This window comes from Chitinophaga oryziterrae (assembly GCF_009758125.1).
GTDB lineage: Bacteria > Bacteroidota > Bacteroidia > Chitinophagales > Chitinophagaceae > Chitinophaga > Chitinophaga oryziterrae.
Genome location: NZ_WRXO01000002.1, coordinates 403,146 through 460,816 on the forward strand (window position 1 = coordinate 403,146; position 57,671 = coordinate 460,816).

A 57,671-nucleotide genomic window follows, 5' to 3' on the forward strand; every position below is an offset into this window, starting at 1 on the left:
GCGCCACGAACAATACTTCAACATCCGACTTTGGTTCAAAATATTGCTCTTCGTAGATATGGCCGGCAATATCTGCCTGCTGATTGATCATCACTCCCCATGGGCCACTGCTATAAGTAACTAAGGTATTGGCAAAAGGTAATTTGATATGGTCATACCGTACAGGCAGATTAACCGAGATGGCAGTTTGTTGCTGCAAAAGAGGGGACAACAGATACGTAATCGCTGACATATATTTCAGGTTAACTAATACTTGGCTGGTGAGGCTTACATCCGGGCTGGTATGTAAAAGTAACCTTTATAAAACGGCTCGCCGAAATACCTTTCAATTGATTGATTATCAATGTATTCCCTGAAGAAAAACAGAAGGTCTTTTGTTGGTAAGCTGGTAAAACACTTTACTGAATGCTGCTATGCTGCCGTAGCCTGTCTGGTAGGCGATTTCGCTGAGGTTCTGATTGGTCTGCAACATCATCTCTATCCCCTTTACTACCCGCAGCATTTTCAGGTATTGTACAAAAGACATTTCCAGGATATTGGTAAAGAGCCGGGATAATGTACGTTCACTTATACCGAAATGACTGCTTACACTTTCCAGGGTCAGGTTCTGGTCGAAATGAGCAGCCAGATACTGCAACACAGGTAACAACCTTTCATGCCTTGTAGTGGGTAATCCTATGGGTATAGCCGCCGTACTCACATCCGGGAGTATATCTTTTAATGAGGCTAAAAAACGGAATCCCGCATCGCCAGGCAATACATGCTCTTTCCATTTGGCGGAATAAGTGATCATATTTAACAGGAGGTCATTGACAGGGTAGATACCCATTTTATTGTAAAAAGGGTGACTATCATCATCCTGGCTATAAAAATAGAGGTTGCGGGTAGTGGTAGACCTGGAATGACGGATTACCATATAATGCTCCATCTGGCTGGGGATCCAGATGTAATGCCTTGCCGGAATTACCAGTGAACGGTCGGGGAAGTTGCAGTAGGCGATACCGCCCTCTACAAATGTCAGCTGACCTTTATGATGGGAATGCATCGGGAATTTTCGCTCTGCCTTTTCATGCATAACATACACTGATAGCGGTTCTACATCTATGTCATCTAAATAATTACCATGCTGAGGCATCTGTATCTGGCTTAAATGGACTAATAATTGGCAATTTAGATAAAAGGGTTCATATCTGTGACGGGTACCTTTGTACCCGAGAACAAAAATTATGTGTACTAATACCCAAAGGGTATCCTTTTTACTCCTTTTTATTTTATTGTCAGTGCGTGTTACCGCACAAAAAACGCCCCTTCATCTATCCTTGGAACAGGTCTGGGAAAAAGCAGCTACCGGGAACAAAAAGGTCCTGATGTCTGAGCTGCGTGTACAAAGTAGTGAAGAAGCCGTAAAGAATGCAAAAACAGAACGGCTTCCTGAAATCAATGCGGATGCTGCCTATGCAAGAGTGACAAATATGGCCATTTATGAAGATGGATATTTTAAAGCTCCCACACAATTCCCCGTATTGCATAACTACTACAAAATAGGGGGAGAAGCTTATTTCAACGTTTATAATGGAAATAAGACAAACCTCGATATCCAAAAGGAAGAAACGGAACATGCAATTATAGAAGAACAGAAGAAACTGACAATATCCGACGTAAGATTCAACCTGTCAGTATGTTACCTGGATCTGGAGCGCAGCTGTAAGTTTAAAGAATTAATAGCCATGGATATAGCCGATCAGGAAAAGCAGCTTGCGCACATCCGGGAACTACAGAAAAATGGGGTGGTATTAAAAAGCGACGTTTTACGGGCTACCCTTAAACTGTCCCGGCAGAAAATGGGAATGGTCCGGATTGATAATGATATTGCCATAGCGGGTCAGAAACTGGCGATTATGGCAGGAGAAGAAGATAGTGTGATGATTGAACCGGATAGTTCCTTATCTGATAATGCCGGACCGTTAAAGTCTTATGCGGAATATCTGGAAGATGCAGCCGAACACTCCTACGGATATAAGATTTCCGAAGGAGAAACGGCCTTGCGTAAACTGGACCTGAAAAGAGTAAAGGCGAATGTCTCGCCACGCATCGGGCTGTTTGCGGAATATGCTTACACCTATCCCCAGATCTTTTTATATCCATATGAAGGCGCTGCCTACGGCCTGGGTATGTATGGCGTGAAAGCCTCTTTCCCCATCTCTTCCTTTTATCAGAATAAACACAAAGAGAAGGCTGCAGCCCTTAATTTACAACGGCAGGAAATAGAGCACCAGGAAACAGGAGATGTTATCCGTCAGCAGGTGAAGGAAGCCTGGCTCCGGTATAAAGAAGCCCTTACCCGTATCGATGTAGCAGAGACAAATATCAGGCAGGCAACCGAGAACAGCAGGATCGTACACAATACCTATTTCAACCAGCTTTCCCTCGTTACCGATCTGCTGGATGCAGATACACAACTCCTGCAAACGCGTTTTGATCTTGTTTCCGCACAGATTGCGGCACGCGTGCAATATTACCAGTTACAAAAAGTTATAGGCAATTTATGACAAGCAAAAATAAGCAACATGCTAAAACCGACCGGCTGATAACCATTATCACCGGCTGGATAGCGGGGATCATCATGGTCGTATTGGCGATATGGGGCCTTCTTACATTACGCACCTTATATATCTATGAAGAAACGAACGATGCCCAGGTAGAGGAATATATTAATCCTGTAACTACCAGGGTAACCGGTTATATAACCAAAATCAGTTACGAAGAAAATCAGGACGTAAAGAAAGGAGATACTTTACTGGTGATAGATAATAACGAATTCAAGCTGCAACAACAGGAGGCAGGCGCTGCGCTTTCCAATGCAGAGGCACAGGTCCCTGTTTTAGAAAGCAATGTGAATACCGTGAGCAAATCGGCTGAAGCATTACAAGCACAGATAGCTTCCTCTAAAGCCAGACTCTGGAAGCAGGAACAGGAATATGCACGTTATCAGAAATTGTTTGATGTAGAATCTGCCACACAGCAACAACTGGAAAATGTAAAGACCGCCCTTGATGTGGCCAAAGCAGATTATCAGTCTGCCATTGATAACTATGCGGCGGCTATTTCCCGTATACAGGATATTAAAGCGCAGAAAGCAGTGGCGCTTACTGAAATTCAGCGCCGGCAGGCCATGTTGGGGCGTAATAACTTAGACGTTACTTATACCGTGATCATTGCACCTTACAATGGTAAAATGGGACGCAGGACCATCCAGGAAGGACAGGTGGTACAGGCTGGGCAAACACTGGCATTTATAGTGAATCAGTCCGCCGGAAAATGGGTCACCGCTAATTTTAAAGAAACACAGGTGAGTAAGATGCATATAGGACAGAAGGCAGAAATTGAAACAGATGCTTTTCCCGGAAAGATCTTTACAGGCAGCGTAGAATCCTTTTCTCCTGCTACCGGATCAAGGTTCTCTCTGTTACCCCCGGATAATGCTTCGGGTAATTTTGTGAAGATAGTACAGCGTATACCGGTGAGGATCAAACTGGCAGGCCCTGTTGCAGAAACTGTTTTACTGAGAGCAGGGATGAATGCAACTGTATCAATAAAGAAATAATGCTTAACAACAACACGATATTCAAACCATGGGCCTCTGAATGGCTGATCAGGATGGTGATCTTTATCAATATCCTGCCGTCCATGCTGATATTCGGTATCTCTACCGCCAATGGTAGCGGAGCAACCGGATACTATGGTATTGAACCTGCAGATGTGCAATATTCCATGATCGTGTTTTATGCAGCCCTGGCAGGGTTCTTTGCATTGGAACGCCGCTTCTTTTCTTTCATCGCCAGTAAGGAATACCTGATTATAGGTACCGTATTACAGATCGTTACCTCTTATGGTTGTTATATCACCCATCATTTCTATATTTTATTATTACTGCGTTTTATACAAGGCATGGCAAACTGTATGTCTACCAGCATTTGTATCACTTTAATATTCAGCCGGCTGAGAGATGCAAGGGCCCGCGAAATTGGCTACTCCGTTTTTTATTGCATGCTGTTGGGTATGACCGCAGTCACTACTTTATTAACCGCTTCCATCTTAGACGCTTTTGATTTTAATGTCTTATACAAATGGATGATCTTTATGTATGTGCCGGGTACTGTCCTCTTATATCTCATGATGAATAAAGTGAGATTAAATGGGAAAGTACCACTGTACCAGCTCGACTGGTCCAGCTTTATCATCTATACCAGCGCGCTTTGCCTGATGGGGTATGTGTTGTTATACGGACAACAATATTACTGGTTCCATGATCCGCGCATCACTGCAGCAATGATTGCTGTAGTGATCTTATTCTTATTGCACATCTTAAGACAAGGTGCTTTGAAAAGAGCTTACCTGAGTCTGGAAGTATTTAAATACCGGAACTATATAGTAGGTATTATACTGATCTTTATCCTCTATATATGCAGAGGGGCCTTAAACATCACCACTGGCTATTTTACGACGGTACTGGGGATGGATCCCCGGCATCTGGCCTATATATTACTGGCAAATATCGGAGGTATCCTGATGGGGGTACTGATTTCTTCCAGATGGATTTTACTGAAGATGAAAATCCGTTTACTATGGATATTGGGATTCTCACTGCTGCTGGTATTTCATATATGGATGCACTCGTTGTTTGCGACACAGGCAGATGCCAGTACTTTTATTATCCCTTTAATTATACAGGGCTTAGGCGCCGGGCTGTTGATGGCGCCCGTGATCATCTTTTGTATTTCTTCTGTACCTGCGCATCTGGGCGGTACTGCTTCTGCTACAGGCGTATTATTCCGGTTCTCAGGTTTTTGCGGAAGTATTGCACTGATTAACTATTTTCAGCTATATGATAAAAGCAATCATTACAACCGTTTCCTGGATAATATCTCTGTATTGGATCCACTTGTCCCTGTCAGACTTTCTCAATATAAAGGCGCTTTAACAGCTAAAGGTTTGCCGGCAGACCAGGCTGCTAAAATAGCTAACGGGTTATTATACCGGTCTGCTGATATCCAGTCACAGATCCGTTATGCTATGGATTATTATTACCTCATCAGCTGTATGCTGATAATAGTAATATTACTGATAGCTATATTGCCTTATCTGAACCGTACGGTTATCAATCTGAGAAATAATCAGCCGGCGCCGGCATCTTATTAATATTCTCTTTCGTACTTCTCTTTCAATACCTCACCTAAAGGTTTCTTTTTTAGTTTTGCTTCTATCCATGATGAAAAATCAAACAGTTTCAATTGTTGGCGCTCATATTTATCAGCACGGATCTTATCGAAACTGGTATTGACCTTTTTCCACAATGCCAGTCGTATAGTAGTGACAGCAGGAACTTCCCCTCCACTCAGGAACTTGATCACTGTCCTTTCCAGTAAATAAGAACGTTTACTGTCCGGTTGCAGATGTCTCCGGAATGCCCTTGTTTCATAGCGGATATATTCATAATTACCCAGCTCATATTGAATAAGCAGATGTACTAAACGAAAAGTACGATAGATGGGAAGAGAGCTGTACAGGTTACTCTGTTGCAATACCTGGTCTATGGCGTTATGCGCCTGATTGATATCATCATTGCCTAAATGGACCAATGCCTGGTACAGGTATATCTCCGCCTGTTTACCAATATCAAGCAGGTGCATGCTCTTCTGTAACGTAACCGCAAACTGTTTTTGTAAAATTAAGGCTGCCGGAAAGTTACCACTATCAATATAGCTGCCCAATTCATAAATGAATAATAAGCGTTGCACCATTACTTCAAAATATGCACCGTCACTTTTAAATCGTCTTACTTTATCGAGAAAAGAATGCAACTCTTTATAACGTTTCGCAGCACGTAAACTATCCAGTATACCTTCTATCACTAACAGATGATCTGCCGGTGTATCATCAAAAAGATAAGCATGTGTTTCAAAGAGGATTTCCAGATCATGAAAGAGTTGCAGTGCCGCTGTATAATCTCCTGTAATAAGAAAATAATGTGCCTGAAAGAGAAGATGTGTCTTCCTCACTGCAGGAGTTGCAGATGCAGCGAGTATCTCCTCTTGTGTTACCAGTCCGTCCAATGCTTCCTGCTGACGTACACTTCGTGCCATACCCTGATACAGCAGGCGATGCCGGAGTATTTCGTAAAGAGAGGTCTGCTCATGATGTTGCTGTAATTTTTTTAAAGACAGGTTGATGTTTGCCTGTTTTTGTAAGAGTACAGCTTCTGTCAGGTCGGGGAAATTCAGTTGATTTAATAAACGGATCTCCTGTTGCTTCGCCCATAATAGCAGTAGTTCATTTTCGCGTTCACCTGCAAGTCCCTGTATTTTTTGCAATTGTTTCAACGCTTCTTCATGCAGGGACCTTTCAAAGAGAATATCAGCTTTCAGAATGCCGGTAGTGATGATGGCAGTCTGGTCCCGCTGAAGGCGTAGATGCAGCAGGCAATCCAGCAGTATCTTGTACAGGTATTTACTGCATACTTCATAACTGCTGCCAGCATGTTGTTGCAAAAATATTTCTTTGATTGCAGCCGCATTTTTGAATGATTGTTTTTCCAGCAGATCAAAAAGATGTACATAATCTTTACTGCCTTGTTGTAAGGAGGTGTATAAACGAAAATATCTTTTCTCTGCTTTCGTAAGTGTATTAATAAGCCGGTTAAGCATATCAGCTTTGGCCATAGGGTCTGCGATTTATGGTTGATGTACTCTACTGCGTCATTTCCGCAATGGGCAATGGCAATTATAGGCTTCGTTTACAATAACGTGATCAAACAAATAAAGTCAAAATAACGGATACTTTTATAAGGACTGTCTTATGGGTAGTGCCTCAGTTTGATTACATAATCTTCGCGCCAGATGTTGTTGATCGATAAATACACCTTATCTGACGTGAATATTAGGTGAAGTTAAATTGAAAAACAAATGCTGGACCCATATTCCAAAGCTAAATCAGAGAACTAAACAGTCAGATACAGTGTATTTATGATTAACAACATCTGCCAATCTGTGCTTTTAATTTACCGCTAATATAAAAACAGACTTGATTCATTATATGATCTTTCTTTCCTTTGGATTATCATTATTGTATTAGTTTAAAATACTATTTGAATAAAGTAATAAACTAACATTCAATATTTTATATCAATATTAAACTAGCTCATCCGGAAAATAGTACCGGTTTGGGAATGTCTTTTGTAAAAGAAAAATGGCAAAAAAGTTATGCCACGGGTCACTATATTTGAATTGAAAAGTGTTCCCGTTATAAGCCCTCAAATGAAAAGAGAAGAGTATATCAATCAAAATTATTGTAGCTGAAATCTAAAGACGAACAATTAACCGGCAACTTCAACACAAATTTATTTTTTTAACCTAAAATATATATAAACACCTTGATGAAAAATATACGCTAAATCGTTTTATAAGACGCCATTCCGTATTATCCACGTTATTGTAGCCACGGGTCAGGTAAGTGTGTTTTCTCCCTTTACAAAGCACGGCAGCGTCCTTTCTATTCTCATTTTTTATGATTCTGATGTAATCGATTACTGATGTAATCCCTGTCTAAAATATTTTACTATGCGTTCATTTGTACGGATCATAATCCCGTGCCTGGCAGTGCTATGTCTTGCTATACCTGCATTGGGACAGGATACCAGCCGGTCGGCCGTTGTTCAGCTTAAAGCTGATTCTATACCGTTGCAACGGGAAGATATTTATCCCTATGCCTCTTTGCAACAACTACTGAAAGGAAATGCTGCCGGTGTATATGTCCAGGAACCCAGCGGGGAACCAGGTAGCATTGGCAGCATCTTCCTGCGCGGCACTGCTATTCCTTTCCTCAGCAGCAAAGATATCTACGAGGCTCAACCTACTGTTATCCTGGATGGTATTCCACTCATCATGGACCATCCGTTCACATTCGATATACAGTCATTTGATTACAACCACCTGGGGCCTGCTACTAATCTTTTATCAGCTATTGATCTCAACAATATTGCTACGGTGGAAGTCGTGAAAGACTTTGGCCGGGCTGCCATCTATGGCCCACGTGCGGCCAATGGTGGCGTGATACTGATCACTACCAAAGCGCCGGTAACCGGCAGGCGTAAGATCAGTTTCAATACTTACTTTGGTATCGTACAACGCCCGGGTATCTTCACTACGAACGCAAAGTTTGAAAATGACTTCCGCCGGAAATTCTACGATAAATATGCTACTACGGAACAACAGCAAACTTATCCGCTCTACCTGCGGGACTCTACCAACGCTGCTTATTATGGTCCTTCCAACTGGACAGACCTCTACTATAAAAATAAACCTGTCTATGGTGTGAATGCAAGCCTGTCGAGCGGCACAGACCGTGCTAACTTCATGTTCGCGGCCGGTAATCAACGTTCTTCCAATTCCGCGGATAACACCCGCATGGACCGCTACAACGCTATGTTCGAAATCAACATGGTGCCCCTGCATAACTTCACCATCTCCTCTATGATCAGCGCTTCCCGCCTGGAACGTAAACGTAATACATGGCTGCGCGACCGGTTTGCTGAAATGCAATACCTGCCGGATCTCAGCAACCCATTACCTCCTAATAAACAACTCTACGGACAATATCTGCATGAATACACGAAATCATTTGATGATAATAAAACCAATGAAGTAAACGGGTACTTCAAGCTGAATGTAACAATAGCTGATGATTTTCACTTTGAATCTAACTTCGGATTTGATTATAATGAAGGTGTACGCGATGTGTTCTATCCCAGTACCCTCATGGAAACAGTGAATTATCTCTCTAATTATTTCGGGTATAATCAACGCGTATACTTCAACAATACACTTACCTATCATCATAAATGGAACTTCAAACACGACCTTACAATAGAAGGGGGAGAAGTGTTTCAGTCGGATTACAACCGCTATAACTACGCCTACGCCTACAAAGGACCGAATGACCTGATCCGTATCAATCTTTTGTATTCAGATAACACACAAAACAATTACCTGTCCCCGAAATCATTCAATCATGCGCTCATCTTTTCATTCATGGATAAACAACGGCATCGCCTGTTATCCTTCTACGGACGCATGGCCTATAATTACAACGATAAGCTGGACTTCTCCGTATTAATGCGTGCAGACGGTTCTTCCAGCGCGCAGCCCGACAACTGGTGGATGTATTCACCCACCTTCACCGCGGGCCTCAACCTTAAAAACACCTGGCTGCAGGATTACAACGCTGTCAATAACCTGCGACTGCATGCCAGCTGGGGAAGAGTAGGCAGACTGCTGCCCGACGACCGCTTCGGGGAAGGGCCGCAATACACATCCGACCTTTCATTCAGTAATAACCCTGTACGCTTTTCCTACAACGGGTTTCCTGGTATCAGTCGTGCCTACTCGTCCGGATATATCGGCTATGGTATCACCTGGCCTTATACAGACCAACTGGATATTGGTGCAGATGCTTCTTTTCTGGGTAACCGTGTAAACGCTTCGTTCGATGTGTACAATAAGATCGATAACAACATGATCTTAGGTGTACCCTTCTCCGCAGAATACGGTTATACCTCCCAGTTTAAAAACGGGATGAAAGTGCGCAACCAGGGAATTGACCTGTCCGTACAGGCGTCTGTGTTACCACGTAACAGCAAACTGCAATGGGTCCCCGGCATCAATCTCAATTACAACCGCAATACCTTATTGGCATTACCTGGTGGATTGGATCAACTGGTGGTAGGGGATAAACTCTTACAGGTAGGCCATTCCATAGATCAATACTGGGTATTGCAAAACGAAGGTATCTATAACAGGGATTCAGATATCCCCGTAAATCATACTACCGGAAAACAACTGAATTATAAAGGTATTCCCATACTGGCGGGAGATCCCAGATGGAAAGACCTGAACAATGATAATATCATCGATGATAAGGATAAGACCCTGAAAGGGCATGTAATGCCCGTAGTATCCGGTGGGTTCTCCAATGATATCTACTGGCGTGGTTTCACATTAGGCGTTTCTTTCTACTACGCATTGGGTCGCAAAATCATGAACGCAGAAATGGCTAACCACTTTGATTTTATCAACCGGGAAGGGAAGATAGACATGAGTGCCGTGAAAGAAATTACCTTCTGGAGTAAAGCCGGTAATTACGATAAATATCCCGTTTACAATCCCTGGAGTACGGTAGATGCTTATCGTACCGATCAGGACCTCTTCCTGGAAAACGGCTCTTTCCTGAAACTGCGGAACCTCTCCCTGCAATATGATTTAACAAGGGCTAAATGGTGGAAACGTAAATATGCACTGACTAAGTTCATCGTATACGCAACAGCCAGCAATCTTTTTACCATCACACCATATACCGGTGGTGATCCTGAACTGACAGACTACAACGGCTTTGATACAGGCTACGGATTACCCATCCCTAAAACATATACCATCGGGCTAAAAATGGATTTATAATGAAGTACCTACTGATATTTACATTGATCTTCTTTACCAGCTGTAAAAAAGTGCTGGATATCAACTCCTCTCATGCTGTATCAGAGGCCAACTTCTGGAATTCCCATGAAGATACCCGTACTGCACTGATAGGTGTATATGGCCTGATGCGTGCTGCTATGGCAGATAATAATGCCTGGTGGATGTATGGGGAACTGCGGAACGGCGATTTCTCCGCTCTGCAACGGCAGGATATGAAAGCCATCATCCGCGGTGATCTGCGGGCTGCTTATCCGCTCTTGCAATCCTTGTCAAACTGGCGCCGGTTTTATGCGGTCATCAATGCGGCTAATATGTTCCTGGAACATGTTAGCGAAGTGAAAGCACGGGACCCTAAATATTCTGAGCAGAATATGCGGGTAGACATAGCACAGATGCGCTTCATGCGTGCTTATACTTATTTTTTCATGGTGTCTGTATGGGGAGATGTGCCATTGATCACTACTTCTCATGATGGTGAATTTGAAAACAGACCAAGGGAAAATCAGCAGACGGTTTTAGCTTTTGTAGAGAAAGAAATGTTGCAGTCTGCTGCCGACCTGCCTTATAGATACAGCGCTGACGATCCGCAGCAGTCCGGTAGCTACTATAATGAAACAAGTACACGCTGGGCGGGGGTGCTTGCCCGCAAACTCACGGCCTATGCTTTACTGGCACATGTTGCTGCCTGGGAAGGCAAATACGTGGACGCTTCTGTATACGGACAATTTGTACTCGACAACTACTCCAAAGCAGGTAGTTATTACCTCGGTACGGAAGACCTTACCCGCTCCGGTGGTTTCTTTAAATGGAAACAGGATAATCATATCCTGGGGTTCAACTTCGACTGGGGACATGTAGATGCTACCTTTTCCGGTCACCTGGAAGAAATGACCCTGGCAAAACCAGTCATAGATAAAGCCCTGCCGGATATCTACGTGATGAAGGATACCATCCTTTCCGTATTTGATCAGCCGCTCGACGAACGGTTTAGTCTGGATACACTAACGGGGGCGCCTACATCGGAACGGTATTTTGCCAACTTCAACAGCCAGGTACCCATCTTCAATAAAGTAAAAGTGATCCAGGATGGTAATACGGCGGACCCTTCTTTCAGGATCTTCTCCAGCACCATCATCATCACGCGTCTGGAAAACATTACCCTGTTACAGGCGGAAGCACTGGCCGTAATAGGGCAGCAACAACGGGCTATTGACCTGCTCAATACCATCAGGGACTTACGCAGAATAAAACGGTACGACCAGGTACGTGAAGGAGACCTGATAGATGCCATCTTCAGGGAACGCCGTAAAGAATTGATGGGAGAAGGCTGGCGCTGGTTCGATCTCATTCGCTATAATAAGATCAAACAAAATGATCCTGCCTTTATGCAAATGATCGCAAACGGCGGTATATACTGGCCTGTGGCCGATGAGATCATCACACAAAATCCATTGATCAAACAAAATCCTTACTGGCAATGATAAAAATGATAAGACTAGGGCTGCTGACAGTCGTTCTGTTATACGCAGGATGTAAAAAGGATAGAGGATATTATGATTACCGGAATCAACTGAAAAAGTTTGATGGTAATACCTACGATTTCCTGAAAACACAGCAGCAATATGATTCCTTCCTGCTGGCAATAGACCGTGTGCAACTGACCGATAGTATCAAATCCGGTGCTTATACCGTGTTTGCTCCTTCAGATGCAAGTTTCAAACAGGCCATCGATAATATGAATACACTGCGTACTATTCAGGGCCGTGCTTTAATGAATATCAGCACCGTGCCTTACGAACAACTGGATTCCCTGGTATGCCGGTATATCGTTCGTGGTAAAGTATTATCTGATAGTATGCAGTTACAGGATGGCATCAACCTGCCTGCTATACGATATGGATATACGATGCATGGTAAACTCAACCGTGCGGATGCAGAAGGGAATGTAAAGGGTGGCCCGGGTGTCATCACGTACAGTGATACAAAAGAGGTGATCTATACCAACCGCTGGAGCAATACCAGTACGGTAGCGATTGATATCAGTACCAACAACGGACTGGTAAATATCCTGGAGAAAGATCACATGTTTGGCTTTGATGAATTCATCCCCCGTATGAACCCTACTACTTCTTCTCCCTGGAATGCGGATGCGTTTTTTATTCCGGGTATTATAGGACTGGAACAGTACAACCGTGGTGGTAACAGGGTTGCTTACCTGGATTTTTCAGGTGGCAATTATGGCGGCCAATACCGCCCTGCTGAAGAGGTAGACATCACCACTGCTGATGAAGGTGGCTTTAAAGTGGGCTGGACAGAAACCGGTGAATGGATGTTGTACACCGTAAATATAACAGAGACGGGCAACTATGGGATGACCCTCCGTTATGGCAGTGGCGGTGATAATGGCCGTTTGCATATAGAACTGGATAATAATGTGGTCATCGGTAGTATGTTGATATTACCTGGTACAGGTGGTTATGCTACTTATAGAGATGTTACGGCTGCCGTACAGCTAACAGCAGGTAAACACCTGTTAAAGGTCTACTATGATTTCGCAAACTTTGATCTGCGCTTCCTCAAATTTGTACCTGTTAACCGGCCGATGCCTATTCCGGGAGTAATTACACTGGAAGACTATGATGCCGGCGGGGAAGGAGTCGGTTATCATGATAACGATGCCAATAATGCCGGTGGTAAATGGCGGCCATCTGAAGGGGTAGATATAGACTTCTCCCGTAATGAAGGTGGTGGCTACCAGGTGGGCTGGACAAACGATGGTGAGTGGATGAACTACACAGTAGACGTAAAGGAAACAGGGTTTTATACCGCGGCTACATTAATGGGATCACCTAATAATGATAAGAAATTCCATATAGAGTTTGACGGACAGAATGTATCCGGTATTGTAAATGTACCTAACACTTCAGATTATCATAGACGCCAGTATGCGACTGCTACGGTATACCTCACCAAAGGTATTCACATAATGCGCTTTTTTGAGGATACCGGTGGATACGATGTGAAGTCTGTCACCTTCAAACCACTGAATTAAAAAGAGACCCATGAAACTAAAAATAGCCATCTTATTATTCATCACAGGTATCGCCGCCTGCCGGAAATGGGCGCCGGATGACCTCGACTTCCTGAGTAAACGAGCCGTGTTCAATCAAAAAGTATTTACACCTACACTGGGCAGGACTACCCTCTATTCCCAGATCTTTAATACAGATAACTCCAGCACGCCTATTAAATTCCGGATGTTTAATGTGCGGTATAAAAGTAATGGACAGCCTTCAACGGACCTGGATAAACCATTGCAGGTATTAGTATGGAAAACGACTTATACCGGAACGGAAAAGTCTTTGGAAGAAATAGCTGCCAAACGGGTAATTGAAACACATCCTGCCTGGGAAATAAGGCCGGAATCCGGCGACTTTGTCCTGTGGGCAGAAGCGGATAGTTCTTTCTTCCGGCAACAACCGGATTCGGGTTATTTATTTGATGTGGAAGCGACTAACTCCGGTGGTACGAATGTCTACAAAGACATGGCTTTAATGCCGCTGCGGGAACAGCCTTATAATCCTTCTGAATATGATCCGATAACAGGTAAACAAAAGGCGCAGTATCCTAATCCCGCAGATTCTTCTTCTTTCATCTTACAATACAATCATCCTGGTATTAATAATATCACTAATGATGATAATAACCTTGATCTTAAATCGGATAGTGTAAGGGTATTGTTCCATAAGAAAGGAGATGGCAGCTCACTTACATTCAAATTTATGGATAAAGATTCCCTGCCTATAGATCCTGCAAAGTTCAACCTCACTCCCTGGGATTCTTTACTGCATGGGTTTGATAAAGTCATGACCAGCACAGAAGTATCCTATCAGGTCGCTTATCCTATTCCTTTGATGAAATACAAGACAAGGTATACTTACGGAGATGGTTCCCAGGCATATGTGAAATTCAGCTTCACCCGCATAGGCTATGGTAATTTCCGCGAGACAGGTACGATGGATCTCATCTTTAATATTTATAAAAAAGGAGATTGGGAGATCATCTTTTATTTCAGGAATAACCCCCGGTTCAGGGATGAGTAATCACTTTATAATATTCACACGTATGCAATCCGATAAAAAAATAAGTTCCCTGTTGCTATGCCTGTTCTTTGCCTTTGCCTTACATGCACAGGATAAAGTACTGGTAAAGGGGATCGTAAGAGATGCCCAGACTAATGAACCGCTGGTAGGTGTGAGCATTATGGCTGGTAGCCCGCCCAAAGCGGTAGGAGTCACCAACGCCAGTGGTGCGTTCTCCGTATCCATACTACCTGATGTTCCATTGCTATTCCGTTATATCGGTTTCTCGGATTATAAAATGAGACTGAAAGATAAACATGATCTCGTCATTCGCCTGGTCGTAACAGAGAATAAGCTGAATGAAACAGTGGTCATCGGTTATCAGAAGAAAACAAGGGAAGTAACGACCGGCTCTGCTGTGATCATCAGTGGAAAGGAGTTGCAGGATATTCCTGTATCTAATGTGGAACAACTGTTACAGGGACGTGTGGCTGGTCTCAATATCCAGAATAATACCGGTGCGCCGGGTGCAAGGGGGAGCGTGCAGATACGCGGACTATCAAACGTAAGCGTATCCGGTAATGGGAACAATGCTTTCCTGTCGCCTACTTCTCCATTGTATGTAATCGATGGGGTGCCCATAGAAGCAGATGCGAACTTTGAATACGGGTATCAGTCGGCCGGACCGGGTGTTAGTCCGCTATCACTGATCCCACCTGAAGATATAGAAAGCATTGAAGCGCTGAAAGATTCCCAGGCTACGGCCTTGTATGGCTCCCGTGGCGCTTATGGTGTGATGCTGATTACCACCCGCAGGGGCAGCTCTCCAATTCCCCTGGTGCGTTATACAGGTAACTTCTTCGTGAATACTCCGCCTAAGCTGCGTAACACCATTGGTGGTGTGGCTGAAAGGAGATTACGTATCGCCCAGATCTACAGTAGTGGTAATATGGACGATATCAATAAGATCTCTACCACACCTTTCCTGGCAGACAGTCTGAATCCTTATTATAATAATTCTACCAACTGGCAGAACGTTTTCTATCGCGCTACTTTTAACCAGTCGCACAATGTTAATATCAGTGGTGGCGATCCTAAGTTCAATTACAAGGTAGACCTCGGCTATTACAAAGAGAATGGGGTGATCCGTAATACAGGGTTCGACCGTTATTCCATCAACACCAATATGCAGTACCAGCCTAACCCTAAACTGAGGGTGATGACAACCTTGTCTACACAGGTAGGTAAAAGAAATAAGGGAGATGGGAATGGGCTGATACAAAGTGGTGTATCTTCCAATGCGGCGGCATCTTCTTTATTACCCGGGCCTTCATTTTACCAGAGTACTGCCGGTGTATTGTCTTCCCTGGAAACAAAGAACGATAATAAAACGGCTAACCTGCGTACCAGCCTGGACCTGAGTTATCAACTGATCAAAGGGTTTAACATCGGTTCCAGCATCAGCTACGACTATGCTTCCAACACGGAGGACAGGTTTACGCCTGCAGAGGCTCATAATGATTTCTCACAGGTATATGCCTATAACGATCGTAAATACACGTTATATAACCGCAACACGTTATCCTATTTCTATTCCATCAACAATAAACATAATTTCTTTATCTCGGCTTTCAACGAGTTCTATAACCAGGGTTTCCAGGCACAGGTGATACAACAGGAAAAAACGCCGAATAACCAGTACCAGGGTCCTCTGGGATATGATGGATATGCTTCTCTGGGCGGGGGATTATTAGATAACTATACCCGCCAGCATATTGCTTCTTTCGCCGGTACTTTCTCTTACAATTACAAACAGAAATACGTGCTGGATGCAAGTTATCGTATGGATGGTACATCCAGCAGCGGTTTTGAAGATCCCTATTCGAAGAATCCTGCTTTTGGTATTCGCTGGAACTTTAATAAAGAGAATTTCCTTAGTGAGAGCAAGTGGTTATCCTATGGATCGTTACGCGGTAGCTGGGGACAGAATATTGTACCTACAGGTGATATTTTTTCTATCTATGGTACTTATGATCCCCGTGGTACGTATAATGCTAATCCACGGCTGGGGATCAATTTCGGACAGCTTCCCAATACTTACCTGAAGCCTACTACCACTACGCAATACGATCTTGGATTTGAAGCAGGATTGTTCGATAGCCGGGTGGAAGTGATCTTCGATGCTTACTATAAAACAGTGAAGAACCTGTTACGTACAAAGGACGTATCCAACATGACAGGCTTCAATAACATCACTACAAATGAAACCTCTCTTATCAACTATGGATATGAGCTGACGCTTACTTTCCGGCCGCTGCCTAAAACCAGCGCTGTACAATGGACGCTTTCCCTGAATGCGGCTATCAACAAAGACGTATTAACAAGTTTGCCTAACGGGGCCAGACAATTGGTGCAATACGATTCACAGACCTCTCAGAATATTTTATACAGAGTAGGGCGTAACAGTCTTACCAACTACCTGTTAAAAACAGAAGGCGTATATGCCACTGATGCGGATGTTCCTGTGGACCCTGCTACCGGTCAGCGTTACCGCACCAGTAATGGTGTATACTTCAAAGCAGGAGATCCCATCTTTAAAGATGTAGATCATAACTATATCCTCGATGGGAACGATTACATAGCGGCAGGTAACTCGCAGCCATTGATCACAGGAGGTTTGCAATCTTATGTGAACTGGAAGAGCTTCTCCGTGAACTTCAGCGCTTCTTTTACACTGATCAGGGATATCCTGAATAATGCTTTTGCAGAACGCATGCAGTACCTGGGAGATCCTTACAGTACGAAGGCGGTAGTAGATTTTAGCGATGTTGATTACTGGAAAGGACCGGGTAGTGTAGCTAAATATCCCAATCCTTTTGATTACACCAGGTATAATGATATCAGGCCATACCGCTATGACCAGACACTGATACAGGAAGATGGTTCTTATTTCAAGATTAATACGGTAACGCTGGCTTATCTGCTTAACAGGAAAATGACGAACAGGTATGGAGTGAATTCTGTGCGATTGTATATGTCCTGCAATAACCTGATTACGTTCTCCCATTATAGTGGTCCTAACCCGGAGAATGTATCAGCGCTGGGACGTGACCAGTCCAGTGGTTACCCGATTCCACGCACATATAATTTTGGTGTGAACATCGAATTTTAATTCATTAAAAGTATCCGATTATGTTTCGCAGGATTATTTATATCACCGCACTCTTAGTATTTATCACTCAATCAGGGTGCAAGAAATTCCTGAACGTACAACCCCTGGATAAACTCTCCGGTAACGCTTTTTTCAAAAGCGCGAAAGACGTGGAAGACAATATGTGGGATATATACGGGTTATTCAGGGATGTTACCGGCTCCTGTCCGATGTTCGCTGTGGCAGGGGAGGTAAGGGCGGGAATGCTTCCGTCTTCCCCGCAAAAGAACGACGGTAACGACCGTTCCTTTGTAGACTATGCAGCAAAGAACGATTTACTCCCTCTTATATACACGCCTGCGGGAAAAGACTTCTGGAACATCTTTGCCTTATCTAATCTGGCAGACTGGAAACCATTCTACCGTGTTATCCAGGCTTGTAATATCCTGCAATATGAAATTGGCCGCCGCAATATTCCTGATCTCTCCGCAGATGCAGTGAAAGAATACCAGGCAGAAGCATCCTTCATGAGGGCTATGTCTTATTTCATGATGGTGCGCTTATGGGGGGATGTACCTTATTACACAGATGCTTATCACGAATCACCTTTACCAAGAGAAAAAATGGTAACCGTGATGAACAATTGCATAGCAGATCTGTCGGCAGCATTGGACGCATTACCCTGGACATTCACTGATCCGGCCTTTAGGGGCGCCCGTGCCAGCAAAGGGGCGGCCATTGCCCTGCTGATGGAAATGAACATGTGGAATGCAGGCTTTGATAAAGGCAATGCAAACAATCTCTATGCATCAACAGCCAAACTGGGAGATGACCTGATTAAAAGTGGCGCTTATCAGTTATTACCTATAGATCAGTCGTTCACCATCTTCAAAGGCCGCTCTATGGAAAGCCTGTTCGATATCGTTATCAGTTCTAACTATAACGAAACATTGTCGCAGAAGTGGAACGACTTATCCGAACTGGTAGTGCATTTTCCTTATAAACGTCCTGCCAATGGCCACCAGTACAGCTTTACTTATTTCCGGGCAGAATACCTGCGCAGGTTATATCCTTCCGGTGTTCCGGATGCCCGTACAGAAATGTGGTTCGATTCCCAGATGTTCGCCAACGACGGTACTTTCCTCTTTCTGAAATATAACAGCTTATACGAACAGGGGAATGATGATGTGAACGTGGATAATAACCTCATCATCCTCAGATACGCGGGTGCTATATTATTACGTGCAGAGGCATTGGCAGAATTAGGACAGGATGATGAAGCGATAAGGATGATGAACATGATCCGTGATCGTGCTAAGACCACATTGTACCAGGGACCTGGAGGTGTTGCCCTGAAAGAGGCCATTTTTACCGAACGTGCCAAAGAGCTGATGATGGAAGGACATTATTACTTCGATCTCGTGCGTACCGGCCGGGTAATGAACCAGCAATGGTGCTACTACCCGCTTACACAATCGCAGTTCGACAATGGTGCCTGGACATGGCCCATCAACACGGCTGCTTTGGATAACAACCCTTACATGCAGCTGAACAATTATTGGTTAAGATAAAATATTTTTTATGCAGCAGATTAGATGTGTACTGATAGGTATACTGCTTCTGGTAGCTTCCTGTAAAAAGGATAATTACTACAAAGATTCCGGCACGCATGATCCACACTTCAAAGGGAGTACCCTGGATTACCTCGATGCTACGCCTTTTTATTTCGATACCATAGCAGCAGTGGTTCGCCTGGCAGGAATGGAAGAAGTGTTTAAAAGTGATACCCTTACTTTTTTCGCACCTACGGATATAAGTGTTCTGAGGTTGATAAAAGACCTGAACTATAACCTCTATGCTCAGGGATATGATACCGTGAAAGTATTGTCCGACGTGCCTTCTGCCATATGGCAGAACTATCTGGAGATGTATATGTTCCATGGCGCTAACCAACTGAAAGATTATCCGCAGATCGATTATGGCCTGATAGCTATTTACCCGGGACAGGGATATTTGTCGTGGAATGGCACTCCTATGAATATAGGGGTTATCTACAATGATGATAATGGAGTGAAGTATGTGGGTTACCGCCAGTTAACGCTTGCCTACATTCCTGATCCTGCCCGTCCTCGTGATAACTGGTACATGGTACATGTGGCATCCGGTAATATCCTTACGGATAACGGCGTAGTACATACGCTGGACGTTAATCACCTGTTCTTCGGGTTCGACCAGAACAGGTTTGCTGCAGATATGAAAGCCGTAATGCAAAGCGGTGGTTGAAATTTTAAACTAATCAGATGAAAAAATTACTCTTCCTTTTACTCGTCTTCACTGCCTGTAAAAAAGACAATAAAGTATATGACGATCCTTATGCAGGAGGTAAGAAACCTTTAGGCGTAATCATGAGTACAGACTTACCCTCGCCTTCAGAAGCGGCGCCGGGAACAACCATTCTGTTTAAAGGCACTGGCTTGTTACAGCATAAAGACTCTATCCATTTTAATTTCAACGGTCAGCCGGGAACTATCCTGTCCGTAGACAGCAATGGTATACAGGTGAAAGTTCCCGATGATGCGAGTACAGGTGTGACATCTGTCACCATTGGCGACCAGATCTTCTTCGGTCCCGTATTCAAAGTGAAAGGCAACCTGGAAATCGATAATAATTTAAAAGTAGTGATAGGCACCAATAACGCGATATATGATGTACATCGCTTTTCTGATGGCCGCCTGTTGATGATAGGACAGTTCTCCGATTATGAACACAAAGGTGTAGTGAAACCTGTCAACCGTATTGTAATGACTTCCAAAGATGGAGAGATCGACCGTACCCTGCTTTCCGGTAAAGGTGCGGATGGCTCTCTGCTGGCTATGGACGCTTTGCCCAGCGGTAAACTGGTGGTAGGCGGTGCTTTTAGCTCTTACGATATTCACCTGGCAGAGATCCATAATATCACCGTGCTGAATAGTAACGGCTCTATAGATTCCATGACGGTCAATACCTTCCTGAAAAAAGATACAGTGCCTTCTTTTAATGGGGGGACCGACGGGGCTATCTACAAGGTATTCGTGCACGGGAACAAGATCACCGCTATCGGCAACTTCAACTATTACCTGCAATACATATACGGGCAATCAGACTTCCTGCATGAACGTGATTCACTGATCACGGACAGTACCGTAGTAAGACAACTGGCACGCTTCAACCCTGATGGTTCGCTGGACTCTTCCTTCCATTATAACCTGTCACTGCATAAAAGTTACGACGGTGCCAATGGCCCTGTTTACGATGCATATATGCAGGCCGATGGAAAGCTCATCATCGTAGGGCGTTTTACCCGTTATGACGGTCTTCCTGCTCCCTACATCGCGCGTATCAATACAGATGGCACCCTGGACCCCGGCTTCGGTGGGGCAGGGGCCGACAATAGCATCAGTAGTATCCGCTTCAACGAGACTACGCAAAAGTTTATACTGGCAGGTAACTTCACACAGTTTGATGGGGCTCCGCACTACGGGCTGGCAATGATAAAAGCAGATGGAACGTCTGATGAACATTTTGCGTCTTTGAAAATGGGTACGAATGAGAGTTTTAATTGTGCCCAGCAACTTAATAACGGGCTGATAATAGTCACGGGTAACTTTAAAAGCTATGGGGGCGTACATCGTAGTGGTCTGATGGTATTGGACAGTAAAGGAGTGCTTGCGGCAGGGTATAATAATACCGGCGATTTATCCGGTACCGTGCTGAAGATCTTTGAAACAATTAACAGCTCCGGACAAACGCAGGCATTATTACTGGGCGGATTTTACCGCTTCAACCAGATCGATATGGGCAACATTACCCGCTTGTTATTTAAATAAAATGAACAATGAACAAGAGTATATTTATAATAACAGCCGTTATCTTTTTTCTTTCCTGCAATAAAGGCTTTGACCGCCTGCTGGATAAAAATAATTATGAGGATACAACGGGGATAGTAGCTAAAACACCGAAGGTGTTATTCCTGGTGATGGATGGTGCCCGCGGGGAAGCGGTGCGTAAGGCGCAGGCTCCCAATTTACAGATGATGTCCGATCATGCTATCTATTCCTGGAACAGCATCAGCGATACCTTGTATCAGAATGCTACTGCCTGGGCCGACTTACTCACAGGTGTACATAAGGAAAAACATGGGGTCGTTTCCGGAGATTTCAGTAACAACCATCTCTCTGCATATCCTGTATTCTTTAAACATATCAAAGCAAGAATGCCTTCTTTCAGAATAGCGGCTTTTAGTGCTGCGGATTCTTTAGGTAATACTTTGATCACGGATGCCGATGTGAACCAGACTTTCAGTAACAACGATGCGGCGGTTGCGGATGCTGTAGTGAAAGAATTGAAAGTAGATTCTGTAGGGTTGATCTTTGCGCAGTTTGGAGAGGTAGGCGCTGCCGGAAAAGCATATGGTTATGATGCCAATATAGCTGAATACAGGGCTGCTATCTTACAGGCAGATACTTATATCGGCAACGTGCTGACAGCCATAAAACAACGCCCTGATTACGCGAAGGAAGACTGGCTGGTAGTGGTCACATCCGGTAATGGCGGTCCTTTTGTACTGGACCCCGGAGATGACGACGGCACTATCCTCAGCAATACAAAGTCAAATACCTTCACCTTCTTTTATTCTCCCCGTTATGCACCTGATTTTATAGACCGCCCCTATACCGGTAACCGCTATTCCGGTAAATCCGTACGGTTGTATGGGAATAATGCTGCTACAGCGGTATATGCTACCATAGACAGTGGTAAAACAGATTACAATCTGGGAAATAACAGTGAGGCAACGATAGAACTCAAGATCAAAAAGAATAAGACCTCTTACGGTGATTATTCTTACACTTATCCTTCAGTAATAGGCAATAATATGTCGCTCGACTGGTGGAATAATACCGGCTGGGCTATTTCCCTGGAATCAAATGGCTGGGGCTTACACTTCGGGCAGACAGGTGCAGGTTTTAACATGGCTACTGCCGGAAGTATCAGTGATGGTAAATGGCATGATATCGCCGCTGTATTCGTGAACAGGGATAATAAACGTTTCCTGCGGCTATTCACAGATGGCCTTTTTAACACGGAAGCAGACATCACCTCTTATGGAAGCTTCGATACTGATGCACCTTTAACATTAGGTTTTATGCCCGGCAATGTAACTGATAACAACCGCTGGCTGAATGCCTACATCACAGAAGTAAAGTTCTGGAAGGCTGCCCTGCCGGATACTGTTATCAGCCGGTATGTATGCGTCCCTGATCTGCCATCTTCTCACCCTTATAAAGACTACCTGGTAGGCTACTGGCCCTGTAAGGATGGCTTCGGTGGCTTATTCAGCGACCAGAGTGAGTGGGACCATGATTTCCAGATCCATGGAGCCTATCAATGGGATGATTTCAGTGACCTGATGTGCCCTGCTTCTGCTGGTAATTTATCACAACTGGTCCCTCAGCCTGTAGATGTAGCCCGTCAGATACTGAACTGGCTGCAGATCTCTGCTGATACCAGGTGGGATCTTGATGGCAGGGTATGGGTCACTTCTTATGTTACTATCACAAAATAATTCATATGCGTTACTTACTTCTTGTGTTACTCATTTGCTCCTGTAAGAAGGATAGTAAATTTAAAGATGAGCAACTGGGTGTTGTAAATGTATCTCTCAGCACTACACATACATTTACAAAAACTGCGGATAATATAACGGTGCCCGTAAACATTGTACTATCTTCCTCTGCGCCTAAGATCTTTACAGTCGGCATTGGGGTAAACAATGATACCATCAATGAACTGATCAGCAATCAATCTCTTGCAGGAACCATCTTACTTGATCCTGCTTATTACCAGCTACCTAAAACGGCGGAGATCCGTTTTGGCCTGGATACATTTGCCATCCCTTTGAAGGTAAGTATGCAGGCTATTGAAAAGTACTACGGCAATAAGCTGGCGCTGGCCGTTACATTGGATAATCCGGGTAAAGGGAATACGCTTGGCAGTAGAACGGCTATTGTTGTCATCAATACTACGGATATCATTTCGCAGGAAGATATTCACTATATCTCTTTTACAGATGCGGGTAAAGTGTTAGGAGAACCTTCCGGTACAGACCACATCTTAGGCACTACAGAGGTGATCCTGCCCGTAAGTGTTTCTTTAGGCGGTGTTGCAGGAAGTTCCTTTATTATCACGGTGAGTGCCGCGCCTGATACAGCGCAGGCATTAATAGATAATGGCACACTGGCTGGTTCTGTATTACTGAAAGAAGGAGAGGATTATACATTACCAGCTACCATGAATTTTCCCGGCAACAGTAATGTAGCTAAGTTTAATATCACGGTAAAGACAGCGTCTTTAAAAAAATACGAATTAAATAAACCTGCATTGGCGGTTACGCTCAGTGATCCTGCCAAACACCTGTTAGATTCAGCAAAGCGTACATTGGTGATGCTCCTTGATCCTTCAAAATTGATTGAAACGGATATTACCAATACAAATATTGCCTATACTACGCAATACGAAAATGGCAACGCAAATGAGAACTCCCCTAAACTGATTGACAACAACATCAACACTAAATTCCTGCTCGGTAATTTCACTTCTGCATGGTTCCAGCTGGAATTTGCCACACCGCAAATTACAGGGGCCTACACCATCACTTCCGCTAATGACGCCCCTGAGCGCGATCCTAAAAGCTGGAAAATGGAAGGCTCTAACAACGGGGTAGACTGGACCTTACTCGATACCCGTCTGGACCAGAGTTTCGGCTCCCGTTTCCTCACAGTAAGATATACTTTCTCCAACCAGGATGCGTATAAGTTTTACCGCTATACGGTTACTTCTGTTGTGAACAGTAACCTGTGGCAGCAAGCCGAATGGCGTCTGCTGAAACGCCCTTAACTGTTTACCCGCTCCCTCCGACATAACCCTTAAAGGTTAGGGCCAGCTGATATCAGGTGGCCCTTTTTCAACTTCATACTACAGATAATGCAAACGATCTAACATCGCAACTTCCTCCCTGCGTCTGTTCGCAGCTGCCTCCAGCTTACGCATAAATAATTCAGGATTCTTCCAGTGTTTTAAACTCATACTATCCCGTACTTTTCTAAGATCCGCAACAATATCATGATTTTTCACTTTTTTCATAGCTTATGGTATTTAAGATTAAACTTGGTGTCAAAATTTCAATAGTCTTATATCCCATCGATTCATTAACTGCATTATAAACCGGTATTTTTTCAACATTAACAATATGCTTAAAATTCCAGCTTGCCAGTATGTCGGCTTTATATATACTGGCTATTGCTATATGTATAGCATCATGGTAACTTTTATTCGTCAATGCTCCGGAACGAATATATTCCGCTGCTAATTCAAGCGCTTCCGTAGTGCATTGAACATCTATAACATACTTAGTTGGGATCTCCCTAATCTTCATTTTTATTTCACGTCGGGCCCGCGATAACTCAACCTGAGTCAGATCTGATAATATCATTTTAAAGAAGCCTGCTTTAAATACTTCGAAAAGCTCAAGGCTACTTTCTCTGAATTCAACGTCAAAACATCCCCTATGACACTGGTGTCAGCATATATTCTTTTCATATAAATGTACAGGAAAATTTATAGATTAACAAACGAATATCCTTTGCCACAAAGGGTTTAAGTGATATTGATAATAAATTATTGAGATTGTAATTATTGGGAACAGGCACTGAGAATGCCAGGTTAACAAACCTTAATCAGGTATAGAATAACTAGGCTATAATTACTCTGAAATTATCATCTTTTTCATTTTAATCATTGATAACCTGCCTGATAATTAAAGTCCGTTTGTAAATTGTTACTTCTGCTTTATCTCCCGGTTGGAAACCTGCATCGTTAAACCATTTGCCAGACAGGTGCAAAGAAGAACCATTATGATTATGCTCTACATCGAACATCTTTGTTTTTTTCAGGTTGTTCACGTCGTTGTTTTTTTGCGTTTTCATTTTTCTCAGTTTTAATTTTTGAAATAATCAATTTGTTTTTCAAAACGGTAATAACAACGGGTTCTCCTATTTGGAACCCTGCGTCCTGCACCCACTGTCCGGACAGGTTAATCCAGGGATACGTTTTATATTTAGTCCCACGATGCAAACCAGAATAATGTACCCTCGGCGAAGACTTATATTGCACCTTTCCCAATCTTAAATTTGATTCATTTTTCATAACGTTATTGTTTATACGAATATACTAAAAGTGTGTTAAAAAACAACATAATTAATGTGTTATTTATACTCTTTTGTGTCATGGAAGTGTCATTTGTAATGCTGAAACAGTGTAAAAAATAAGCCTGATACTGCACTTCGCATTAAATTGTAAATTCATTTTTCAAATAGTACAAAATGACAATAGCCGAAAAGATTGTTTTTCTGAGAAGTGAAAAAAACTGGAGTCAAAAAGAGCTGGGAGAATATATTGGTGTTTCCAGAGATGCAGTAGGAAAATATGAAAGGGGAGAAATGTTGCCACCTCTTGATATAGCATCAAAAATTGCAGTAGTATTTAATGTAACCTTAGATTACCTTGCAGGGCTTACGAAAGAAAATTCTGTACCTAATAAAGGAGCATTACCATGGGAGCTAGCAGTACTGTTAACAAAAATAGAAAAGTTGCCGAAATCAGACAGAAACCATATAGATGCTGTTATTGATGCATTCACTAAAGCGCAATTAAGCTCAACAAAATAAGGCCCTCTACCAAAAGAATCAGTACTGAAAGAAAATGGAGTATTGACTAAAGAGCAATATAATGCTGCCGCCCACGACTGGACCAACGGTCTCTGCTGCGGATAATCCCATTGCTACACCAGTAATACCACATATTGCCCCAAAGACAATTCCCCTAATTTACTTTAAAGCGGCCAAAGTTTTGGTACAAGCGGGGAATGATTTTAATAAGATAACAGATGGAGGTAAGAATATGTTTGGAGTTAAATCTTTGGTTGCTGCAACTAATCTAAATGCAGCTAAATCAGCATCTCAAATTGCACATGCCGTTGCCACAACTTCTAAAACTGTTGCTAAAGCCTCTATTGGCGCTCCTGGCACTGTAGTACGGACGGCCACACAAAACAGTATGGTTGATAAGATTAAAAACTTTTTCTCCTTTTAATAAATGAAAATGAATAGAATAAAATTGATTTTAACGTTTATTGTGATTGTTGGAATTATTGGTGGCCTTCTTTATTTGATTGCTATAAATGCAAATAAAGCAAAATCAGATAAAATAGAACATATAAATAAGAATTATGGATATGCTAAGGGAATTATTGTGAAGAAAAAATCTTACAAAGGTCATAGTATTGAAGTAAAGTATCAGATCGGAAATAAAGAGTATAAATATACTGGTGGATGGGATAACAATCCTAATAATCTTGGTGAGGGAGATTCTATAAAATTTAGGTATGCTATTGACAATCCTGAATTGATACTTACAGAGCTGAATAATGGGTATTAAGCATTTTTGCAATCTGAGAAATGAAGGAGCAAAATAGTAGGTTAGCTACTAAAATAATCCATTAAAAGAAACAACCAAAAATTTTAAACAATGACAGTAACGAAACCTTTAAATCCCCAAAAATGAGATTACTTATTTTATTATTATTATTATTATTATTTACCCCAGCTATCAGCTTTGCACAAACCTTTGAAGGGAAAATCAGTTATGCAAACAGCTATAAAAGCAATTCTCCTCAATTGAAAGATGAGCAACTGGGATTAATGATGGGCACTATACAGGACTACTATATAAAAGGAGGCGATTACAAATCTATCGTTAACGGATCGTTGGTTAAAATGCAATTATACAGAAGTGCCGAAAATAGAAGCTATACCCTTACAGGTAAATCTGACTTGTTGTATTGGGAAGATTACGGTAAAAATAAAGACGTAGCAACAAAGTTCGATATTGAAAGGGGAAAAGAAACTATTATGGGAGTGATTTGTGATGTACTAATTGTTTATACACCAAAGAGTAAAACTTTCTATTATTACAGTAATAAATATGGCGTAAATCCAGGCCTTTTTAAACAACATGCATATGGTAATTGGTACTATATCATATCAAAAACAAAGGCATTGCCATTAAAAATCGTCTATGAAGATAAGCAATTTACCTTAACGAGCATAGCTGTAAATATTAGTCCTATGAAGTTAGAAGCAAAGCTATTTGAGGTACCTGATAAAAGCAAAATTGTACCTGCAACATGGTAAAACCATATTCAGGAAGGATTAATAATTATGGCTACAGAATATTATAAAATTAGTCAAAGGGAAATAGATTCTGTACTTAGTGAGTCGCCAGAAAAACGATTTGAATATACTATTAAGCGAATTGCTGATTGGGAAACATTATGGACTATTGTAGGTGAAGCAGAAGCCTTAGGCATGTTAACTGATGAAGTTCAAAATGTCATATTTCCTATATGGCCTTTCAAAGAGTTTGCGCAATTATATTGTACCGGTAATTTTGCAAACTATACACCTATGGTTATTGAGCTTAGTGACTTTCTTGAGGAATATCTGCCTGATTATGAAAACAAGAATTTTAAGCTTTCACTTCTGCCATTGCCAACTAAAAAAGGAGAAGTCATGGATATTTCCATGTTTAGAGAAGCATTAAACAGTGAACTAGACAAAATCGAATAGTGAACAGAAAAAAGGTTAGTAATCTGGTTTGGGCAGGAACTTAGTTATGATTACAGCTTCGGCAATAAAGAGTTGAACGGAAACATTGCAGGGGCTAAATGGAAAAGCCGCTCAGATGGTATTCCCCGCGCTTTTGACTATGATTATGATAATGCCAACAGAATTACACAGGTGGCCTTAGAAAGCACGTAACAGGCAAATACTGAGGTGACTGGCTTATTACCTGAAATACGCGATATTAACAAAAAGGGCATCTGAAAAGATACCCTTTGTTTGCTAAAACATCCCCATTATTAACTATAATCACGGCACAAATTCTTTCAACCAATCCTTCACATCAAACGACGGACACGCCTTATGCACTCCTGCAAAATCCCTATGCCCCTGAACAACAGCTGCGGGATATTTCTCTCTCAGTAAGCAAACCATATAGTACAATGCGGTTTTCTGAGCCAGCGTCCGTGTATCCCGGGGATTATTATCCTCATCAACCCCTCCTATATAACTAACATGAATACACACATCATTATGCCCCCTAACGCCATTCGCAATTAACTCCTCATCCAGTAGCCGCTGAACAGTCCCATCTGCAGGTAAAATATAGTGGTATCCCGGATTCTTCCAGTGCAGCTGTGTCCTCCAATAGTTCTGAATAGCAGAAACGGGTGTTAAAGGTGGCGTCGCGGTACAATGAATAACAATAAATTTTATATTCCGCATAATCAGAATTTTATAAATAAGTACTGTAATGAGATACCTACAGAAGGAACAAACTTTTTCCCATCAAACCCTACACCCGCATAAGGCCCTATTCCGAAATGTTGCCTGTTCACCATCCTCAGCGCCGTAATGCCCGTTAAGTGAACGTTTGGATTCCGACTATAAGCATCTACGTAAGTTGTTTTATGCTGCTGATAAGCCGTGATAATAATCGAATCCGTAAACCGGTAATTAATAACCGGCTCTTTTCCTATTTCACCGCTAAGATCCAGCCAGCTGTCATGAAAGCGTAATTTGTATGCTTTAGTAGAATCTGAAAGATATACCGTATCTACCGTTGGATGCAACGACCCGGAAGCCGCAGTACCGATGGCTGTTACCTCCTGAACGTTGTTCTGCTTCGTTTGGCTCTTTACAGTGTTTAACAGCGCAGATGGCTGTTGGAGGCTGCCTGCCACTTTGCGAATGTGTTCTGTGTTGTATTTGTCTTTCCAGTATACTACGCTGTCCTGGGTAATATTGATATGTTCTTCTTTATGAAAACATGTTCTTAGTGTTAAAATAGTAATGAATATAAATAACAGAATAATGATAATATATTCTTTCATTTTCGTTTGTCTTTACTGTCAGGAGAAAAAGCGATCAGATTACACATCTGCCGTAACCGGCTCCGTAGACGGTTACCATAACGCGCTTCCAGTTCTTCCCCATTCATGTTTGTGGTCAAATAAGTCATCATGTGTTGTTCCATGAACAGATCATAACGATGAAACAGAATGTCCGCCATTACGTTCGTATTGTTGCCGAAATAGTTTACATCTGTTTCTAATCCCAGGTCATCAAAGCAACAGGGACGCGGTGTACTTGAATACAGATCAAAGCATTGTTTACTGTACCGGCTTATCACCATATAACCTTCTCTCATAAACTCCAGACTTACTTCCCTGCACGAACGGATAGGGAATCTTTTATGAGGGGGATAACAATGACCGCATTATACGCATAATAGCCGTTTTCCCACAACCAACAGGGCCATTGATGATTAACCCTTTGTACAGGTCTATACCCAGATGATCAGCCAGGTTTTCGTCCTGAAGGAAATATGTCATCAGTCTGAGGATGGGCGCACGATCGATATCATCGATATCATAAGCCGGATGAAACATCTCTTTTCCCTTATCTATCACGAGTTGTAAAATCGCATGATAGTCATAGGGGGTCTCAAAACTCACCTTCGTTGTTTGCGTCATGCTGAATATAGAATTTAGTATTTAAGTGTAAAAGCCAATTTGAAGCCGCTTCCTGCCAGTTCTTGAAGGGCGGATCATTCTCTGTCCAATCGTAGTAGGAATAGAATGAGAGGGCCGTTTCTCGGGTTACATGTCTTTTATTAAACCAGTTTAAAACTTCTTGCATGGTCGGACGTCCATCTGATACTACAGAACCGGTCCTGCCATCCGGAAAAAGATTCAACTGATTTCTCACGATCTCATGATCCGTTAACCTGATAACCGTTACTTTCGGATAGTGCCCTTTGTGCAGCGCCGGCTGATAGATGATGTAACCATATTCATGCAGCTGTCTGAGTGTTTTGGCCAACGTATTCTTACTACCGATATGGCTCCCGTTCATCAGCAGATTACGTGAGATCCTGAATACAGACGTAAAATGGTACTTATGCCAGGTATTGAACAGTGCGAAATACAATGTAATATGCCAGGGTTTCAGACGCTTATCCCTTTCTACGAGGTAGTAGAAATTTTGCAAGTGAAGAATGTAATTCATCGTTTCGATTTTTTGCTTTTAATAATTTGTTGATAGTTATGCCTCCGGGCTATTTTCCGGCTTAGCACGATTGGCTTTCCACGATAGGTGATAAAAAACTTCACCAGTTGTTGCTCTGTTTGAGTCATGGGAATCTTTGTTTGCATACTTTGAATGTTTTATGCAAATCAAAAGAAATAAAGCACACAAAAAGGGTACGCAGGGGTTTAAACCCCTGCGTACCACATTCATTATCAATAAATTGATGGGAAATTAAATTTTTAGATTTCTAAGATAGCGGATCATTTTTGTAAGAAATATGATTGCTTCGCCAATATCTGCAGGTGCAGGACTATAATAATTTTTCTTAAACGTTGTAATCGCTATGTCATCCGTTTTTTTGGAATTGAAATGCGCAACGATATAAGGTAGAATTTCTTCCTGAGATTTATTGGAGATATTCGGTGTTGACTTCACAAACGCTTTTGTAATAGCAGCCATCGCGCCTGAAGTAACATCCAGTTTTATTTTTTCTATAGATGGTAATTGCTGCCCTTCCCCCGATATTTTCAATGCCTGCGGGAAATGAGCGCGTACGAAATAAATAAGTACTCTTGTCTGGGTCAGGACTTCTTTCAGCAATAGTGCGTCGAAAGAATCTTCGTTTTCTTTTTTGGAAAGCGCCTCTTTCAACAGACTGGCGAGTGCTGTTAGTGTACGGTATTTATGTACAATAAACTGTCTGTATTCCTGTTCGTTAACAATAGCAAGGCTCTGTATAAAAATAGTTCTCTTGATAGTGTTGACCTGCGCTAAGAGCGCGACTATATATGCTTCGTATTGTTCTTTGTCAGTAAGGTTATCTTTTTCTACTTCGCAAAGTTCGTAAACAATACTGGTCAGCACGGTAACTGATGTCGACATTCTGATCTATTATTCGATTAAATATTACGGTTTCGGACCTGGTTGTTAAGGGCCTTGCGATATCTATCTTCATTTTTGTAAATTTTTATAACAGCTAATTTATGATATCTAATATTTTGACCAAATTTTTCTTTTGTCCAAATTAGCAAACATGCTGTCAAAAGTAACTAATACATCTTCGATATGTTTGCGGCAAAACATAATAGGCTCCGTTAGGAGCCCCGTGTTTGTAGGAAACAAATAGACAACAAAACACAGACTCCGTTAGGAGTCCCCTGGAACTGCTAATATCAGGGGACTCCTAACGGAGCCTTTTTTAGTGTTTACAAATACTTTTGAGACAGCCTGGGTTTTTAAACAGATTGTATGATTTCTTAGTAATTATAGCGGCGCTGAATAGTTTTTGTTGTTATTTGTGTGGAGCCGGTTATCATTTGTTTTTTTTCTTGTGGTGATCATCCATTTTTCGGCAGCGGCTTTCCAATCCTTTATCGGATGTTTTCCCATCATCCACCCATTGGCAGAATAATGAAAGAAAAAAGCGAGCGCATTTTCAGTTGTCGCGTTTTTCCCGGTAAACCAGGTAAGCACTTCTTCTTTGGAAGGAATTGATAAAAACTGATACTGCTGCGTGTGTGTAACACACTCATTGTTTTCATTGTTTATATTTTGTTTTACAATAGGTATCACTTTTGACGTAGATGCAGTATCATTTTTGACCTCGTTCTTCGTCAAATCTGATACAGCTCCAGTATCATTATTGATGTCCGTAGAAGTCAATAGTGATACACCGGGTAATTCGTTATCCTCGAAAGAAGCCATGGCTACTAGAGGAAGATCGCCAATATACCGGGACGGATAATACCTGATATATCCAAACGTATGTAACTCTCTCATCATTCTTGCAATTGTATTGGCAGAACCAATCCTGCTCGTCTGCATCAGCCTTGCACGGGTGATGTGAAATTTTCTGGGAAAATGATTGTAGTTCCAGCATTGGAACAATGCCATGTACAGGCTGATATGCAGCGCTTTAATCCGTGGGTCCTCATCTAACCGGCGATAAAAATTATTCAGGTGATGAATGTAATTCATAGTGTTTGTTTTTTAATTGTTTTACCATTGAGCAACAAGTCCCTGATATCGTTGTAATTGTACAATAGCAGTCCTCCCATCCGTGTAAAAGAGATTTTTCCTTTGTTGCGCATTGTCTGTAATGTGGATGCTGATACTCTTAGCATTTTCCGGACTTCCCTGCTTTTGATCATAGTATAATCCGTTGGCAACTGCTGCTGCTTTAATAGTTTTCGCATCTGAAGCATCTCCTGTTTTAAACGGGAGACTACCTTTTCAACGCGTTGTAATTCTTGTTTTGTAGCTGGAATGTTTGTTTGCATACGTTGTATAATTTTTATGCAAATCAAAGTAAATTGTACACACGAGAACAGGTGCACAGGGGTTTATACCCCTTCCATACAGACTCATTATTAATAACTTAGGAGAGAAAATATTTTTTGGGATATTCTAAAAAGAGATGCCTCCATATCGGAGGCATCTTCTTGCATTATTACGCTGCATCTACCTTCACTATTGTCAGGGCATTAAAATTGCCACTGTTTAACGGATAAAGGCTTCCGTTGAATTGCTGATAGAATTCAATTCCCAGCACCAGGAATAAGTGATCCTCACTGTTGGCAGGTAAATTCTGCGTAAGTGTTACTTCACCTTCTTCCTGCAAGCCGTAGGCTATTGATGCGGAGGCTGAACTTGCAGTGACGAACGTTTCATCTACGAAGTCAATTGCAGCAGCAGCTCCCAACACCTTAAAGTGAGTAGCACCATCCGGTGCCTTGATGGTTTTTACCGGAACGAAAGCAGGAATCGTAATGGTCATTGCTCCGGTTACACGATTAACGGCGGCAGAGAACTGTGCCAGCAATACAGCGCCTAGCGGACTTTTAATGTTGAAGTCGAATCTCTCCAGTAAAGTCGCGTCACCGGTGATAATACTGCGCTCTCCACGGACGCTGGTGGTATCTGATTTCTGAGCCACCATGATGGCCTGAAGTAATCTGGAAACTACCCTGTTATCGGCCACCTGTGATAGCAGGCTGCTGAAAGCAGCTCTTATCACTTTTCCTGTTTTACCGGCTCTTCCAAATTCACGGCCGTTTTCCCGTGTACGTGCATAAGCAGGATCAGTTGCAATACGGTCCGCACTTACTTCCGATTTTTGTTTCACCATTAAACCATCCTGGGATTTATAGAAGGTAAGATCCCCTATTGTTCCCTTAATTTTTCCTGTTGATAACTGTTTAGGCATGATATTTTTTGTTTAATTTTGATGTATAACGTTTACACTGGCACGTTATACTAGAGCCTCACCCTGTAAGCTTCCAATGTCTGCAGCAACTGTCGTTTACCAGGTTTGTTTAACAATATTACAAAGGGAGATCTTGCGGAAAAAATGTGTTGACCTATCCGGCCAAATATGACCACAAATGACCCAATAAGACCAGAAAGATCATTATGATAAACTCATTTCCACAAAGGGTAGTAATCTGTACAAAAGACGTAGAGAATATTACAGGTAAGAAATACAAAGCGGCAAGACGGCTCTTGCAAAAAGTGAGGGAGAAAGTCGGGAAGACTAACGAAGAACTCGTGACTGTACAGGATTTTTGTACAGCAACAGGCATCCCGGAAGAAACAGTTCGCCCCTTCCTTGTTTATTAATAAACACCGCTCTTCATAAAGCCGGTCGTAATTTTCCTGGCCTTTTTACATTTATTTTGGTACAGTTTGGTACAATTTTCCAGGTAATTTTTCGGATATGGTATCTTCCGGTTTGAGACCCCTCCTTCATACCTCCTTCATATCTCCTTCATGTCTCCTTCATACCTGATGCATGGTTTAAGCATGAACCCCGTATGAATGATGCATCCCTCATGTAACTGTTAGCTTTTTCCTGAGTATATCAGATTAATGCGCAAATAGATGGCGTAGTGCCATTTTAGTTTTTTAATCAGCAGTGAGCATAAACGGACAACATTATTTATATCTTTGCAAGTGCCGGTGATGCCGTTGGTAGTAATGTATCGGGACACCTGAAGCGAAAAATCATGCTGCAGAGTGGCTCGGCAACTAGATATAGTGTTTTCATATAACGTATCCCGTTAATCAAGATTTTCAGATGTTTATACTGTAATTCCTGTAGATATTATTAGAGGTTATTTCAGAATACTCTTTGAAAAATCAGAGAAAATATATCTCTTTACATTCGAAACTAAACCTTAAAAGCAGCATTGTTCCAAACACGGGTATAACCTATACTATCTCGTCGTTTTCCTGAAATATGTATGTTTGAGACATAGTAATTGTAGCATATTCACTATCTAATTACCATTCAATACTAATGGCTTACTAGAGCAAGTTAAACTCCGTGTGCCCTGTCAATTCGAAACAGGTAATAGACGCTCTGGAAAGCGCCAGTCCGCGTGGTAACAGGAGGAGTAGTGAGAGTGAGCCAGCCGGAACAAGGCAGGGCTATAGCAAATGAACGGGAAACTATCAGAAGGATGTTTGAAACAGAGCAGGGGGGCAGTTACCTGGTCGTTAAATCAGCGGTAGAAGCGGCTGCATGGGAATATGGGACTCATAAGGTGATTCAGGCTGGAGGTTTTATCTTTGTGAGTATGTCGAGCCGTGCAGCGGCAGTAGAGGCAGCCAGAGTGCTGGCAGAAGGTGGAAGTACTGAGGGTTTTAATCTTGCCAGAGCTGGAGTAACAAATACAGTTACAAAATCCGAATCAAGTTTAGGACACATTTTTAGAGATGCTACAGGACACGTCAACCCTTCTACTGTTGCTTCTCAAAACAGATACATAAGCTTATTTGAAGAGGTGGCCAATAATCCTGCAAATCTTAATTCTAATGTTTTGAATAGTTACCAAAGGACAGCAGGAGGATTTAAAGGGTATTCTAAAATATATAGAAATGGACAACAGGTATGGACACAAACGATTGATGGTACAATCTTTAATGCAGGTGTAAATATTATTCCTAAATAATAAAAATAAAATGGAAATAGGATTAATTAAAGAAATAAACAAGGATTATATAGAGGCAGTTAGATGCTACGAAAGTGAAATAAAGAATAATAAAGTCTCTATTTTACCTGACAACTATATCAATTTAGCATTTCTTTACTGGAGCTTTGCCTTTGAGTTATTTGAATTTAATATTCCAAATAATATTAAGGATGATTATAGTATTATAGGAGGTAATAGCTACCAAAATATTTTAGATTTAGGCTTAAGTAAGTATCCGAACAATACAGAGCTACATTTTTGGAAGGAATATTTTCAGCATATAATTTATGGTAAAGAATTTTCAGAAAATGATTGTAAACAGCTTATAGAAAAGTATGGAGATGATGAGAGTGATGTACCCTATTTCTTCCTCTACCTTTTTAATAAAGAAAAGTATGAAGAAAAAAGAAATAAGTTGATCGATGTTTGTAATAAACAGCCTACTGCAAAAAATATTTATATTAAATCTATAATTGCTTAAAAGCAATATTTCAGTAATTTTTCCCGCAGTGAAGCTGTGGGAAAAATTACTGAAATATTGTAAAATTATAACATGGCAGAAGTAAATATTAAAGCAAGAATAGAGCAAAATGGTTTTGATATCTATGCAGAAGATGCGTTCAGGGATGAAAACGCTGAGATTATAAAATATTTGAATAGTATAGGTAAAAAGGCACTGGTCGGTATTCAAAGAGAAGATGGTATATATACCATTGTTGGAGAAGAGTACGTTTATTATCTAACACTTTCGGGAACAACCGGCGAAATGTCATTGGATGCGTTTCGTAAAATTTTAAAAGCAGATGCAATGAGTTTAGGTAAAAAGGGCGATTTTCAATTTTTGAAGATAAATGAACAGGATACTGTTTGGCTAAAAAGTGTAGAAACTATGAACGCAATGTGGAATACAATTATGTATTTGGACGATATTAATAAAAGAAAGCGTAAGACTGAATAACATCAAATAACAAGGGGGCCTTTAGAATCCGAAGGATACATTTATTAGGTACTAAAAAATAGGCCTTTGAAAACAGTACTACTGGCATTATTATGCATTTCATTAACAACTACGGTCTGTTGTACAGGCCGTAAATTCAGTGCTGCTCTTATAGCTAAATGATGTGATATTGATTCGGTAAGCAAAGTGAGCTGGCCTTCAAAAGAATGAATAAGGATGGCTACTTTAAAACTGAGATCAGCGAGAATGATAGTCTGATAACAATCCAGCGGTTAGCAATGAATGGAAATATCAGGAATACAGGTGGAGCGTACGTGGAAATCTCAAAGGCAACATGTAAAGTGACAACGCTGAAGGCTTTTCAATAAGCGATTTTTGAATGAGTTTTGATAGGGAGTCTTTCTTTGGAAGGCTCCCTTTTATTTACTACAGTATACAGACAAGACAGCCGCAAGAAAAAGGGACAAATTATCGAAAGATGATTTGTCCCTTTTTCTTGCGGCTCTCCTTATACATGCTTTCCCTTGCTGCAGCATATTCCGGTTAAAATCCGTATCCTGTCTCAATTCCTTTCAAAATGCTTCAATTAATTGTGTAGAATCACGTTTGAATACGGCTATCTTTTTACCAGCAAGAGAAAATCCCACTCATTTTTCCTGATTTTATAAATCAATTTCCCGATTTCATAAACTAAAAAGCTGGTTATGGATCACCTTTGCATTCGCAAAATGTATTGTCATGAATAAAATATTACTCTTATTTTTCTTTTCTCTTTTATCAATAAGTGTAAAAGCAACCGAAGACGGTAACGGACGTATACGTGGTACCGTTATTTCTTCTGAAGGAGTACCTGTTGAAGGGATTCCTGTATTATTAACAAATACAAAGAAAACAGCCTGGACTAATCAGGATGGTGTTTTCGAAATAGATAATGTAAAAGCTGGTTTGCATATTGTAGCTATTTCCCTTCCCGGTTACGAAGTAACTACGCAGGAAGTGACTGTGGAAGCTAATAAGACAGCGAGTATTACTATTCGCCTGAAAGAGTCTGAGAAGCAGTTAAAAGAAGTGGTGATAACCGGTAATACAAACAGGTTTGCCCGCAAACAAACAGATTATGTAGCCAGGCTGCCTTTAAAAAACCTGGAAAATCCGCAGGTATATAGTGTGATCAGTAAAGAGCTGATGAAAGAACAGGTGATTACGGGTTTTGATGATGCGCTGAAGAATGCCCCGGGCGTTAATAAACTATGGAGTTCAACAGGCCGTAGTGGCGATGGTGCAGGGTATTATTCCATTCGTGGTTTTGCTGTGCAACCAAAGGTAGTGAATGGTATAGCGGGAGCCAGTAATGGTAGTCCTGATCCTGCAAATATTGAAAGGATAGAAGTGATCAAAGGCCCTTCCGGTACATTGTTTGGCAGCAGCGTGGTTTCTTTTGGTGGTTTGATTAACGTAGTAACCAAAAAACCTTTCCAGGGCTTTGCTGCGGAGGCTACCTATACCGGTGGTTCTTATGGTCTGAACCGTATTACAGCGGATATCAACACTCCGCTGGATTCAGCGAAGAAGGCACTTTTCCGTGTAAATGCAGCTTACCATTATGAGAATAGCTGGCAGGATGCAGGCTTTAAAAAGAGCGTATTCTTTGCGCCTTCGTTAACCTATAATGTAGACGATCGTTTATCATTCAATTTCAGCACAGAGTTTTATCAGTCGGAGGGTACCAATACAGAAATGCTGTTCCTGACCCGTACCGAGCCTTTGAAGATCTTCCGTCCGCAGGATATGGGAATTGATTTCAACCGCTCCTATACCAGTAATGATATTACTATTAAGAATCCTGTAGTGAATGTTAACGGGCAGATCAATTATAAATTATCTGATCAATGGGTATCCCAGACAAATGTGTCTATCAGTACCCGCAGATCAACAGGTTATTATTCCTATATCAGCGTATTGTCCGGAGATACTACGTTATCACGTTCTCTCAGCAATCAGAATTCCACTACTACCTTTACAGATATTCAGCAGAACTTTACCGGCGACTTCCATATTGGCCGTATGCGTAACCGTATAGTTATTGGCCTGGACTTCCTCAGCAACGTCACCAAAAACAACGACGGTACTTATTTCACTTTTGATGTGGTGAACATTAAGAAGGCTTCCCCTGCCATCAGCAGGGCTGCTGTAGATGCTGCAGGAGTGGCAGCAGGTGCTAGCAATAACATCGCAGTAACATCTTCCAATACTTACAGTGCATACGTATCTGATGTAATCGATGTAACGAACAGCCTTTCTGCGATGCTGAGTGTGCGTGTAGACCGCTTCGATAACCGTATCTCTGATTTCAGACAGAACGCTGTATCTCCTAAATTCGGACTGGTATACCAGGTAGTAAAAGATAAAGTCTCTTTATTCGCCAACTACATGAATGGATTCCAGAATGTAACCCCGGTGATACAGCCGGATAAAACAACCAGCAATTTCAAACCACAGCAGGCTAACCAGTTTGAGGCAGGTGTCAAAACAGAGTTACTGGGCGGTAAGCTGAATGCATCTGTTAGTTACTACGATATTCATGTAACCAACGTTACAAGACCAGATACAGCAGCCGGCCGGGAAAAGTATACTATCCAGGATGGTAATATCACCAGCAAAGGAGTAGAAGCAGACATTGTTGCTAATCCTTTACCCGGATTGAACATTGTATTAGGCTATAGCTACAACGATAGCAAAAACGAAAAAACTTCTGCTACCATTATAGGAAGGAGACCTGTAAGTGCAGGTCCTCGGCAACTGGCTAATGCCTGGATCAGCTACAAACTTGAAGCTGGCGCAGCGAAAGGCTTAGGACTGGGGATAGGGGGTAATTATGCCGGTGAGAACATAATCACTAACAATAGTGTTACCGGTCAGTTTACCTTACCAGCCTACACGGTGATAAACGCTTCTGTATTCTTCGAGCGTGCTGCTTACCGTATCGGTCTGAAGTTGGATAATCTCACTGATAAGAAATACTGGAGCGGTTGGACAACGGTGGAACCTCAGATGCCTCGCCGTGTGGTAGCTAGTTTCGGCATACATTTCTAAAAGACTTGTCATAAAAAAAGTCCCCGGTTATATTGACCGGGGACTTTTTTTATGACTAAATTTATAACTATGATACAACAACAATTTGCTTATAAAGTAACAAACATTGTTAAAACCGACAGTTCTCTTGTCGGGCTGGCTGTTGCAGGATCATGGCTCACCAATGAAATAGACGAGTTCTCAGATCTGGACCTTATCATAGTAACAAAGGAAAAGATCACCGGTAGTAAAGAGAATATGTTTGCTTATGCCAGTCAGTACGGAACGCTATTATCTGCATTCACAGGAGAACACGTGGGCGAACCCAGATTATTAATTTGTTTATACGACAGTCCACTCCTGCATGTAGACATTAAATTTGTCACCATAGATGAGTTCCGCTCCCGGATAGAAACACCTACTATCCTTGCAGATACAGAAAACCAGTTACAGCAGGTAATAGATCAGACCACCTCTGAATTTCCTTATCCGGATTATCAATGGATTGAAGACCGCTTCTGGGTATGGATTCACTATGCGTTATTAAAAATCGGACGGGGAGAATATTTCGAAGCAATGGATTTCTTTGGCTATTTACGTTTGGTGGTATTAGGCCCTCTCTTACATATAAAGAATGGTAATCTGCCAAGAGGCGTAAGAAGAGTAGAAAGCCAGTTACCTGTAAACGACTTGTCCGCATTAAAATTAACAATGGCTGAACATAACAAACTTTCTTTACTAACGGCAATCGAAAACACAATAACGCTATACCGAAGCCTGAGAGAAAATTTATTCGGTAAAGATGTTTTGTTACATACAGCAGCGGAAGAAAAGGTGCTTTTATTCCTGGAAGAAATAGAGAAACCGACTATTTAAACAAGACCAGGCTTACTTTTATTAATCAATTACCCAGGAATCGTCCTTTGAATCCCTCCAGGCACTTTGGCCTGGAGATAAATGATAGCGTTCATTAGATATCCGTTGTAAAGTACAGCAAAATAAATTTTAGGTCATGCCTCAGTTTGATTACATAATCTTTGCGCCAGGTGTTGTTGATCAATAAATACACCTTATCTGACGTGAATATTAGGTGAAGTTAAATTGAAAAACAAATCCTGAACCCATATTCCAAAGCTAAATCAGTGAACTAAACAGTCAGATGCAGTGTATTTATTGATCAACAACATCTGGCAATCAATATTCAAACTGAGGACCTTAAAATAAAAGTCGCTAAATTTAAATAACAATTCATGAACAAAAGAATAAAACTGATCCAGGGAGATATTACTCAAATGGCTGTAGACGCTATCGTTAACGCAGCTAATTCATCTTTGCTGGGTGGGGGTGGAGTGGATGGTGCTATCCATAGAGCAGGAGGGAAAACCATCCTGGAAGAATGTCAGTTGATCCGTGCGCGTCAGGGAGGATGTAAAACAGGAGAGGCGGTGATTACTACCGCAGGTAATTTGCCGGCCAGGTATGTTATTCATACGGTAGGGCCGGTATGGAATAAAGGAAATGCCGAAGAAGAGCGATTATTAAGTAATGCTTATGAGAACAGCTTACGATTGGCAGTAGAAAATAATGTGAGAACGATCGCTTTCCCAAATATCAGTACAGGGATTTATCATTTCCCAAAGAATAAAGCTGCTGCCATTGCTATTCAAACAGTTACCACATTTTTGGAGAAAAATGAAAGTATAAAGGAAGTAATATTCGTTTGTTTTGATACAGAGAATTATGAACTTTATAAGAGCCTTCTATAATTTATTGAGAAAATTAAGATATTTATATAAAACCCAACTTTAACCCACTGAGAAAACAAGATTATGAAAACTAAATCGTTGCATTGCCTGATCACGGCATGCTTCCTCCTCTTTATCCTTAACACAAAAGCCGGCCCTGTCAAAATTATCTGGGATACCTGGGGGGTACCTCATATTTATGCCAATAACGAAAAGGATTTATTCTATGGACAGGGCTGGGCCGAGATGCAGTCACACGCTAACCTGCTGTTGGAATTATACGGGCAATCCAGGGGGCGCGGAGCTGAATACTGGGGTATGGAACACCTGCAGGACGATAAGCTGATCAATGCCCTTGGATTCCCCGAAATGGCCAAAACCTGGAAACAACAACAGGACCCTGAACTCAAAGGATTGATAGCCGCTTTCGTTGCCGGTATGAACGACTACATAAAGGCGCATCCGGGTGTAGTGAAACCTGCCAATAAAGTAGTACTACCCGTCACTTATGATGATATTAACCAGCACGCTATGTACGTGTTCTTCACCCGCTTCGTAGGTGGCGGAGACCTGGGAAGAACGGCTCAGTGGAAAGATATGGGCTCCAACGGATACGCAATAGCTCCTAAAAGATCTGCTTCCGGTCACGCAATGCTGGTGCAGAACCCACACCTGCCCTGGCAGAAAGAATTCACCTGGTTCGAGGCGCAACTGAACACCGGCGATAAAAGCATCCACGGTGCTCATCTGCTGGGATTCCCCGGCTTCGGTATCGCTTTCAATAAAGACCTGGGCTGGACTCATACCAACAATACCCTCGATAACGCAGATACCTATGAACTCACTTTACAGGATAGCGGCTATGTGCTGGACAAACAAAGAAGGGACTTTAGCAAAAAGATAAAGACACTTAAAATAAAGAACAAAGATGGTTCTTTCTCAGAACAGCAGATAGAAATACTGGGCAGTGCATACGGCCCTGTCATCAGAAAAAGTGCACACAAAGCACTGGCTATCCACATGGCGGGAACAGATCATCCCAATGCACTGCTGCAGTGGTGGAGAATGGCAAACAGCCGCAATCTGAATGAATTTGAATCCGCTTTAAAGATGGCAGAGATCCCTTTCTGGAATGTGCTGTATGCGGATACACATGGAGATATCTTTTACATATTCAACGGCCTGGTGCCCAACCGCAGTTATGGCGACTGGTTCTACTGGAACAAAATCATCCCCAGTACAGCATCTAAAGACATCTGGAAAACGGCTTTGCCTTATGATAAACTCCCTAAAATAAAAGACCCCGTTACCGGATGGCTGCAAAATGCCAATGATCCACCTTGGACCTGCACCGTGCCGCAGGTATTACACCAGTCGGATTACCCGGTGTATATGTCGCCCGACTTCATGTCTATGCGTTCACAGCGTTCAGCTAACATGCTATTACACGACAGCTCCATCACTTTCGATGAACTGGTAAATTATAAATTATCCACCCACTCCGGACTGGCAGACCGCATATTAGACGATTTGTTAAAGGCGCCCGATACTTCTGCCATTGTGAAAGAAGCAAAAGAGGTACTGGCAAAATGGGACAGATCGGCCAATACAGACAGTAAAGGAATGGTACTGTTCTTTATATGGGCATCTAAATTCCAACCCGGCAATGAGGCTAACTACGTACATCACTGGGATACTAAAAACCCCACCACTACCCCTTACGGCCTCGCAGACCCTGCAAAGGCAATAGCATTATTAAAAGATGCAGCTACTGAAGTAAAAGCCACCTTCGGTACCTTAGACGTACCCTGGGGACAGTTTTACCGCCTGAAATGGCATGATATCAACCTGCCCGCCAATGGCGCTGATGGCTCCCTGGGTATATTTCGTGTAGCTTCTCCCGGCATTGCATTCGGCAAGGAACTGGCGGTAGGAGCAGGAGACTCCTGGGTAGGAGTGATAGAATTCGGTAAGAGAATCAATGCTAGGGTGCTATTGAGTTATGGTAATTCCTCAGAAACAGGTTCTCCTCACAATGGGGATCAGTTAAAATTATTCTCGGAAAAGAAACTCAGAGACCCCTGGTTTTATCCCGAAGAACTAAAGGAACACACCGAAAGAACAGAGATCTTGCAACGAAAAGACTAAAAAATGGATCAGGTGGGATGCATAAAATGCCTCCTTTAGGCAGAGCCTCAGCTTGATTACATCATCTTCGTGCCAGATGTTATTGATCAATAAATACACCTTATCTGACGTGAATATCAGGTGAAGTTAAATGGAAAAACAAATCCTGGACCCATATTCCAAAGCTAAATCAGAGAACTAAACAGTCAGATGCAGTGTATTTATGATCAATAACATCTGGCAATCTACGCTGTCATAACATTCAGGCCGCCTCTATTAATAAAAGCTGCATGCCTGCCAAACCATCAAATTTGTAATCTGCCAACATTTCAACCTGATCCTGAAAAATACTTAAAGCTCCCTCCTGGGAGCTTTTTTACTTTCCCCCCTTATCCACAGATTTTCCACAAAATCGACTAAAATAAAAATTATAATCACTTGATTAACAATATTTATTATGATTTTTTGTGTTTTATGGAAATAGGTGATTAAATTTGGAAGCCCAATACCGGTAAATAACCCTCATTTCTAAAGGGTTGATCTGGTATTAATTATCGAGGCAGCTATGAATTTTTAGTCCTGATATACCTATGAAAACTACGAAACCTAAGATGAAAACATCTCCTTCTCCTCTTGCCATCCCGGCAGCAGACTATCTCACTCATGCGCATCAACCAGCCATTCTTTATCCAGAAACCGTTTCCTTTTTAGCAAACCCGTTACAGGCGATCTTTTCACATTGAAAATATCACCGATTGATAATGATAAAAAATTGTTTCTGATTAAATTTTTTAAAATGATTTTGAAGTTTACCAAGTTACTATTCCTGTTTAGTTTATCTATTTTAAGTCTTACAGCTTACGCTCAAAAGTCCGTTAAAAAGAAAGGCACAACAACTACCACTACCCGTACTAAACAGAAGGCGGTGATGCCTCCTAAATCCAAACCCTCTGTATTTAAAGAGCCGGTAAAGAATTTCGTATGGCATGATGTAACTGTTTCTTCTTTTTACCTGAAGAAAGAACAGAAAGTGATCTTTTTTGAAGATACCATTAAAGGAATTGAATGCACAGCTTATCTGATGTCGGAAGTGGAAGTGGTGAATAAAGTAGGAACACCGAAAAGAATCCCCGGATTCAAAAGATGGACACAGGATAAACCCGCTATCTCAGTGAATAATTCCCTGTTCATGTCTAGTCTCAGCATCCGCAATGCCGGTAGCCTGATACCGGTATCTATCGCATATTTTAAGTTTTATGATGATGAATATATCATGATAAATATGCAGCTCTTTTCAGTAGTTGCCGGAGAATTCTGGAGCAACATTTTACTGAAAATGGATAAGAAACATAAGGTGATCAAGGAATATGTAATTGAATCCAACGAGAAGATGAACAGCAAAAAACTGGGGGATTACAATAATGACCATGACCTTGATTATTCCATATATAATAAAGAGATCAGTGATGACGGAAAGAGTATGAAACGTTCAATGGATATTTACTCTGTAGAAGGAGATAAAAAGATATTGTAATAATAATAGCTCCGTATCCACCCGGTACGGAGCTATTAAATTCCACTTTTAAAAGCTAACTTCCATATCGTACATAAACCATGTCAGATATGAGAATGTTCCCGTTATTATTCCTGTTATGCTTCACAACCCAACTCTCTGCACAAAAGTTTAATGGCCTTGATATGAACCTGGGCAATCTTTACCGGTTGTCCAATGCTCAGACACGTTCCGTCAGTCCGGAAAACCTGACCGGCGAAAAAGGGAAAGGAGGGATGGCCATCCCGCAAAAAGATGCTGCATTAAATACTGCCAATGCTTCCAATGCCGCCCGGGACCTGGGCCAGGGGTGGAAGGTAAATCCCTTTGTGATCATCAAACCCGGACAAACATTCACTATGGCAGAAATGAGCGGTCCTGGGGCTATCCAGCATATCTGGATGACTCCTACCGGTGTATGGCGCTACTCCATATTACGCATCTACTGGGATGATGAAAAAGAACCTTCCGTAGAATGCCCCGTTGGTGACTTCTTCGGTATGGCATGGAACGAATATGCCCCACTGAACTCTGCCGCTATCACCGTAAACCCCGGCAGCGCTTTTAACAGTTACTGGATGATGCCCTTCCGTAAAAAGTGCAGGGTTACCATGGAGAACATCAACACAGAACAAATGACCCTGTACTACCAGGTAGATTATACATTAACAGATGTGCCCGACGATGCTGCCTATTTCCATGCACAGTTCCGCCGGGCGAATCCCGACACGACCTCTGATTACGTACTGTTGGACAATGTAAAGGGCAAAGGGCAGTATGTGGGCACTTTCCTGGCATTGGGCGTAAATAATAACGGCTGGTGGGGAGAAGGAGAGATCAAATTCTTTATGGACGGCGATACTAAGTTCCCTACTATTTGCGGTACGGGAACAGAAGATTATTTCTGCGGCTCTTATAACTTTGACCGTGGAGGGAAATACACCGAATTCTGTACGCCCTATGCTGGCTTACACCAGGTGGTCCGGCCGGATGGAACATATAAATCCAGGCTGCGTTTTGGTATGTATCGCTGGCATATTATGGACCCGGTAAGATTTGATAAGGAACTGAAGGTAACGATACAGGATTTAGGATGGAGAGAAGGTGGGAAATACCTCAAACAAAAGTCAGATATGTCATCCGTAGTTTACTGGTATCAGACAGAACCACATCAGACTTTCCCCGCTATACCGGGAAAGGATGCACTGGAAGTATATTAGCCAGGATAAAGCATAAAAAACTATCTTATTTAAGATAATTCTATTCTATTGAAAGAATCCCCGCCAGTTGTTTGCATAGTTCGCCAAAACTGGAAGGTTTGGTAAGGAAATGGGCTGCGCCCATATTGGCTGTTTCTACGCTGTCTTTTTCCCGTTGGGAAGTAGTGAAGATGACAATGGGGATTTTACTCAGAACTTTATGCTGTTTGATTTCGGCAAGGAATTGCTTGCCATTCATCTTCGGCATATTAAGGTCGAGGAAGATGATATGGCAGCCCAGAAGATTATCTTCAAGCATGCTTAATCCTTCTTCTCCGTCAGATGCGAAATGACAAACAGCAGAACTATCGACAATTGCCATTGCCTCTTCGAAAAGCTCCTGATCATCTCTGTCATCATCTACCAAAAGTATAACCTTGTTTGCCATATGTGTCGCAAAATTATGAATATTATAATTACTAACGGTTCCGCAATTCACATTTAATTGATTCCGATAGCATAGGACAGTCAACTGATAGAATTTACGTAATTCGCAATACTTAAGTAATAGTAATTCCACATGAAAAATTTCCCCCTGAGAATAGGATTATTCGGTATTGGATTAGAGGCGTATTGGCCACAATTCGAAGGACTGGAATCCCGGTTAAAAGGATATCTTGGAGAAGTGGCTGACAAACTGGAAGCGCTCTCTCCCGGTGTCGTAAATCTCGGTCTTATAGACACCCCTGAAAAAGCACTGGAAGCAGGGCATCGTTTCCGGCAGGAAGATGTTGATATCATCTTTTTATACGTTACCACCTATGCCCTTTCATCAACGGTACTTCCGGTAGTAAAAAGAGCAAAAGTGCCGGTAATCATTCTCAATCTAACACCAGAACCTGCTATCAACTACAGTTGGTTCAACAAATTAAATGACCGTACCAAAATGACCGGAGAATGGCTGGCTTACTGTGCGGCCTGTCCCGTCCCTGAAATAGCCAGTGTCTTTAAACGTTCCGGTATTCCTTTTTACCAGGTTACCGGTATGCTGCATAACGATGATATTGCCTGGAAAGAGGTCCAGGAATGGGTGGCTGCTGCAAAAGTGGCGCATACCATGTACCACAACCGCCTGGGACTCATGGGCAACTATTATGGGGGGATGCTGGACATCTATTCCAACCTTACCCTGCATTGTGCCACTTTCGGTGGTCATATGGAGATCATTGAGGTGGATGAACTGTCCGCTATCTGCCAGACTATCTCAGATATAGCCATCGATACAAGGGTAGAGTACTTCCGCGAAGTATTTGATGTACAGGAAGACTGCTCCCTTTTTGAATTAAGAAGGGCGGCCCGTACTTCTCTGGCCCTTGACCGGCTGGTGGAGAAACATGACCTTGGCTCCCTGGCCTATTACCATAAGGGGACCGGCAACATGGCTAATGAAGAGGCTATGAGTTCCGTGATACTGGGTAATTCCCTGCTCACGGCCCGTAATATTCCCGTAGCAGGAGAATACGAGGTAAAGAACGCACAGGCGATGAAGATCATGGATAGCTTTGGGGTAGGTGGTTCATTCACAGAATATTACGCCATGGATTATAATGATGATGTGGTACTGATGGGACATGATGGCCCGGGACATATTGCTATTGCTGCCAGTAAAACCAAAGTGCGCCCGCTGGAAGTTTACCACGGTAAGGTTGGCAATGGGCTATCGGTAGAGATGAGTGTACAACATGGCCCTGTGACCCTTTTATCCGTAGTGGAAAAACAGGACGGCAGGCTAATGCTGCTGTTTGCAGAAGGCGAAAGTGTTAGCGGCCCCATTCTTGAGATCGGCAATACCAATAGCCGGTATAAATTTTCCATAGACGCCAGGAAGTTCGTGGAAGAGTGGAATAGCCATGGCCCGGCACATCATTGCGCTGTAGGAGTAAGTCATATTGCTGCCAGGCTGAAAAAGCTGGGTGCCTTACTGGAAATTGAAGTGGTTCAGGTCTGTTAAAATTCAATCCATCCATAGTATAACCAACGCTGCCTGATTTTTATCAGAGCAGCGTTTTATTTTCATTAACTTAGCGAAAGGGGGGATACTCCATCTAGTGAAGCGTTACACCATGAAAAGACCTCAAAATAAGAATGCTATAATTGACCTGTTTAAGGCAGGTACAGATGTATTGGAGGAAAGCGGGAAGCGGACTGTAGTAATTATCGTTAATGTAATGGCCATCATTCCATTACTGCTGGCATTTATCATGGGGCCTATCCTGTATGTGGTTACACACAAATGGGAAATGTGGGTATATCCGTGGATAGAGGTTGTGATATTGTCGATGGTGGTTGTCCTGAATAAAAAACACAAGTTCAATTCTGCTGGCTTACTTGTATTTTATACGCATAGTTGCGGGATGTTCTTCTTCGGGCTGCTGATTGGTCCGGCTGCATGTATTGAAGGTATCTCCATCTTCCTTGTAAGCCTTAGTTTCTTAATATTTTCCAGAAGGGTCTATCATATCTTCGGTATCATAGCTTTACTCGTCATCACCTTATCCCTGGAAATCAATTATTACTATGGTATTGTAGACCACGTGCCTTATTCTGCGGACCAGTCGAGGGTTATCTCTGCAATGATCTTTTTTGCTTTGATCATTCTCAATGTATTGGTCATGAATTTCTATAGTACTGACTTTCTTGAGTGGATCAGCAGGGTAGAGAAAAAGAATGATTCCAAGAGTGACTTCATCACCAAAACCAGTCACGATCTGCGGGGGTCCATCAACGTTATAGAAAGTATCCTGAATGAATGTTTTAATCCGGCGGCTAATAACCAGGGAGAAGTAATGGTGCAATACAAGCATCTGTCAAATATGTATTTTGCTTTACAGGATGCTAAACTGGTGATGAATGATGTGCTGAGCCTGAGGAAAATGGAATCAGGATTATATGACGAGATCACCAGATCACCTGTAGAAATAAGAGAATGGTTTGAGAAACGGGTTTCTGCATACCAGGTACTGGGGGATAGTAAAGGTGTTAAAATTGAGTGCAGGATTTCTGATGATATACCGGAATATATCATCACAGATGCCACTAAACTACACAGGATCATCATTAACCTGCTCACGAATGCCATCAAATTCACGCATGACAATACAACCGTAACAGTATATGCATATGCGGGGCCGGGTATGAGATTTATTGTAGATATAACGGATGAAGGAGAAGGCATTGAAGAGGGCAATATCGAGAATATTTTTAATCCATACGTTTCACAGGCCCATCAGAACACAGAAGCTACCGGCCTTGGACTTACCATTTCAAAACATTTTGCAGACATCCTGGGCGGTAGTATTACCGTGAAAAGTAAGCCTGGTACAGGTAGTACTTTCACGCTTTCCATCCCATTGGAAAAGGGCGCTTCCGTTGCTGCTGCTTCTGCAAGAATTATTGCACCTCCTGAGAAAGAGATAAATAAACTATTACCGATGAACGTACTGGTAATAGATGATGATCCGATGTGCCGGATGATAGCAGAAAGAATGTTGTTTAAAATGGTAGATGAAGTGATGGTGGCCGATACGTTGGATAAAGGATTATGGTTATCTGAAGAGAAACCGCCAAACATTATTCTGCTCGACTTAAACATGCCGGGAATCAGCGGAAAAGAAATGTTGCACAAGATAAAATCACATCCCTCGCTTTCCCATGTACCTGTGATTATCTGCTCCAGCGATGCCTATGAAGAAACGATCACAGAGATCAGATTGTTGGGGGCAGATGGTTATATTGTGAAGCCTATATCCTCATTCAGTCAGTTATATAATGAAATCATCAAGTTTAATCATCTTACATTAAGTTAATAAATTAGACGATATATTTATATATAATAACCCTCCCATGTTATAACCCAACTGCATTTATTTGGATGGCCTTTTTTCTATATTTCAAGTGATAATGATCTTTTTTAACCTTCAAAATCACTTGTCATGTATTATTCTTCTATCAGTATTCCGGCTTTGTATTGTCCTTTTAATTCTCAGATCAGTCCTTATGCCTCCGCAGTGGAGTCCCATACTTCCCAGTGGGTGGAAAAGTTCCGGATCAGGGATGATATCAGGGGATACACAGAATCAAGATTTGCTTATATGACCTCCCGGTTTTATCCTACAGCAGAATATTCAAGGCTATGCTTAGCCAATGACCTGCTTGTGCTATTATTTTTATTGGATGATGTTTTTGATAACAAAGATGAAGAGGCACAGAACCCGGACAATCTTAAAAAACTCCTGTATTCCTGTCTGGAAATATTAAAGAACGGCCGGACCTATACCTTACAATCCGGTGGTAATATCCTGGCGGCACTTTCAGATGTATGGAAGCGTATGAAAGAATGCACTTCCCTGGAATATCAGCAGACATTTGTACAGGATATGCTGAAATTATTCAGTGCGGTTGACTGGCAAAACAAAAACGTAAATGCTTCACGTATCCCTTCTGTAGCGGATTATATTGAAAGCCGTCCGCTGATTGGCGGTGCGCATATTGCTGCTACATTGATAGAACTTACAGAACAGGTACATCTTCCTGCCAACATCATCAATCACAAAAAACTCGCTACATTAACAATGCTTTGCGGGCATTTAGGCTGCTGGGCCAATGACCTCTATTCACTGGCGAAAGAGATAGAACACGGAGATACACACAACCTGGTATTGGTAATGCGGGAAGAGAAAAAACTGGACATTGAGAACGCGATCAACGAAACAGTAAGATTGCATAACCAGGAGATGATCCAGTTCGAAAGGATCTTTCATTCGCTGCCTTCATTTAATGATGAGATGGATGAAGAAGTATATAAATATGCTTTTTGTTTAGCGATGATCGTAAGAGGGAATATCGACTGGAGTTTACAGGATACGTCCAGGTATAATACCGCCGGCCTGGTCGGACAGGCATAAAATACCTTAAAAGAGGCTGCACCAGCCTTTGAAATGCTCCCTAAAAGTTAGACACTTTTAGGGGGCATTTCAAAGGCTGGTGCAGCCTCTTTAGCTTAAAATGTCCTTAAAAAGGGAAAAGGGAATTTATCATGTTGTAATTTCGCCGCCGGGCGCACCTTATATTCTATACTTACAACTACAAAATGGACTCACATCATCATCATTTCAAGCGGGTTACTTCCGCCGGACTACTTATTGCACTGGGGATTATATATGGTGATATTGGTACTTCCCCGCTCTATACCTTCCAGACTATCATGAACGACGGTGGCTTTATTGATGAACACCTGGTTTTTGGCGCTATCTCCTGTATTTTCTGGACACTTACACTGCAAACAACATTTAAATATGTGATTATCACCCTGAATGCCGATAATAAAGGCGAAGGAGGCGTGTTCTCATTATATGCGCTGGTCAGGAGATTTGGCCCTAAGCTGGTATTCCCTGCTATTATAGGCGCAGGTACCCTGCTGGCCGATGGGATCATTACTCCGCCTATTACGGTGACCTCTGCAATAGAAGGACTCAGTATGATGAAAGGGATGGAGCACCTGATAATACCGGGTAACAGCCTGGTGGTAGAAATCGTACTGGTGATTATCCTGCTCCTCTTTATTTTCCAGCGCTTTGGTACAAAGGTGGTTGGTGCTGCATTTGGTCCGATCATGTTTTTATGGTTCCTGATGCTGGGAGTGCTGGGTATAAGCCAGATTATTCAGTATCCGCATATTTTCCATGCACTCAATCCTAAATATGGCCTGGCATTGCTGACAGAGCATCCCAGGGGATTCTGGTTACTGGGTGCGGTGTTCCTGTGTACCACCGGAGCAGAGGCCCTGTATTCGGATCTTGGGCATTGCGGTAAAAAGAATATCCAGGTAAGCTGGATCTTTGTAAAAACGACCCTGATCCTTAATTATCTTGGTCAGGGTGCGTGGACACTTCTGCAGAATAAGAGTTCCCTGGGTGGTGCAAATCCTTTTTTCGCAATAGTACCACACTGGTTCCTGTTACCTTCCATTCTCATCGCTACCAGTGCCTCTATTATTGCCAGCCAGGCTTTGATCAGCGGATCTTTTACGCTTATCAGTGAGGCGATCAGTCTGAACTTCTGGCCAAAGGTGACCGTAAAATTCCCTACTAATATCCGTGGGCAGATCTATATACCAAGTATCAACTGGATCCTTTGTACAGGCTGTTTCCTGGTGGTATTATATTTCCGTACCAGTGAATCAATGACCGCTGCATATGGTTTTTCCATTACCATTGCCATGCTGATGACAACCATATTGATGTTCTATTTCCTGCGCTATGTAAAGCATTACCCCTTGTGGATCGTATCGATCATCATGCTATTGTTCATAGCGGTGGAATCTTCTTTCTTTGTAGCCAATGCGGTGAAGATTGTAAAAAGATTGTTCTTCCTTGTATTTGAAATTGGCCTGATCTCTACCATGTATATCTGGTTCAATGCCCGTAAGATCACTAACCGCTTCCTGAGCTTTATCAATTTAGATAAACATCTGGAGGAATTAACCGCGCTGAGTCATAACGAGGCTTTGCCAAAAGTAACCTCACATCTTATTTACCTGACGAAAGCCGATAATAGCCACCAGATCGAAAAACGGGTACTTACTTCTATTTATCAGCACTGTTCCAAACGGGCAGATATTTACTGGCTGATACATATTGAACGTACAGATGAGCCATTTACAATGGAATATGGCGTGGAGGAAATGAGTGAAAATGTGATCCGTATAGACTTTATGCTGGGTTTCCGTGTGCAACCCAGGATCGGATTGATGTTCCGTAACGTAATAAAAGACATGTTACATAATGAAGAACTGGATATTCTGAAGCGTTTCCCTGCTATGGCATTTGAAGAACTGAATAACTACAAGTTTGTCATCTTTGATAATGTGTTGTCATATGACAATGAATTCTCTGTTAGAGAAGGATTTATTCTCAATAGTTATTTTGCGATCAATAAGCTGGCAACCTCAGACAGTAAGGCATTTGGACTGGATAGCAGTCAGACGCTGGTAGAAAAGATCCCATTGGTGGTAGCGCCTAAATCCGGTGTTCATCTTAAACAGTCCTTTTACAAAAAGAAATAGCCGCTAAAATAAAAACTAAGTGACAGGGTGTATCATACGTTTGATACACCCTTGTTTTTTGTATATTACTCCCTAACATCCACACTTTTAGGTCATGAAGAATGTCGTATTACTTTACCTCGCACTATGTACAGGTCTCATTTCGCAGGTAAAAGCCCAGGATCGGGTTCATATTATACCGGAACCGGTAAGCATCCAGGAACAGCCGGGAGAATTCACACTGGACAACAACGTATCGTTGATAGTGAATTCAACTGATAAGCAGTTGGAAGGAACTGTCAAATGGTTCCTGGACAGGATTTCCGTATCTACCGGATTTTACCTGAAGCAGCAAAAAGAGAGCAGCGGAAAGGCTATCCGTATCGAATTAAAGAAAAGCGATGCCAATCAGGAAGGGTACACCTTATCGGTGACACCAACCGGTATCTCTTTATCTGCGGCTACTCCTGCCGGTATCTTTTACGGCTTACAGTCATTATTACAATTATTGCCAGCGGACATTGAAAGCGCTTCGCAGATCAACCGCACATGGACACTGCCCTGTGCAGAGATCGCCGATTATCCCCGTTTTGGATGGCGTGGCCTCATGCTCGATGTGAGCCGTCACTTCTTTACCAAAGAGGAAGTGAAACGTTACATCGATGAAATGTCTAAGTACAAGTACAACGTTTTCCATTGGCACCTGAGTGATGACAATGGCTGGCGTATTGAGATCAAGAGTCTGCCGGAACTCACCAAAGTAGGTGCCTGGCGCGTGGCGCGTACCGGCAGATGGGGTAAATTCGAAGCGCCTAAACCAGGAGAACCAACTCCCGACGGTGGTTTCTATACCCAGGATGATATCCGTGAGATCATCGATTACGCCCGGCAGCGTTATATTACCATCCTGCCGGAAATAGACGTACCTGCACATAGCCTGGCTATGATTGCGGCATACCCTAACCTGTCCTGTACGCAGAAACAGTACAGCGTAAATCCGGGTAGTGATTTCTATAGAAAAGATGACAATGCACTCTGTATAGGTAACGACTCCGTTTTCCTGGTACTTGATAAAGTCTTTACCGAGATGGCGGCGTTATTCCCCTGCAAATACATTCACATCGGTGGTGATGAGGCTTACAAAGGCTTCTGGGAGAAAGACCCTAAATGTATCGCGCGGATGAAGAAGGAACACCTGGCCAATGTAGACGAACTGCAAAGCTATTTCGTAAAGCGCATGGAAAAAATGTTACAGAGTAAAGGTAAAAAGCTGATTGGCTGGGATGAGATCCTTGAAGGCGGACTGGCGCCTGAAGCAACTGTAATGAGCTGGCGTGGTATGAAAGGCGGTATTCAGGCAGCTAAAATGAACCATCATGTAGTAATGAGCCCCTGGGCATTCTGCTACCTTGATCTCTACCAGGGAGATCCATCTGCAGAACCACCTACCTACGGCATGTGCCGCTTAAGCGATTCTTACAACTATGATCCCGTACCAGACAGCGTAGATGAAAAATACATCCTGGGTGGGCAGGGTAATCTCTGGACAGAGTCCGTGGCTAATTACCGCCATATCCAGTATATGACATGGCCCCGTGCCCTGGCACTCTCCGAAGTTTACTGGAGCCCTAAAAGCAAACGTAACTGGGATGATTTTATCAGCAGAATGGAATCTCAGTTCCCACGTTTCGATACCGCACGTGTTAAATATGCAAGAAGCGCATATAATGCTATTGTAAAACCGGCTGTCAATAACGGTGTATTATCTGTAAAGTTATCTACTGAAATAAAAGGACTCGATATCTATTATACTTTTGATAACACGAACCCCGATCCTTTTTATCCACGCTATAGCGGAGAGGCGTTAACGTTCCCTGCGGGTGCAGACAAATTGAATATCGTTACTTACAGGAACGGTAAGAAAATAGGAGAGCAGTTCACAGTTTCAAAAGAAGAATTGTCGAAACGAATGAAAGAAGACTAAATAATTATATGGGAAAAAGCCCGTTTCGAAAGAAACGGGCTTTTTTTATAACTACTCTTCTTTTTCCTGAAATATACTTTAAAGTTGTTTTTATTTAATAATTCATGTAATTTAGTGTTGTTAAAGTTGTTTTTTGTTTGTTAATGCCTGGCTCAATGACCATATGTAATACTGTTAGCCAATTTCTTAAAGATTTTAAATACAAACTGGAATTTTATGGAGCTATCTACTTAGATAACAGACTAAAGAATACTCAATCTTTATTTGAATTGGGTATTACATCAGCAAGAAGAACTGAAATACTGAGATCACTGGAAATATCAGATTATAGTGAAGGGCCTTTAGAAGAAACGATATATGGAGGTAGTGATATGTGGGTATTTGGTAAGCATGTAAACGATAATGAGGTGTATATAAAGATTACGATGGGTAAATTCAATCAGAATGTCCTTTGTATTTCTTTTCATATTGCTGAATTTGAGATGAAGTATCCCTTAAAAAAATAAACAAATGAAAAGTCCAATAACAGGCAGAGAAATGCCGGTAAAGAAAAGAAAAGAAAAATTCGAGTTCCGTAAGGAAACCTTCGAAATCACGTATCATTATTATTTGGATGAAGCATCCGGAGATCAATTTACAGATGATCATTTATCCGAAATAAATACCAATCAGTTATATAATGAATACCGTTCCAAATACGGTATACCTTATCCTGATGAAATAATTGCATTGAGGGAGAAGTATGGCCTTTCGGCAAATAAGATGAGTGAAGTATTAGGATTTGGTATCAATGTTTACCGGGCTTACGAGGCCGGAGAAGTACCAAGTGCTTCTAATGGTAAGTTTTTACAACAGATAAAAAAAACAGAATTCTTTTTATCTGTGCTTGAAAGCAGTAGTCAGTTTACTGCTGAGGAACTGGAAAAGATACATAAGAAAATAGAAACTGCCATTAATGGATGGCGTAAATCTGAAGAGGTGTATGAGTCATTTTTATGTGGGAATAAGATGCCAAATGAATATACCGGTTACAGGATACCTAGTCTGGACAAGATAGCCAACATGATTTTGTACTTCGCTCAAAAGGTGCAACCATACAAGACGAAGTTGAATAAGCTATTATTCTATGCTGATTTTTTGCATTTCAGAGATACCGTCTATTCAATAAGCGGGGCTACTTATAAAGCTATACAAATGGGTCCTGTACCAAAGAATTTTGGAGCATTATTCGACTATGCGATCGAAAGAAAATTTGTAGATATTGAATTGATACAATTTGAAGATTTTGTAGGAGAGAGATTTGTACCGGTTGCTGGTGTAGAATTTAATAAGGATTTATTTGAAGATAGTGAATTGCTGGTCCTGGAGATAGTTGCCCGGAAATTTGCAGATACTACAGTCAAAGAAATCGTGAATATCAGTCATAATGAAGCTGGCTGGAAAGATAACATTGGAGGTTTCAGTCCAATAACATATAAGTATAGTTTTGATCTGATAGAAATGTAGAAGAAGTATTCTCTGAACAATACAATCCAAACCCATAAATATATTAAAGGTTAAACTAAAAAGTAAATAGGTCCCGTTAATCCCCTTGATAACTTTAATTTCTCTCCTTATATTTTCCGGCAACGATTGCGTAAATAATTATTCCCATAATTAAATTATTCTGTAGCTTGAAAAAAATTAGTGTCAAGGGGACACCGATAGTAATAGATAATTCCACCGTTAAAAGGCCTTCTGCTGTAGCTTGGCATGTAATGACCGCGTTCCTTTTATGAAAAAAATTCACGTATGAAAAAGTATGAATTCCACCATGTTGTTGCTAATGATTTCCTTACCCGTTTTGTGAAATCCAAATTATAAAATCGTTGCAACACAATTACTAACATGCACACATCATGCATGTAGTGTATCCTTCATTTTACATGCCCTAAATCATTCAGGTAATGA

The 57,671-nt window shown here is 41.9% G+C and carries 53 protein-coding genes (2 of these 53 cut by a window edge); 37 read left to right on the top strand and 16 right to left on the bottom strand.

Annotation, left to right across the window (positions count from 1 at the left end):
* Positions 1-232: the beginning of a helix-turn-helix transcriptional regulator gene (locus tag GO495_RS09325; RefSeq protein WP_157299409.1), read on the bottom strand. It extends 782 nt beyond the left edge of the window; the window shows 232 of its 1,014 coding nt (coding positions 1-232); the start codon lies at positions 230-232; the stop codon falls past the left edge of the window.
* A 108-nt stretch (positions 233-340) separates the two neighbouring features.
* On the bottom strand, positions 341-1,135 hold the full coding sequence (locus GO495_RS09330) for an AraC family transcriptional regulator (RefSeq protein ID WP_157299410.1): 795 nt from the start codon (positions 1,133-1,135) through the stop codon (positions 341-343).
* Between the two features lie 232 nt (positions 1,136-1,367).
* Between GO495_RS09330 and GO495_RS09335 the strand changes: the two genes are divergently transcribed.
* The 3 genes from GO495_RS09335 to GO495_RS09345 are packed head-to-tail and all read left to right on the top strand — an operon-like array spanning position 1,368 to position 5,199.
* Positions 1,368-2,549 (top strand): TolC family protein, encoded by a 1,182-nt coding sequence (locus GO495_RS09335; RefSeq protein WP_240915195.1) that lies wholly within the window; start codon positions 1,368-1,370, stop codon positions 2,547-2,549.
* Positions 2,546-3,604 carry an HlyD family secretion protein gene (locus GO495_RS09340; RefSeq protein WP_157299412.1) on the top strand — a complete coding sequence of 353 codons (1,059 nt, stop codon included), beginning with the start codon at positions 2,546-2,548 and terminating at the stop codon, positions 3,602-3,604. Before GO495_RS09335 ends, GO495_RS09340 begins: the two co-directional genes overlap by 4 nt.
* Positions 3,604-5,199 (top strand): MFS transporter, encoded by a 1,596-nt coding sequence (locus GO495_RS09345; RefSeq protein ID WP_157299413.1) that lies wholly within the window; start codon positions 3,604-3,606, stop codon positions 5,197-5,199. The genes GO495_RS09340 and GO495_RS09345 overlap by 1 nt, the downstream gene beginning before the upstream one ends.
* Here GO495_RS09345 and GO495_RS09350 read toward each other — a convergent pair.
* Entirely contained in the window at positions 5,196-6,719 is a 1,524-nt protein-coding gene (locus GO495_RS09350; RefSeq protein WP_157299414.1) for a hypothetical protein, read from the bottom strand. The two genes, GO495_RS09345 and GO495_RS09350, sit on opposite strands and share 4 nt — an antisense overlap.
* Positions 6,720-7,616: 897 nt before the next feature.
* On the opposite strand from GO495_RS09350, the gene GO495_RS09355 reads away from it, so the two are divergent.
* From GO495_RS09355 to GO495_RS09400, 10 genes are read left to right on the top strand one after another with little or no spacing between them, the layout of a single operon-like run.
* On the top strand, positions 7,617-10,508 hold the full coding sequence (locus tag GO495_RS09355; protein ID WP_157299415.1) for a SusC/RagA family TonB-linked outer membrane protein: 2,892 nt from the start codon (positions 7,617-7,619) through the stop codon (positions 10,506-10,508).
* Positions 10,508-12,010: a RagB/SusD family nutrient uptake outer membrane protein gene (locus GO495_RS09360; protein ID WP_157299416.1), complete on the top strand. Its 1,503-nt coding sequence runs from the start codon at positions 10,508-10,510 to the stop codon at positions 12,008-12,010. Before GO495_RS09355 ends, GO495_RS09360 begins: the two co-directional genes overlap by 1 nt.
* On the top strand, positions 12,007-13,581 hold the full coding sequence (locus GO495_RS09365) for a carbohydrate-binding protein (protein ID WP_157299417.1): 1,575 nt from the start codon (positions 12,007-12,009) through the stop codon (positions 13,579-13,581). The genes GO495_RS09360 and GO495_RS09365 overlap by 4 nt, the downstream gene beginning before the upstream one ends.
* 10 nt (positions 13,582-13,591) lie before the next feature.
* Positions 13,592-14,632 (top strand): DUF5007 domain-containing protein, encoded by a 1,041-nt coding sequence (locus GO495_RS09370; RefSeq protein WP_157299418.1) that lies wholly within the window; start codon positions 13,592-13,594, stop codon positions 14,630-14,632.
* 22 nt (positions 14,633-14,654) lie between these two features.
* Positions 14,655-17,783 (top strand): SusC/RagA family TonB-linked outer membrane protein, encoded by a 3,129-nt coding sequence (locus GO495_RS09375; protein WP_240915196.1) that lies wholly within the window; start codon positions 14,655-14,657, stop codon positions 17,781-17,783.
* 20 nt (positions 17,784-17,803) lie between these two features.
* Positions 17,804-19,333 carry a RagB/SusD family nutrient uptake outer membrane protein gene (locus GO495_RS09380; protein WP_157299420.1) on the top strand — a complete coding sequence of 510 codons (1,530 nt, stop codon included), beginning with the start codon at positions 17,804-17,806 and terminating at the stop codon, positions 19,331-19,333.
* Between the two features lie 10 nt (positions 19,334-19,343).
* A complete protein-coding gene (locus GO495_RS09385) occupies positions 19,344-20,045 on the top strand; it encodes a hypothetical protein (protein ID WP_157299421.1) in 702 nt (233 codons plus the stop codon).
* A 17-nt stretch (positions 20,046-20,062) separates the two neighbouring features.
* Positions 20,063-21,628, top strand: coding sequence for a DUF5008 domain-containing protein (locus GO495_RS09390; RefSeq protein ID WP_157299422.1), 1,566 nt, complete (start codon positions 20,063-20,065; stop codon positions 21,626-21,628).
* A gap of 8 nt (positions 21,629-21,636) precedes the next feature.
* On the top strand, positions 21,637-23,364 hold the full coding sequence (locus tag GO495_RS09395; RefSeq protein ID WP_157299423.1) for a LamG-like jellyroll fold domain-containing protein: 1,728 nt from the start codon (positions 21,637-21,639) through the stop codon (positions 23,362-23,364).
* A gap of 5 nt (positions 23,365-23,369) precedes the next feature.
* Positions 23,370-24,695 carry a discoidin domain-containing protein gene (locus GO495_RS09400; RefSeq protein WP_157299424.1) on the top strand — a complete coding sequence of 442 codons (1,326 nt, stop codon included), beginning with the start codon at positions 23,370-23,372 and terminating at the stop codon, positions 24,693-24,695.
* Positions 24,696-24,918: 223 nt separating this feature from the next.
* On the opposite strand, the gene GO495_RS09410 is transcribed toward GO495_RS09400, so the two are convergent.
* From GO495_RS09410 to GO495_RS32650, 3 genes are all read right to left on the bottom strand, one after another.
* Positions 24,919-25,233: a PIN domain-containing protein gene (locus GO495_RS09410; protein WP_170302652.1), complete on the bottom strand. Its 315-nt coding sequence runs from the start codon at positions 25,231-25,233 to the stop codon at positions 24,919-24,921.
* Between the two features lie 355 nt (positions 25,234-25,588).
* Positions 25,589-25,783 (bottom strand): SymE family type I addiction module toxin, encoded by a 195-nt coding sequence (locus GO495_RS09415; protein ID WP_157299427.1) that lies wholly within the window; start codon positions 25,781-25,783, stop codon positions 25,589-25,591.
* Positions 25,716-26,003 (bottom strand): SymE family type I addiction module toxin, encoded by a 288-nt coding sequence (locus GO495_RS32650; protein WP_157299428.1) that lies wholly within the window; start codon positions 26,001-26,003, stop codon positions 25,716-25,718. Before GO495_RS32650 ends, GO495_RS09415 begins: the two co-directional genes overlap by 68 nt.
* A 176-nt stretch (positions 26,004-26,179) precedes the next feature.
* Here GO495_RS32650 and GO495_RS09425 point away from each other — a divergent pair, with 176 nt between their 5' ends.
* The 5 genes from GO495_RS09425 (at position 26,180) to GO495_RS09445 (ending at position 28,483) form a co-directional block, all read left to right on the top strand.
* Positions 26,180-26,524 (top strand): helix-turn-helix domain-containing protein, encoded by a 345-nt coding sequence (locus tag GO495_RS09425; protein WP_157299429.1) that lies wholly within the window; start codon positions 26,180-26,182, stop codon positions 26,522-26,524.
* Positions 26,525-26,585: 61 nt separating this feature from the next.
* On the top strand, positions 26,586-26,948 hold the full coding sequence (locus GO495_RS09430; RefSeq protein WP_157299430.1) for a hypothetical protein: 363 nt from the start codon (positions 26,586-26,588) through the stop codon (positions 26,946-26,948).
* Between the two features lie 9 nt (positions 26,949-26,957).
* Positions 26,958-27,293, top strand: coding sequence for a DNA binding protein (locus GO495_RS09435; protein ID WP_157299431.1), 336 nt, complete (start codon positions 26,958-26,960; stop codon positions 27,291-27,293).
* 122 nt (positions 27,294-27,415) lie between these two features.
* Complete coding sequence (locus tag GO495_RS09440) at positions 27,416-28,048, top strand: hypothetical protein (RefSeq protein ID WP_157299432.1); 633 nt, start codon at positions 27,416-27,418, stop codon at positions 28,046-28,048.
* A 27-nt stretch (positions 28,049-28,075) separates the two neighbouring features.
* Positions 28,076-28,483 carry a DUF2750 domain-containing protein gene (locus GO495_RS09445; RefSeq protein ID WP_157299433.1) on the top strand — a complete coding sequence of 136 codons (408 nt, stop codon included), beginning with the start codon at positions 28,076-28,078 and terminating at the stop codon, positions 28,481-28,483.
* 303 nt (positions 28,484-28,786) lie between these two features.
* On the opposite strand, the gene GO495_RS09450 is transcribed toward GO495_RS09445, so the two are convergent.
* From GO495_RS09450 to GO495_RS09490, 9 genes are all read right to left on the bottom strand, one after another.
* Positions 28,787-29,203 carry an N-acetylmuramoyl-L-alanine amidase gene (locus tag GO495_RS09450; RefSeq protein ID WP_157299434.1) on the bottom strand — a complete coding sequence of 139 codons (417 nt, stop codon included), beginning with the start codon at positions 29,201-29,203 and terminating at the stop codon, positions 28,787-28,789.
* Positions 29,204-29,205: 2 nt separating this feature from the next.
* Positions 29,206-29,811 carry a hypothetical protein gene (locus tag GO495_RS09455; RefSeq protein WP_157299435.1) on the bottom strand — a complete coding sequence of 202 codons (606 nt, stop codon included), beginning with the start codon at positions 29,809-29,811 and terminating at the stop codon, positions 29,206-29,208.
* Positions 29,808-30,128, bottom strand: a complete 321-nt coding sequence (locus GO495_RS09460; protein ID WP_157299436.1) for a hypothetical protein — start codon at positions 30,126-30,128, stop codon at positions 29,808-29,810. The genes GO495_RS09455 and GO495_RS09460 overlap by 4 nt, the downstream gene beginning before the upstream one ends.
* A gap of 43 nt (positions 30,129-30,171) precedes the next feature.
* Positions 30,172-30,453, bottom strand: a complete 282-nt coding sequence (locus GO495_RS09465; protein ID WP_157299437.1) for a hypothetical protein — start codon at positions 30,451-30,453, stop codon at positions 30,172-30,174.
* The gene (locus GO495_RS09470; RefSeq protein WP_157299438.1) at positions 30,425-30,988 is read right to left on the bottom strand and encodes a hypothetical protein; all 564 of its coding nucleotides are present in this window, start codon (positions 30,986-30,988) and stop codon (positions 30,425-30,427) included. The genes GO495_RS09465 and GO495_RS09470 overlap by 29 nt, the downstream gene beginning before the upstream one ends.
* A gap of 252 nt (positions 30,989-31,240) precedes the next feature.
* Positions 31,241-31,891, bottom strand: coding sequence for a hypothetical protein (locus GO495_RS09475; RefSeq protein WP_157299439.1), 651 nt, complete (start codon positions 31,889-31,891; stop codon positions 31,241-31,243).
* A gap of 381 nt (positions 31,892-32,272) precedes the next feature.
* Positions 32,273-32,986, bottom strand: coding sequence for a hypothetical protein (locus GO495_RS09480; protein ID WP_157299440.1), 714 nt, complete (start codon positions 32,984-32,986; stop codon positions 32,273-32,275).
* On the bottom strand, positions 32,983-33,288 hold the full coding sequence (locus GO495_RS09485) for a helix-turn-helix domain-containing protein (protein WP_157299441.1): 306 nt from the start codon (positions 33,286-33,288) through the stop codon (positions 32,983-32,985). The genes GO495_RS09480 and GO495_RS09485 overlap by 4 nt, the downstream gene beginning before the upstream one ends.
* A 170-nt stretch (positions 33,289-33,458) precedes the next feature.
* Positions 33,459-34,214 carry a hypothetical protein gene (locus tag GO495_RS09490; protein ID WP_157299442.1) on the bottom strand — a complete coding sequence of 252 codons (756 nt, stop codon included), beginning with the start codon at positions 34,212-34,214 and terminating at the stop codon, positions 33,459-33,461.
* 206 nt (positions 34,215-34,420) lie between these two features.
* Between GO495_RS09490 and GO495_RS09495 the strand changes: the two genes are divergently transcribed.
* From GO495_RS09495 to GO495_RS09545, 11 genes are all read left to right on the top strand, one after another.
* Positions 34,421-34,627, top strand: a complete 207-nt coding sequence (locus GO495_RS09495) for a hypothetical protein (protein ID WP_157299443.1) — start codon at positions 34,421-34,423, stop codon at positions 34,625-34,627.
* 842 nt (positions 34,628-35,469) lie between these two features.
* Complete coding sequence (locus GO495_RS09500) at positions 35,470-35,961, top strand: hypothetical protein (protein WP_157299444.1); 492 nt, start codon at positions 35,470-35,472, stop codon at positions 35,959-35,961.
* Positions 35,962-35,971: 10 nt separating this feature from the next.
* Positions 35,972-36,463 (top strand): hypothetical protein, encoded by a 492-nt coding sequence (locus GO495_RS09505; protein WP_157299445.1) that lies wholly within the window; start codon positions 35,972-35,974, stop codon positions 36,461-36,463.
* Positions 36,464-36,535: 72 nt separating this feature from the next.
* Positions 36,536-36,940 (top strand): hypothetical protein, encoded by a 405-nt coding sequence (locus GO495_RS09510; protein WP_157299446.1) that lies wholly within the window; start codon positions 36,536-36,538, stop codon positions 36,938-36,940.
* Positions 36,941-37,678: 738 nt separating this feature from the next.
* Positions 37,679-40,033, top strand: a complete 2,355-nt coding sequence (locus GO495_RS09515; protein ID WP_157299447.1) for a TonB-dependent receptor — start codon at positions 37,679-37,681, stop codon at positions 40,031-40,033.
* 69 nt (positions 40,034-40,102) lie between these two features.
* Entirely contained in the window at positions 40,103-40,888 is a 786-nt protein-coding gene (locus tag GO495_RS09520; protein ID WP_157299448.1) for a nucleotidyltransferase domain-containing protein, read from the top strand.
* A 374-nt stretch (positions 40,889-41,262) separates the two neighbouring features.
* Complete coding sequence (locus tag GO495_RS09525) at positions 41,263-41,778, top strand: O-acetyl-ADP-ribose deacetylase (protein ID WP_157299449.1); 516 nt, start codon at positions 41,263-41,265, stop codon at positions 41,776-41,778.
* 63 nt (positions 41,779-41,841) lie between these two features.
* Entirely contained in the window at positions 41,842-43,905 is a 2,064-nt protein-coding gene (locus tag GO495_RS09530) for an acylase (RefSeq protein ID WP_157299450.1), read from the top strand.
* A 569-nt stretch (positions 43,906-44,474) separates the two neighbouring features.
* Positions 44,475-44,627: a hypothetical protein gene (locus tag GO495_RS09535; protein ID WP_157299451.1), complete on the top strand. Its 153-nt coding sequence runs from the start codon at positions 44,475-44,477 to the stop codon at positions 44,625-44,627.
* Between the two features lie 53 nt (positions 44,628-44,680).
* Positions 44,681-45,418: a hypothetical protein gene (locus GO495_RS09540; RefSeq protein WP_157299452.1), complete on the top strand. Its 738-nt coding sequence runs from the start codon at positions 44,681-44,683 to the stop codon at positions 45,416-45,418.
* Positions 45,419-45,498: 80 nt separating this feature from the next.
* The gene (locus GO495_RS09545; RefSeq protein ID WP_240915197.1) at positions 45,499-46,656 is read left to right on the top strand and encodes a glycoside hydrolase family 172 protein; all 1,158 of its coding nucleotides are present in this window, start codon (positions 45,499-45,501) and stop codon (positions 46,654-46,656) included.
* A 40-nt stretch (positions 46,657-46,696) separates the two neighbouring features.
* Here GO495_RS09545 and GO495_RS09550 read toward each other — a convergent pair whose 3' ends face one another.
* The gene (locus tag GO495_RS09550; protein WP_157299454.1) at positions 46,697-47,083 is read right to left on the bottom strand and encodes a response regulator; all 387 of its coding nucleotides are present in this window, start codon (positions 47,081-47,083) and stop codon (positions 46,697-46,699) included.
* A 132-nt stretch (positions 47,084-47,215) separates the two neighbouring features.
* On the opposite strand from GO495_RS09550, the gene GO495_RS09555 reads away from it, so the two are divergent.
* The 8 genes from GO495_RS09555 to GO495_RS09590 form a co-directional block, all read left to right on the top strand.
* Positions 47,216-48,646, top strand: coding sequence for an arabinose isomerase (locus GO495_RS09555; protein ID WP_157299455.1), 1,431 nt, complete (start codon positions 47,216-47,218; stop codon positions 48,644-48,646).
* Positions 48,647-48,758: 112 nt separating this feature from the next.
* Positions 48,759-50,501: a hybrid sensor histidine kinase/response regulator gene (locus tag GO495_RS09560; RefSeq protein WP_157299456.1), complete on the top strand. Its 1,743-nt coding sequence runs from the start codon at positions 48,759-48,761 to the stop codon at positions 50,499-50,501.
* 126 nt (positions 50,502-50,627) lie between these two features.
* Positions 50,628-51,599 carry a terpene synthase family protein gene (locus GO495_RS09565; RefSeq protein WP_157299457.1) on the top strand — a complete coding sequence of 324 codons (972 nt, stop codon included), beginning with the start codon at positions 50,628-50,630 and terminating at the stop codon, positions 51,597-51,599.
* 185 nt (positions 51,600-51,784) lie between these two features.
* Positions 51,785-53,758 (top strand): KUP/HAK/KT family potassium transporter, encoded by a 1,974-nt coding sequence (locus GO495_RS09570; protein WP_157299458.1) that lies wholly within the window; start codon positions 51,785-51,787, stop codon positions 53,756-53,758.
* Between the two features lie 94 nt (positions 53,759-53,852).
* Positions 53,853-55,721: a family 20 glycosylhydrolase gene (locus tag GO495_RS09575; protein WP_157299459.1), complete on the top strand. Its 1,869-nt coding sequence runs from the start codon at positions 53,853-53,855 to the stop codon at positions 55,719-55,721.
* Between the two features lie 155 nt (positions 55,722-55,876).
* Complete coding sequence (locus GO495_RS09580; RefSeq protein ID WP_157299460.1) at positions 55,877-56,227, top strand: type II toxin-antitoxin system MqsR family toxin; 351 nt, start codon at positions 55,877-55,879, stop codon at positions 56,225-56,227.
* 4 nt (positions 56,228-56,231) lie between these two features.
* On the top strand, positions 56,232-57,227 hold the full coding sequence (locus GO495_RS09585; RefSeq protein WP_157299461.1) for a type II toxin-antitoxin system antitoxin SocA domain-containing protein: 996 nt from the start codon (positions 56,232-56,234) through the stop codon (positions 57,225-57,227).
* A 440-nt stretch (positions 57,228-57,667) separates the two neighbouring features.
* Positions 57,668-57,671: the beginning of a SusC/RagA family TonB-linked outer membrane protein gene (locus tag GO495_RS09590; RefSeq protein WP_157299462.1), read on the top strand. 3,161 nt of this gene lie beyond the right edge of the window; the window shows 4 of its 3,165 coding nt (coding positions 1-4); it begins with the start codon at positions 57,668-57,670; its stop codon lies off the right edge, out of view.

Bases quoted from the DNA above. Each gene is read 5' to 3' on its own strand.
- GO495_RS09380 (WP_157299420.1), top strand. From the start codon at position 17,804: ATGTTTCGCAGGATTATTTATATCACCGCACTCTTAGTATTTATCACT.
- GO495_RS09520 (WP_157299448.1), top strand. From the start codon at position 40,103: ATGATACAACAACAATTTGCTTATAAAGTAACAAACATTGTTAAAACC.
- GO495_RS09475 (WP_157299439.1), bottom strand. From the start codon at position 31,891: ATGTCGACATCAGTTACCGTGCTGACCAGTATTGTTTACGAACTTTGC.
- GO495_RS09525 (WP_157299449.1), top strand. From the start codon at position 41,263: ATGAACAAAAGAATAAAACTGATCCAGGGAGATATTACTCAAATGGCT.
- GO495_RS09490 (WP_157299442.1), bottom strand. From the start codon at position 34,214: ATGCCTAAACAGTTATCAACAGGAAAAATTAAGGGAACAATAGGGGAT.
- GO495_RS09550 (WP_157299454.1), bottom strand. From the start codon at position 47,083: ATGGCAAACAAGGTTATACTTTTGGTAGATGATGACAGAGATGATCAG.
- GO495_RS09545 (WP_240915197.1), top strand. From the start codon at position 45,499: ATGTCAGATATGAGAATGTTCCCGTTATTATTCCTGTTATGCTTCACA.
- GO495_RS09555 (WP_157299455.1), top strand. From the start codon at position 47,216: ATGAAAAATTTCCCCCTGAGAATAGGATTATTCGGTATTGGATTAGAG.
- GO495_RS09410 (WP_170302652.1), bottom strand. From the start codon at position 25,233: ATGAAGATTAGGGAGATCCCAACTAAGTATGTTATAGATGTTCAATGC.
- GO495_RS09460 (WP_157299436.1), bottom strand. From the start codon at position 30,128: ATGAGAGAAGGTTATATGGTGATAAGCCGGTACAGTAAACAATGCTTT.
- GO495_RS09515 (WP_157299447.1), top strand. From the start codon at position 37,679: ATGAATAAAATATTACTCTTATTTTTCTTTTCTCTTTTATCAATAAGT.
- GO495_RS09470 (WP_157299438.1), bottom strand. From the start codon at position 30,988: ATGAATTACATTCTTCACTTGCAAAATTTCTACTACCTCGTAGAAAGG.
- GO495_RS09580 (WP_157299460.1), top strand. From the start codon at position 55,877: ATGACCATATGTAATACTGTTAGCCAATTTCTTAAAGATTTTAAATAC.
- GO495_RS09435 (WP_157299431.1), top strand. From the start codon at position 26,958: ATGAATAGAATAAAATTGATTTTAACGTTTATTGTGATTGTTGGAATT.
- GO495_RS09370 (WP_157299418.1), top strand. From the start codon at position 13,592: ATGAAACTAAAAATAGCCATCTTATTATTCATCACAGGTATCGCCGCC.
- GO495_RS09560 (WP_157299456.1), top strand. From the start codon at position 48,759: ATGAAAAGACCTCAAAATAAGAATGCTATAATTGACCTGTTTAAGGCA.
- GO495_RS09485 (WP_157299441.1), bottom strand. From the start codon at position 33,288: ATGCAAACAAACATTCCAGCTACAAAACAAGAATTACAACGCGTTGAA.
- GO495_RS09450 (WP_157299434.1), bottom strand. From the start codon at position 29,203: ATGCGGAATATAAAATTTATTGTTATTCATTGTACCGCGACGCCACCT.
- GO495_RS09335 (WP_240915195.1), top strand. From the start codon at position 1,368: ATGTCTGAGCTGCGTGTACAAAGTAGTGAAGAAGCCGTAAAGAATGCA.
- GO495_RS09400 (WP_157299424.1), top strand. From the start codon at position 23,370: ATGCGTTACTTACTTCTTGTGTTACTCATTTGCTCCTGTAAGAAGGAT.
- GO495_RS09565 (WP_157299457.1), top strand. From the start codon at position 50,628: ATGTATTATTCTTCTATCAGTATTCCGGCTTTGTATTGTCCTTTTAAT.
- GO495_RS09350 (WP_157299414.1), bottom strand. From the start codon at position 6,719: ATGGCCAAAGCTGATATGCTTAACCGGCTTATTAATACACTTACGAAA.
- GO495_RS09495 (WP_157299443.1), top strand. From the start codon at position 34,421: ATGATAAACTCATTTCCACAAAGGGTAGTAATCTGTACAAAAGACGTA.
- GO495_RS09340 (WP_157299412.1), top strand. From the start codon at position 2,546: ATGACAAGCAAAAATAAGCAACATGCTAAAACCGACCGGCTGATAACC.
- GO495_RS32650 (WP_157299428.1), bottom strand. From the start codon at position 26,003: ATGAAAAATGAATCAAATTTAAGATTGGGAAAGGTGCAATATAAGTCT.
- GO495_RS09505 (WP_157299445.1), top strand. From the start codon at position 35,972: ATGGAAATAGGATTAATTAAAGAAATAAACAAGGATTATATAGAGGCA.
- GO495_RS09440 (WP_157299432.1), top strand. From the start codon at position 27,416: ATGAGATTACTTATTTTATTATTATTATTATTATTATTTACCCCAGCT.
- GO495_RS09415 (WP_157299427.1), bottom strand. From the start codon at position 25,783: ATGAAAACGCAAAAAAACAACGACGTGAACAACCTGAAAAAAACAAAG.
- GO495_RS09365 (WP_157299417.1), top strand. From the start codon at position 12,007: ATGATAAAAATGATAAGACTAGGGCTGCTGACAGTCGTTCTGTTATAC.
- GO495_RS09575 (WP_157299459.1), top strand. From the start codon at position 53,853: ATGAAGAATGTCGTATTACTTTACCTCGCACTATGTACAGGTCTCATT.
- GO495_RS09330 (WP_157299410.1), bottom strand. From the start codon at position 1,135: ATGCCTCAGCATGGTAATTATTTAGATGACATAGATGTAGAACCGCTA.
- GO495_RS09355 (WP_157299415.1), top strand. From the start codon at position 7,617: ATGCGTTCATTTGTACGGATCATAATCCCGTGCCTGGCAGTGCTATGT.
- GO495_RS09480 (WP_157299440.1), bottom strand. From the start codon at position 32,986: ATGAATTACATTCATCACCTGAATAATTTTTATCGCCGGTTAGATGAG.
- GO495_RS09375 (WP_240915196.1), top strand. From the start codon at position 14,655: ATGCAATCCGATAAAAAAATAAGTTCCCTGTTGCTATGCCTGTTCTTT.
- GO495_RS09500 (WP_157299444.1), top strand. From the start codon at position 35,470: ATGTTTGAAACAGAGCAGGGGGGCAGTTACCTGGTCGTTAAATCAGCG.
- GO495_RS09345 (WP_157299413.1), top strand. From the start codon at position 3,604: ATGCTTAACAACAACACGATATTCAAACCATGGGCCTCTGAATGGCTG.
- GO495_RS09540 (WP_157299452.1), top strand. From the start codon at position 44,681: ATGATTTTGAAGTTTACCAAGTTACTATTCCTGTTTAGTTTATCTATT.
- GO495_RS09425 (WP_157299429.1), top strand. From the start codon at position 26,180: ATGACAATAGCCGAAAAGATTGTTTTTCTGAGAAGTGAAAAAAACTGG.
- GO495_RS09390 (WP_157299422.1), top strand. From the start codon at position 20,063: ATGAAAAAATTACTCTTCCTTTTACTCGTCTTCACTGCCTGTAAAAAA.
- GO495_RS09530 (WP_157299450.1), top strand. From the start codon at position 41,842: ATGAAAACTAAATCGTTGCATTGCCTGATCACGGCATGCTTCCTCCTC.
- GO495_RS09385 (WP_157299421.1), top strand. From the start codon at position 19,344: ATGCAGCAGATTAGATGTGTACTGATAGGTATACTGCTTCTGGTAGCT.
- GO495_RS09465 (WP_157299437.1), bottom strand. From the start codon at position 30,453: ATGACGCAAACAACGAAGGTGAGTTTTGAGACCCCCTATGACTATCAT.
- GO495_RS09455 (WP_157299435.1), bottom strand. From the start codon at position 29,811: ATGAAAGAATATATTATCATTATTCTGTTATTTATATTCATTACTATT.
- GO495_RS09535 (WP_157299451.1), top strand. From the start codon at position 44,475: ATGAAAACTACGAAACCTAAGATGAAAACATCTCCTTCTCCTCTTGCC.
- GO495_RS09360 (WP_157299416.1), top strand. From the start codon at position 10,508: ATGAAGTACCTACTGATATTTACATTGATCTTCTTTACCAGCTGTAAA.
- GO495_RS09585 (WP_157299461.1), top strand. From the start codon at position 56,232: ATGAAAAGTCCAATAACAGGCAGAGAAATGCCGGTAAAGAAAAGAAAA.
- GO495_RS09570 (WP_157299458.1), top strand. From the start codon at position 51,785: ATGGACTCACATCATCATCATTTCAAGCGGGTTACTTCCGCCGGACTA.
- GO495_RS09510 (WP_157299446.1), top strand. From the start codon at position 36,536: ATGGCAGAAGTAAATATTAAAGCAAGAATAGAGCAAAATGGTTTTGAT.
- GO495_RS09395 (WP_157299423.1), top strand. From the start codon at position 21,637: ATGAACAAGAGTATATTTATAATAACAGCCGTTATCTTTTTTCTTTCC.
- GO495_RS09445 (WP_157299433.1), top strand. From the start codon at position 28,076: ATGGCTACAGAATATTATAAAATTAGTCAAAGGGAAATAGATTCTGTA.
- GO495_RS09430 (WP_157299430.1), top strand. From the start codon at position 26,586: ATGCTGCCGCCCACGACTGGACCAACGGTCTCTGCTGCGGATAATCCC.